Origin of the sequence: Agriterribacter sp. (genome assembly GCF_035445465.1) — a bacterium.
Lineage (GTDB): Bacteria > Bacteroidota > Bacteroidia > Chitinophagales > Chitinophagaceae > Agriterribacter.
Window position 1 is genome coordinate 1 of sequence record NZ_DAOMQT010000019.1, and the last position, 57,671, is coordinate 57,671.

General features: G+C 42.0%; 48 protein-coding genes and 1 tRNA gene (1 of these 49 running past the window's edge). 19 read left to right on the top strand and 30 right to left on the bottom strand.

The window, feature by feature from the left end:
- Positions 1 to 170 precede the first annotated feature (170 nt).
- From PLE34_RS11270 to PLE34_RS11310, 9 genes are all read right to left on the bottom strand, one after another.
- Complete coding sequence (locus tag PLE34_RS11270) at positions 171 to 980, bottom strand: DUF2249 domain-containing protein (protein WP_324556935.1); 810 nt, start codon at positions 978 to 980, stop codon at positions 171 to 173.
- Entirely contained in the window at positions 977 to 1,426 is a 450-nt protein-coding gene (locus PLE34_RS11275) for a hypothetical protein (protein ID WP_324556937.1), read from the bottom strand. The genes PLE34_RS11270 and PLE34_RS11275 overlap by 4 nt, the downstream gene beginning before the upstream one ends.
- Positions 1,374 to 2,732, bottom strand: a complete 1,359-nt coding sequence (locus PLE34_RS11280; protein WP_324556939.1) for an NAD(P)/FAD-dependent oxidoreductase — start codon at positions 2,730 to 2,732, stop codon at positions 1,374 to 1,376. The genes PLE34_RS11275 and PLE34_RS11280 overlap by 53 nt, the downstream gene beginning before the upstream one ends.
- 222 nt (positions 2,733 to 2,954) lie before the next feature.
- Positions 2,955 to 3,914 (bottom strand): iron-sulfur cluster repair di-iron protein, encoded by a 960-nt coding sequence (gene ric / locus PLE34_RS11285; protein ID WP_324556941.1) that lies wholly within the window; start codon positions 3,912 to 3,914, stop codon positions 2,955 to 2,957.
- Between the two features lie 192 nt (positions 3,915 to 4,106).
- On the bottom strand, positions 4,107 to 4,997 hold the full coding sequence (fabD, locus tag PLE34_RS11290; protein ID WP_324556942.1) for an ACP S-malonyltransferase: 891 nt from the start codon (positions 4,995 to 4,997) through the stop codon (positions 4,107 to 4,109).
- Positions 4,998 to 5,128: 131 nt separating this feature from the next.
- On the bottom strand, positions 5,129 to 6,064 hold the full coding sequence (locus PLE34_RS11295; protein WP_324556944.1) for a glycoside hydrolase family 43 protein: 936 nt from the start codon (positions 6,062 to 6,064) through the stop codon (positions 5,129 to 5,131).
- 84 nt (positions 6,065 to 6,148) lie between these two features.
- Positions 6,149 to 6,745 carry a GTP cyclohydrolase I FolE gene (gene folE, locus PLE34_RS11300; RefSeq protein ID WP_324556946.1) on the bottom strand — a complete coding sequence of 199 codons (597 nt, stop codon included), beginning with the start codon at positions 6,743 to 6,745 and terminating at the stop codon, positions 6,149 to 6,151.
- A gap of 50 nt (positions 6,746 to 6,795) precedes the next feature.
- On the bottom strand, positions 6,796 to 7,209 hold the full coding sequence (locus PLE34_RS11305) for a 6-pyruvoyl trahydropterin synthase family protein (RefSeq protein WP_324556948.1): 414 nt from the start codon (positions 7,207 to 7,209) through the stop codon (positions 6,796 to 6,798).
- Between the two features lie 60 nt (positions 7,210 to 7,269).
- Positions 7,270 to 7,680 (bottom strand): 6-pyruvoyl trahydropterin synthase family protein, encoded by a 411-nt coding sequence (locus PLE34_RS11310; protein WP_324556949.1) that lies wholly within the window; start codon positions 7,678 to 7,680, stop codon positions 7,270 to 7,272.
- A gap of 99 nt (positions 7,681 to 7,779) precedes the next feature.
- Here PLE34_RS11310 and mqnB point away from each other — a divergent pair, with 99 nt between their 5' ends.
- The 3 genes from mqnB to pnuC all read left to right on the top strand — a co-directional run bounded on the left by mqnB (position 7,780) and on the right by pnuC (position 10,146).
- Complete coding sequence (gene mqnB, locus PLE34_RS11315) at positions 7,780 to 8,445, top strand: futalosine hydrolase (protein WP_324556951.1); 666 nt, start codon at positions 7,780 to 7,782, stop codon at positions 8,443 to 8,445.
- Between the two features lie 26 nt (positions 8,446 to 8,471).
- Complete coding sequence (locus PLE34_RS11320; RefSeq protein WP_324556954.1) at positions 8,472 to 9,332, top strand: 1,4-dihydroxy-6-naphtoate synthase; 861 nt, start codon at positions 8,472 to 8,474, stop codon at positions 9,330 to 9,332.
- A gap of 127 nt (positions 9,333 to 9,459) precedes the next feature.
- Complete coding sequence (gene pnuC, locus PLE34_RS11325) at positions 9,460 to 10,146, top strand: nicotinamide riboside transporter PnuC (protein ID WP_324556956.1); 687 nt, start codon at positions 9,460 to 9,462, stop codon at positions 10,144 to 10,146.
- Between the two features lie 9 nt (positions 10,147 to 10,155).
- Here pnuC and PLE34_RS11330 read toward each other — a convergent pair whose 3' ends face one another.
- The 3 genes from PLE34_RS11330 to PLE34_RS11340 all read right to left on the bottom strand — a co-directional run bounded on the left by PLE34_RS11330 (position 10,156) and on the right by PLE34_RS11340 (position 12,536).
- Positions 10,156 to 11,001, bottom strand: a complete 846-nt coding sequence (locus tag PLE34_RS11330) for an aminotransferase class IV (protein ID WP_324556958.1) — start codon at positions 10,999 to 11,001, stop codon at positions 10,156 to 10,158.
- 43 nt (positions 11,002 to 11,044) lie between these two features.
- Complete coding sequence (locus PLE34_RS11335) at positions 11,045 to 11,719, bottom strand: response regulator (protein WP_324556960.1); 675 nt, start codon at positions 11,717 to 11,719, stop codon at positions 11,045 to 11,047.
- 151 nt (positions 11,720 to 11,870) lie between these two features.
- Positions 11,871 to 12,536, bottom strand: a complete 666-nt coding sequence (locus PLE34_RS11340; protein WP_324556963.1) for a response regulator transcription factor — start codon at positions 12,534 to 12,536, stop codon at positions 11,871 to 11,873.
- Between the two features lie 758 nt (positions 12,537 to 13,294).
- Between PLE34_RS11340 and PLE34_RS11345 the strand changes: the two genes are divergently transcribed.
- From PLE34_RS11345 to PLE34_RS11360, 4 genes are read left to right on the top strand one after another with little or no spacing between them, the layout of a single operon-like run.
- Positions 13,295 to 13,675, top strand: coding sequence for a hypothetical protein (locus tag PLE34_RS11345; RefSeq protein WP_324556965.1), 381 nt, complete (start codon positions 13,295 to 13,297; stop codon positions 13,673 to 13,675).
- A gap of 22 nt (positions 13,676 to 13,697) precedes the next feature.
- Entirely contained in the window at positions 13,698 to 14,381 is a 684-nt protein-coding gene (locus tag PLE34_RS11350; RefSeq protein WP_324556966.1) for a hypothetical protein, read from the top strand.
- A 35-nt stretch (positions 14,382 to 14,416) separates the two neighbouring features.
- Positions 14,417 to 15,259 (top strand): sensor histidine kinase, encoded by an 843-nt coding sequence (locus PLE34_RS11355; RefSeq protein WP_324556968.1) that lies wholly within the window; start codon positions 14,417 to 14,419, stop codon positions 15,257 to 15,259.
- 35 nt (positions 15,260 to 15,294) lie between these two features.
- Positions 15,295 to 15,945: a response regulator gene (locus tag PLE34_RS11360; RefSeq protein ID WP_324556971.1), complete on the top strand. Its 651-nt coding sequence runs from the start codon at positions 15,295 to 15,297 to the stop codon at positions 15,943 to 15,945.
- A gap of 41 nt (positions 15,946 to 15,986) precedes the next feature.
- Here PLE34_RS11360 and PLE34_RS11365 read toward each other — a convergent pair whose 3' ends face one another.
- Entirely contained in the window at positions 15,987 to 16,628 is a 642-nt protein-coding gene (locus PLE34_RS11365; protein WP_324556973.1) for an RNA polymerase sigma factor, read from the bottom strand.
- Positions 16,629 to 16,932: 304 nt separating this feature from the next.
- Between PLE34_RS11365 and PLE34_RS11370 the strand changes: the two genes are divergently transcribed.
- Positions 16,933 to 19,269 carry a glycoside hydrolase family 95 protein gene (locus PLE34_RS11370; protein ID WP_324556975.1) on the top strand — a complete coding sequence of 779 codons (2,337 nt, stop codon included), beginning with the start codon at positions 16,933 to 16,935 and terminating at the stop codon, positions 19,267 to 19,269.
- Here PLE34_RS11370 and PLE34_RS11375 read toward each other — a convergent pair.
- From PLE34_RS11375 to PLE34_RS11385, 3 genes are read right to left on the bottom strand one after another with little or no spacing between them, the layout of a single operon-like run.
- Positions 19,264 to 19,995 (bottom strand): ROK family protein, encoded by a 732-nt coding sequence (locus PLE34_RS11375; RefSeq protein ID WP_324556976.1) that lies wholly within the window; start codon positions 19,993 to 19,995, stop codon positions 19,264 to 19,266. The genes PLE34_RS11370 and PLE34_RS11375 overlap by 6 nt on opposite strands.
- Entirely contained in the window at positions 19,950 to 20,111 is a 162-nt protein-coding gene (locus PLE34_RS11380; RefSeq protein WP_324556977.1) for a hypothetical protein, read from the bottom strand. Before PLE34_RS11380 ends, PLE34_RS11375 begins: the two co-directional genes overlap by 46 nt.
- A gap of 19 nt (positions 20,112 to 20,130) precedes the next feature.
- A complete protein-coding gene (locus PLE34_RS11385) occupies positions 20,131 to 21,387 on the bottom strand; it encodes a sugar MFS transporter (protein WP_324556979.1) in 1,257 nt (418 codons plus the stop codon).
- A 147-nt stretch (positions 21,388 to 21,534) separates the two neighbouring features.
- Here PLE34_RS11385 and PLE34_RS11390 point away from each other — a divergent pair, with 147 nt between their 5' ends.
- The gene (locus tag PLE34_RS11390; RefSeq protein ID WP_324556981.1) at positions 21,535 to 21,963 is read left to right on the top strand and encodes a hypothetical protein; all 429 of its coding nucleotides are present in this window, start codon (positions 21,535 to 21,537) and stop codon (positions 21,961 to 21,963) included.
- Positions 21,964 to 22,130: 167 nt separating this feature from the next.
- Here the strand turns inward: PLE34_RS11390 and PLE34_RS11395 are convergent, their stop codons facing one another.
- Together PLE34_RS11395 and PLE34_RS11400 are read right to left on the bottom strand one after the other, a co-directional pair.
- Complete coding sequence (locus PLE34_RS11395; protein ID WP_324556983.1) at positions 22,131 to 22,403, bottom strand: DUF4342 domain-containing protein; 273 nt, start codon at positions 22,401 to 22,403, stop codon at positions 22,131 to 22,133.
- Between the two features lie 46 nt (positions 22,404 to 22,449).
- On the bottom strand, positions 22,450 to 22,776 hold the full coding sequence (locus tag PLE34_RS11400; RefSeq protein WP_324556985.1) for a hypothetical protein: 327 nt from the start codon (positions 22,774 to 22,776) through the stop codon (positions 22,450 to 22,452).
- 354 nt (positions 22,777 to 23,130) lie between these two features.
- On the opposite strand from PLE34_RS11400, the gene PLE34_RS11405 reads away from it, so the two are divergent.
- The 6 genes from PLE34_RS11405 (at position 23,131) to PLE34_RS11430 (ending at position 29,193) form a co-directional block, all read left to right on the top strand.
- A tRNA-Asp gene (locus PLE34_RS11405) sits at positions 23,131 to 23,204 on the top strand.
- A gap of 186 nt (positions 23,205 to 23,390) precedes the next feature.
- The gene (locus tag PLE34_RS11410; protein WP_502875872.1) at positions 23,391 to 23,954 is read left to right on the top strand and encodes an Arm DNA-binding domain-containing protein; all 564 of its coding nucleotides are present in this window, start codon (positions 23,391 to 23,393) and stop codon (positions 23,952 to 23,954) included.
- 175 nt (positions 23,955 to 24,129) lie between these two features.
- On the top strand, positions 24,130 to 25,125 hold the full coding sequence (locus PLE34_RS11415; RefSeq protein ID WP_324556988.1) for a type IV toxin-antitoxin system AbiEi family antitoxin: 996 nt from the start codon (positions 24,130 to 24,132) through the stop codon (positions 25,123 to 25,125).
- Positions 25,100 to 25,969 carry a hypothetical protein gene (locus tag PLE34_RS11420; protein WP_324556990.1) on the top strand — a complete coding sequence of 290 codons (870 nt, stop codon included), beginning with the start codon at positions 25,100 to 25,102 and terminating at the stop codon, positions 25,967 to 25,969. The genes PLE34_RS11415 and PLE34_RS11420 overlap by 26 nt, the downstream gene beginning before the upstream one ends.
- A 541-nt stretch (positions 25,970 to 26,510) precedes the next feature.
- Complete coding sequence (locus PLE34_RS11425) at positions 26,511 to 27,974, top strand: MFS transporter (protein ID WP_324556993.1); 1,464 nt, start codon at positions 26,511 to 26,513, stop codon at positions 27,972 to 27,974.
- Positions 27,975 to 28,032: 58 nt separating this feature from the next.
- On the top strand, positions 28,033 to 29,193 hold the full coding sequence (locus PLE34_RS11430; RefSeq protein WP_324556994.1) for a M20 aminoacylase family protein: 1,161 nt from the start codon (positions 28,033 to 28,035) through the stop codon (positions 29,191 to 29,193).
- 300 nt (positions 29,194 to 29,493) lie between these two features.
- Here PLE34_RS11430 and PLE34_RS11435 read toward each other — a convergent pair whose 3' ends face one another.
- The gene (locus tag PLE34_RS11435) at positions 29,494 to 30,480 is read right to left on the bottom strand and encodes a hypothetical protein (protein ID WP_324556995.1); all 987 of its coding nucleotides are present in this window, start codon (positions 30,478 to 30,480) and stop codon (positions 29,494 to 29,496) included.
- 26 nt (positions 30,481 to 30,506) lie between these two features.
- Complete coding sequence (locus PLE34_RS11440; RefSeq protein ID WP_324556996.1) at positions 30,507 to 32,549, bottom strand: tetratricopeptide repeat protein; 2,043 nt, start codon at positions 32,547 to 32,549, stop codon at positions 30,507 to 30,509.
- A gap of 407 nt (positions 32,550 to 32,956) precedes the next feature.
- On the opposite strand from PLE34_RS11440, the gene PLE34_RS11445 reads away from it, so the two are divergent.
- Positions 32,957 to 34,900, top strand: a complete 1,944-nt coding sequence (locus PLE34_RS11445) for a tetratricopeptide repeat-containing sensor histidine kinase (protein ID WP_324556997.1) — start codon at positions 32,957 to 32,959, stop codon at positions 34,898 to 34,900.
- Positions 34,900 to 35,514, top strand: coding sequence for a response regulator (locus PLE34_RS11450; protein WP_324557001.1), 615 nt, complete (start codon positions 34,900 to 34,902; stop codon positions 35,512 to 35,514). Before PLE34_RS11445 ends, PLE34_RS11450 begins: the two co-directional genes overlap by 1 nt.
- A gap of 422 nt (positions 35,515 to 35,936) precedes the next feature.
- On the opposite strand, the gene brxL is transcribed toward PLE34_RS11450, so the two are convergent.
- The 10 genes from brxL to PLE34_RS11500 form a co-directional block, all read right to left on the bottom strand.
- Positions 35,937 to 37,985 carry a protease Lon-related BREX system protein BrxL gene (brxL, locus tag PLE34_RS11455; RefSeq protein ID WP_324557004.1) on the bottom strand — a complete coding sequence of 683 codons (2,049 nt, stop codon included), beginning with the start codon at positions 37,983 to 37,985 and terminating at the stop codon, positions 35,937 to 35,939.
- A gap of 14 nt (positions 37,986 to 37,999) precedes the next feature.
- Positions 38,000 to 40,237, bottom strand: a complete 2,238-nt coding sequence (locus PLE34_RS11460) for a PglZ domain-containing protein (protein WP_324557006.1) — start codon at positions 40,235 to 40,237, stop codon at positions 38,000 to 38,002.
- Positions 40,238 to 40,257: 20 nt separating this feature from the next.
- Positions 40,258 to 41,304: a nucleotidyl transferase AbiEii/AbiGii toxin family protein gene (locus PLE34_RS11465; RefSeq protein ID WP_324557009.1), complete on the bottom strand. Its 1,047-nt coding sequence runs from the start codon at positions 41,302 to 41,304 to the stop codon at positions 40,258 to 40,260.
- On the bottom strand, positions 41,291 to 41,899 hold the full coding sequence (locus PLE34_RS11470; RefSeq protein WP_324557012.1) for a DUF6088 family protein: 609 nt from the start codon (positions 41,897 to 41,899) through the stop codon (positions 41,291 to 41,293). Before PLE34_RS11470 ends, PLE34_RS11465 begins: the two co-directional genes overlap by 14 nt.
- A 174-nt stretch (positions 41,900 to 42,073) precedes the next feature.
- On the bottom strand, positions 42,074 to 45,760 hold the full coding sequence (gene pglX / locus PLE34_RS11475; protein WP_324557014.1) for a BREX-1 system adenine-specific DNA-methyltransferase PglX: 3,687 nt from the start codon (positions 45,758 to 45,760) through the stop codon (positions 42,074 to 42,076).
- A gap of 10 nt (positions 45,761 to 45,770) precedes the next feature.
- Positions 45,771 to 49,364 (bottom strand): BREX system P-loop protein BrxC, encoded by a 3,594-nt coding sequence (gene brxC, locus PLE34_RS11480; RefSeq protein ID WP_324557016.1) that lies wholly within the window; start codon positions 49,362 to 49,364, stop codon positions 45,771 to 45,773.
- 15 nt (positions 49,365 to 49,379) lie between these two features.
- Positions 49,380 to 49,937, bottom strand: coding sequence for a hypothetical protein (locus tag PLE34_RS11485; RefSeq protein WP_324557019.1), 558 nt, complete (start codon positions 49,935 to 49,937; stop codon positions 49,380 to 49,382).
- Positions 49,924 to 50,673 (bottom strand): BrxA family protein, encoded by a 750-nt coding sequence (locus PLE34_RS11490; RefSeq protein WP_324557021.1) that lies wholly within the window; start codon positions 50,671 to 50,673, stop codon positions 49,924 to 49,926. The genes PLE34_RS11485 and PLE34_RS11490 overlap by 14 nt, the downstream gene beginning before the upstream one ends.
- Positions 50,664 to 50,972, bottom strand: a complete 309-nt coding sequence (locus PLE34_RS11495; RefSeq protein ID WP_324557023.1) for a helix-turn-helix domain-containing protein — start codon at positions 50,970 to 50,972, stop codon at positions 50,664 to 50,666. Before PLE34_RS11495 ends, PLE34_RS11490 begins: the two co-directional genes overlap by 10 nt.
- Positions 50,973 to 51,128: 156 nt before the next feature.
- Positions 51,129 to 55,238 (bottom strand): hybrid sensor histidine kinase/response regulator transcription factor, encoded by a 4,110-nt coding sequence (locus PLE34_RS11500; RefSeq protein ID WP_324557025.1) that lies wholly within the window; start codon positions 55,236 to 55,238, stop codon positions 51,129 to 51,131.
- 355 nt (positions 55,239 to 55,593) lie between these two features.
- Here PLE34_RS11500 and PLE34_RS11505 point away from each other — a divergent pair, with 355 nt between their 5' ends.
- Both PLE34_RS11505 and PLE34_RS11510 read left to right on the top strand, forming a co-directional pair.
- The gene (locus tag PLE34_RS11505) at positions 55,594 to 56,538 is read left to right on the top strand and encodes a nuclear transport factor 2 family protein (RefSeq protein WP_324557027.1); all 945 of its coding nucleotides are present in this window, start codon (positions 55,594 to 55,596) and stop codon (positions 56,536 to 56,538) included.
- Positions 56,539 to 56,627: 89 nt separating this feature from the next.
- Positions 56,628 to 57,671 carry the 5' portion of an MFS transporter gene (locus tag PLE34_RS11510; RefSeq protein ID WP_324557029.1) on the top strand. 138 nt of this gene lie beyond the right edge of the window, so 1,044 of the gene's 1,182 nt are visible here — the first part of the coding sequence; its start codon is at positions 56,628 to 56,630; the stop codon falls past the right edge of the window.

Sequence of the window (57,671 nt, forward strand, 5' to 3'; positions counted from 1 at the left end):
TAATAGCTATTACATGCGGATGAAAATAATGCCGGCCAAATGCCGGCGCCGAAAAAAGCAAAAGTAGGGTGGCCGCAAAAAAAGCAATGGAAGCATAAGCATAGAAAGGCAGTACCACTTTATATGAAGTAGTTTTAACCGGATCTGTACTCATGGATGCGCCAAACATATTAGTCTTTAAATATTAAAAGATGTACTTCTCCGTCACTAATTTCTTTTATACGGTAGCCAAATTTTCTATCGGCCAGTTCGGGTAGCAAAAAAACCGGAATACGTTTATGATAAACGTACAATGCTGTATCTGCAGGCAGGGTTTCCAGCGATGCTAATATGGTTATCATTGGCCCCGGCATCTCCAGGTGGCGCACATCAATAGTTTTTATGCGATCTTCAAATTGTTCCAATACCATATCCCATCCTTCACTGCTGCCGGCAGGCGCATCCTTAACAGGCGTTTCAACAGTACGGGTTTTGTAAAAATAAGTCTCTACCCAGTCTTCTTTAATCGTATCGGCATAAGAAACAAAACCCTGCTTTTCCAATAAAGCCATCAAAGGCGTTGGCTCAAAGCTATTAATGATCTTTAACACCTGCCCCGGCTGTATCGTTTTTACTTTCTGAACAATAATGCTCAGCGGATCTTTTCCCGAAGCGATAACCGGGCGAACATCCAGCTCAATGAGCTGTTCTTTTTTCAGCGTACTAATAAATGCCGGTAATGGCTTTTTCACTTCTTCTTCTACAATGGTTACCGTATCTGTTTCAAACCCCAAAGGTTTAAGCTTCATAAAAAAATCTTCCACCGTACATCCTCCTACCTTAGCCGCCATGGCCAGGCTGGTTCTGCCCGCCATTACCTTACGCAATATGGGATTACGCAATTTTTCAAATTTCGGGCTAACCGCTATGATGGCATCCAGCGCTGCAGGGCTCTGCTTTAAAATAGCAGCGATTCTTGTACCGGCATTGATCATCATCATTCAAAATATTGAGTATACAAATCCAGCCTTTCATTAATAGCATGAAATATTTTTTCAGCAGATGCAATAGCTTCGACTTTCTTCAATTCATTTACATCCTTCAGTATTGGCTCAAACCACTGGTGCAATGCATCGTGATCGGGACCACTCATTTTGCATTCCTGTATCATTTTGTTTAATCCTTTCTGCAAACCGGAACCCAATACATGGTAATCTGTTATTGCGGTATGTGGCTTCACGGCAAAGCTTTGAGCGATTGAGCGGATAGCCTCAACATTTTCATTTGTAGGTGTATCCGCCTCCCATTTTTGCCCGTTATTCAACGCTAGTATGGTTTCATGTGCATGATCGTTAGACTCCACAACCGTTTCCCTATCAGGAGAAGCGTTTGAATTACACGCCCACAAGAGACCGGTGAGCATTAAAATCATTAGTGGTTTTTTCATTATCATTGATTTTATTGGTTGTACTTTTATTTTTTCTTTCTGAAGACCTGATGATCAGCCTTAACGACTGGTCGTAGGTAATATATTCCCACATCCAGTTTACTAATATCAACAAGCGGTTCTTAACACCGATAATAGACATCAGGTGTACCATCAGCCAGGCCATCCATGCCACAAAGCCGCTTAGCTTTATTCCTGCCGCTTCCGCTACAGCACGGTTCCTTCCCACAATAGCCATGGCTCCCTTGTCCCTGTACGTAAAAGGTCTCATTCCTTTTTGACGAATCAGTCTTTGTAAATTGGCGGCCAGTTGCACAGCCTGCTGCATCGCTACAGGAGCAACCTGGGGATATCCTTTGGGGGTTGCTTTTGTTTGCATCCTTGCCACATCGCCCAGCGCAAAGATATGCCGGTGGCCTTTTAACCGGTTAAATTCATCAACTTCAATACTATGGTTAGACAGTACATTTTCGGCAGGCACTCCTTTTAACGGTTTGCCTTTTATGCCTGCCGCCCAAATGAGGCAATGACTGTATAAAGTGGTGTGGTTGCTTAATGTTACCGCATAGCCGTCATAACTTTTTACCGAAATACCGTTATGCACTTTAACCCTGAGCGTTTTAAGATAGGATTTAACCCTGGCGGCAGATTTCCCGCTCATTCCATTTAATAATCGCGGAGCAGCTTCAATAAGATGAATATTCATGTTATTAAAGTTCAGCTCAGGATAGTCGCGGGGTAAAATCTGTGTTTTCATTTCGGCTATGGCTCCTGCCAGCTCAACCCCGGTTGGGCCACCTCCAACAATCACAATATTTAACAACGCTGCTTTTTCTTTTTTGTTTCCGGTAATGAGCGCCTGCTCATAGTTTTGCAACAGGGTATTGCGCAAAAGCAATGCCTCAGATACCGATTTCATGGAAAAGGCATTTTGGGCTATATCCGGCATACCAAAATAATTGGTAGCAGCTCCATGGGCCAATACCAGAAAATCATAATCCAACTCTCCTGTTGAAGTAGATATTTTTTTATCGCCTGGATGAACAGCTATAACCTCGGCGATGCGGATAAATACATTTTTCTTTTTTTGAAATACTTTACGCAGCGGAAAACTAATGCTATTAGGTTCCACGCCAGCCGTAGCCACCTGGTAAAGCAAGGGCTGAAACTGGTGATAATTATTCTTATCAATCAGTATCACCTGAAAGTATGCAGGCGATAATTTTTTTGCCAGGGTAAGGCCTGCAAAGCCTGCTCCTACTATTACCACTCTCTGCTGTGTTGATAACTTGCCAGGAATTTCCATGATATCATCTTTTAATGACGTCTCAAAAATTATTCGCTCATACGCGTTGGTTCTGGCTTATTTTGCCATGCTCAGGTACAACCATTTATTTACGCATGCTTATCGTTCTGGGAATCGCCGGCCGTTCAGACCCTGCCACATCTTCCATAGAATAACTAAACAATATCAGGCTGGGAAACGCGACAATGGTCTGATGGCGGCTTTGGTTAGGGTTAGGGCGCTTCATGGGTTCAACTGCTTCTCCAGTGCTATCGCTTTTGGAAACAGGATATTATTTTCAAGATGAACATGAATATGTAGGTCTTCTTCAAAATCGTTCAGCATCTTAAACAGCAGGCTGTAACTGGCACAGGCATCTTCAGGCAAAGTGTAATTATTGCTCAGCGTTCTGATCTCTTCCAGGCATTTGCCGGCCGTTTCATGTTCAGCCTCCATCATATGTATGGGATTTTGTACACTGCCAAACTGCACCGCACGCGGCGACTGGCTCCTGTCTTTTGCCATTACCAGCTCCTTAATGAAAGGGAATAATATTTTCTCCTCCTTCACCAGATGTTCACTCAGTTCTTTATTCACTTCTTCTACGAGTTGCTGAATGGGGATGAGCTCCGGGTGCTGTGCGCCATGCACCTGTGCTACCTTTAAAGCATACCCTTTTATATCGGGTAATGTTTTACGTACATAGCTATGGTGCGTGTTTACGATATAATCTGCCAGGAAATCAAGGCTCCAGTCATTGTATGGTAAAGGGCGCACAGAAGGGTTCTTATCGGCCTGCTGCAGCTCCTTCTCTACTTTAGTTACATCAATTCCTTTCTCCGCACAGGCTTCTTTTACTGTTTTTTTACCGCCACAACAAAAGTCTAATCCATACTTCTTAAATACTTCGGCCTTACGCAGATCTTTAGCGGCAATAGCTCCAAGGGTCTCTTCATTTTCACCCGTAATACGTTTACTGATGCGAACCTTCCATGATTGCGGGCCCTCTTCAAGGTATTCCCATATAAAGATATTACCTCTTTCCCCCAGCAACTGGTAATAGAGCGGCTTGGGATCGTGGTCGTTATGAATGGTAAGACTTTCCCCTTCTTCCAGGTCATCGAACCGGGCAAAAATGGTAGGATGCTTTTGCCGGGGTTCCAGTAAGGTTACGTTGAGTATGTTTTCTGTGATCGTGTCCATATCTGTGCGCTTTTAAGTTTTAATTATAGCGCAAAGCTAAACCTTTTTATAATAAAAGTAATTAAATACTTTTATTATTTTATTTTTTACAGTTTAGTGACGATCTTATATCAGTTTCCGGTAATTACATGATTAAAGTCAGTTCCAAAAGCTTCCGCCAATCAGTTGCAGCTTTACTTTTTTCCAGGCAGCTTAGTTTGCTCCTTCCACCACAGCCGTTTTATCAATTTTTACAATCAACCCCTGTAATACTTTTCCCGGGCCCACTTCGGTAAACCGTGTGGCGCCATCGGCTATCATTTTTTGTATGCTCTGTGTCCATCTAACCGCGCCGGTTAACTGCGCTACCAGGTTCTTTTTTATTACCGCGGGATCCGTAACGGGCAACCCCGTTACATTCTGGTATACTGGGCAGGAAGGAATGCTGAAAGCCGTAGCTTCAATAGCCGCTGCCAGTTCCGCTTTGGCGGGCTCCATTAAGGGTGAGTGAAACGCGCCGCCCACCGGCAGCGGTAATGCCCGTTTAGCGCCTGCTTCCTTCATGCGCTGGCAGGCTATTTCAATTCCTTTTACCGATCCGCTTATTACTAATTGTCCGGGGCAGTTGTAATTGGCCGGCACTACAATCTCTCCTGTTTCCTGCTGAATGGCAGCGCATATTTCCTCTACCTTCGCGTCATCTAATGCCAGCACTGCGGCCATAGCGGAAGGCTGTAGCTCACACGCTTTTTGCATGGCCTGCGCCCGAACGATCACTAATTTCAGCGCGTCTTCAAATGCCAGGGTTTTATTGGCCACCAGTGCAGAAAATTCGCCCAGTGAATGGCCCGCAACCATATCGGGAACAACCGCCTCCAGTGTTATAAACCGGATTGCCGAGTGCAGGAACACCGCCGGCTGGGTTACTTTGGTTTGCTTCAGGTCTTCATCTGTACCATGGAACATAGTATCGGAAATACGAAAACCGGCTATATCATTGGCGCTTTCAAACAAAGCTTTTGCCGTGCTGCTGGTTTCATACAGTTCCTTACCCATTCCGGCAAATTGCGAACCTTGTCCGGGAAATACATATGCGTGTTTCATTTAGAAATATTTTATTGGTTTAACCGGCTAAAAAATATGCCTGGCAGGATCGTAATCATTTTATTTTCCAAAAATAAAGGGATTTCACAGACGATACGCTACTTGCTCCATAATAGTACCGATCAAATATATTATTGCCTGAAGAAAGATTGAAACTCCTTTTCTGTTATGCTAAATACCGTACCATGCCGTGCCCCTGCCGGAAAAGAAATTTTACCGGAAATATCCGTCCATTGCTTGAGGTTGGATGAAACTACCGCTCCATACCGGTGATCGGCATATTTGTCGAAATATACAAACCACTTTCCTTTAATTAAAATAGCTGTTGGACCTTCGGCCCAGTAACTTCCTGTAATGGGCTTCGACGGCACACTATACCCTGAACCGATACGATTACTTACGGCAATGCGGATATTTTTTTGCGGCACAGGCTTTTTGGTTTCATCTTTCAGGAACATGAAAAATTTTTTACCCCGGGGCTGAATGGTTGCATCAATTATATTGAAGCCTTTATCGTACAATATTTCCGGGGGTGAAAACTGCTCAAAATCTTCTGTAGTTGTATAATACATCCGGTGATTATAATTTCCATCGCCCGTAGTATCTGTTGCCGGGAAACGACCGGGTATAGTAGTTGCCCAGTAAATCATGTATTGCTTCTTCTTACTATCATAAGTAAGCTCCGGCGCCCAGCAGTTCAGCGCACCGGGCTCATGCTGCATTACAGGCAGGTAACGCTGCTCACTCCAATGCACCAGGTCGGGCGATGAAGCATACCCTATTCCCCGCTCGCCCCAGCTTACCGTCCATACCATGTGAAACCGCCCATCCGCCCCGCGTATAATACAGGGGTCGCGCATGAGCTTATCCTTTCCAACCCGTGGTGTTAAAAAAGAGCTATCCTGCTTAAGCGCAGTAAAAGTATACCCATCCTTACTATATGCCAGGTGCAGGCCATCTTCGCCATTATTTTTAAAATAGCTAAACATATACACCTCCTTATCCTGCGCCTCAACATAAAAGACCCCCGTCATCATAAGGCTAAAAAAAATAACAACCTGTTTCATTGGAATTTGAAATCTGAAATTTAAATGTATGCCGCCAGGGTACAAAAAGATACCCGGTATTTTTCGTTTGCGTAATTATAATAACTAATGCAATGAAGAACCTATCAGCCTGATAAATTCACTGCGGGTTTCGCCCTTCTCAAACTCGCCAAAAAAGGCGGAGGTAGTGGTTACGGAATTTTGCTTTTGCACGCCTCTCATCATCATACATAAGTGAGAGGCCTCAATAACCACGGCAACACCTAAGGGTTGTAGTGTGTTTTTAATAGCATCTAATATCTCCGTGGTCAGCCTTTCCTGCACCTGCAGGCGGCGGGCGTATACATCTACCACACGGGCAATTTTACTTAAGCCGGTTATCCAGCCGTTTGGAATATACGCCACATGCGCCTTACCAAAAAAAGGCAGCATATGATGTTCGCACATGCTGTATAGCTCAATATCTTTTACAATGATCATTTCGCTCATCGGTTCATGAAACTTGGCCGAATTCAGGATGTTTTCGGCGCTCATATTATAGCCCTGCGTAAGATACTGGATCGCTTTTGCCATGCGTTCTGGCGTTTTCAGCAATCCTTCTCTTTCGGGGTTTTCTCCCAGCAGCCTGAGTGTTTTAGTATAGTTTTCCGTTAGCAACAAAGTGGACGCTTCATCGTATTGCTCTACCTTTTTATATGCCATATATCAATTTGAGAATTTGAAAAGTATAAAAACTGAGAATGGTTTGTACATCAGGCCGGGTATTCTACAAAGTTCCTGGGTGTTTCATACAACCGTACCTGCATGTCGTGTGCCTTATTAATATGGGGCCGCAGCAGGTCATATATGACCATAGCAATATGCTCTGCTGTTGGGTTAAGTTCTTTAAATTCTGCCGTGTCGAGATTCAGGTTTTTATGATCAAAGCGCTCCACCACATGTTGCTGAACCAGGTCTGATAAAACCTTCATATCCATTACAAACCCGGTATCTGCCTGTGGCTCACCGGTTACCTTTACCTCCAGTTCATAATTATGCCCGTGATAATGCGGGTTGCTGCATTTGCCAAACACGCGAAAGTTGGTAGCATCATCCCACCGGGGATTATATAACCGGTGAGCTGCGTTAAAACGCTCTCTCCTGAAAACCGCTACTTTTTTATTCATATTTTCTATTCATTCCCGTCAAAAATACATATATCGTTCAAATGATGATACATCACCGGTTTATCTGCCATAATACTCCACGAAAATGCTTGGGGTTTCGTACAGCTTTACAGCATGCAATTGCACTTCGTGCGGAAGAAACGCCTCAAGCTGCTCCCATATGGCTACTGCCAGATTTTCTGTTGAACACATTTTGCCACGCATAAAATCCACATCTTCGTTCAGGTTAAGATGATCTACTTTTTCCAGCACATGCGCTTTTATGATCCCGCTTAATTTTTTTACGTCCAGCACAAAACCGGTATCCGGATCGGGCGCTCCCTTAATGGTTACATACAATTCATAATTGTGGCCATGCCAGTTCTCGTTGGCACATTTGCCAAACACCGCTTCGTTCTTTTCCCTGCTCCATTGGGGGTTAAATAATTTATGCGCCGCATTAAAATGTTCCACACGGGTGAGGTACACCATACCTGAAAAATTTTGGCAAAGTTAGGATTTAACAGGGAAGCCCGGTAAAAACCCAGTGTACTGGCGTCATATCATAACCGAAATACAGACATTTGTATCATGAACATCCTGTTAACGGCAGCCACTCCCGGTGAAATTCAAACGACCAGGGAGTATCTCGCCGAAAAAATGTATTATCGTAAAAACTGCAATACCCATGTGCTGATAACAGGCGCAGGAATGGTTAATACCATTTACGCGCTTACCAAATACATAAGCGCAAACCGGCCCCATATCGTTATTCAGGCAGGCATAGGAGGCAGCCTGCATCCTTTTTATCCGCCGGGTGCTGTTGTTATGATCCGCGAAGAGGTGATGGGAGATCTGGGTGTGGAAGAAGGCGGCGAATTCAGCGATATTTTTGATCTGAACCTGGCTGAAGAAAATATATTTCCTTTTTCGGGAAGGATGCTGACAAACCCGCACCGGCAGCTTATGGAAAGAATAAAGCTGCCCGCGGTAAGAGGCGTAAGCATTAATGAAATAACCACCGGCGCCGCCAGGATGCAGCAGCTTATAGAAAAGTATGGTGCAGTAATTGAATCCATGGAAGGCGCTGCTTTGCATTATGTTTGCCTGCAGGAAGCCGTTCCTTTCATCCAGCTGAGAGCCGTTTCCAATTTCGTGGGTGAAAGGGATAAAACAAAATGGCGGATGCAGGAAGCCATTGATCATTTAAACCGGGAACTGATTGTGGTCATGCACCAGTTCCTGAACCAGGACTAAAGGCTATTTAAACAACTCCTTAAAACATGAAACTTACACTTGGATTTTCGCCATGCCCTAACGATACTTTTATTTTTGACGCGCTGGTCAATGGCAAAATGGATACCAAAGGATTGTCTTTTGAAGTGGTGCTGGAAGATGTGCAAACCCTTAACGAATGGGCTATAGAAGGCAAATTAGATGTAAGTAAAGTGAGCTGCGGGGCATTGCCCCTGATGCTGCAGCATTATGTTGTGCTGCAAAGTGGCGGCGCCCTGGGAAAAGGGGTTGGCCCGCTGCTCATATCCGGTCAACCCGCGCAACCCGGCAGCGATATCCCAAACATGAACGACTATACAATAGCTATTCCCGGAGAAAACACTACCGCTCATTTGCTCTTTTCATTAGCCTTCCCCAATGCAAAGAAAAAAATATTTAAAGTTTTTAATGAAATCGAAGATTTTTTGCTGCATGCGCCGGCTGCGGCAGGCCATACCGCCGGCGTAATTATTCATGAAAACCGGTTCACCTATCAAAAAAGAGGATTGTTTAAACTGATGGACCTGGGCGATTACTGGGAAAAGCGAACCGGTTACCCTATACCGTTAGGAGGCATTGTAACGCGCCGGAGCTTTAGCCCGGAAATACAATCAAAGCTCAACGCACTGATAAGGCAAAGCGTTGAATACGCATTTGGCAATTACCCTTTGCTTCCTCCTTATGTTGTGCAGCATGCGCAGGAAATGGAGGAGGAAGTGATGCGCCGGCACATTGATTTGTATGTAAATCAGTATTCCATAAACCTGGGAGCAGACGGAAGGAAAGCGGTAAAGCGATTCATTGAAATAAATGAACAGGGGAAAAAGGCAGCGGGAATGATAAATGATATCTTTATACAGTCTCTTTAGCCACGCCCGCCTGCCGGACGGACAGGAATCACACTAATTTCCACGAATAATTCCTCCCCATTTGTGACATTCGCGGCAAGAAACAAGTCAGTGGCTATATTAAAAACTAATTTTAAACAGCTTTTTAGTGAACTATTTTTTCAGCGTCCATACCGAGTTCTTCAACATACTGGGATACGCCATGAGCTATATTGAATTCTTTGGAGTGCTTTTTGGATTGCTGGCGGTATGGCTTTCGGCAAAAGCCAATATATGGAGCTGGCCTGCAGGCATTGTGAATGTTGTACTGGCTTTTATACTGTATTACCAGATTCAGCTTTACCCGGATATGTTTTTACAGGCCTTCTTTTTTGTAACCAATATTATAGGCTGGTGGCGCTGGGCTCATCCCCGGCCGGGCGAAGCAGACAGCAGGCAGGAGCTAAAAGTCAGTTACATGAAAAAAGGCCAGCTGTGGCTAACCATTACCATTGGTATTGCCGGTACTTTTATACTGGGCAAATCGGCCAGCAACCTGCATCATTGGTTCCCCGTTGTTTTTGCATTGCCCAGCGCCTACCCCTACATTGACTCTTTTATTATGGTAATGAGCATTGTAACTACTTTTTACATGATACAAAAAAAGATTGAATGCTGGGTGATATGGATAGTGGTGGATATTGTGGCCACCTGCCTGTATTTCATAAAAGGGGTGAAATTTTACAGTATAGAATATTTCATCTTCACTTTAATTGCTTCATTCGGATTATGGCACTGGATGAAGGAATACAAAAGCTATGCGGCTAACGGTAAGGAGCAGCCCTCAGCAGCCTAATATTATTCCCTATTTCCACTTATCCATCAGCCAACTGTGAATTTCTTTTGTAAGCGAAGATGAATAACTGCGGTCTCTGCATTTGCCAACAGCACGTATACCCCTAACCGCATTGGTGAGAAATATTTCATCTGCATCCAAAATATCGTCAAGCGTTAACGGTTGTTCATTAACGGTGTACCCGGCTGCAGGAAGCTGCTCCAAAAGGAACCTGCGTGTAACACCCGCTATACCACCCTCTTCTAAGGGTGGAGTATGTATCACCTTTTTTTTGATCCAAAAAACATTGGCTATGGTTGCATCAGCAATGCGCCCGTATTGGTTCAGGATCAGGCAATCGCCCAGCCCGTTTTGCCGCGCATACATAGCCGCCATTACATACAGCAAAAAGTTATTGGACTTCACCTCCGAAAAAACATTACAGGCTTTTGAGGCGTCCGGGTAAATATCTATAACAAGACCGCCATCACCACCCGGTGTTACAGGATATTGCTGTAAGGCCATACCCTGTATGATATAATTGGGCCGCATATCTTCGAGGTCATACAGCCCGCCATCGCTTCTGAATACCACCAGCCTAATAACCGCTTTATCCGCTATCCTGTTCTTTTTACACAACGATACAATATCCTCTTCCAGCTGGGCAGCCGTAAAAAATTCGGGAATATCAAATTGCAGCAGTTTCATGCCGCGCAGTAATCTTTCAAAATGTAAGGCCTTCAGTAAAATATTACCATTAATAACGCGCATGGTTTCAAACAGCCCGTCGCCGTAGCGGAACGAGCGGTTATCGGGAGAAATAACGGCTTTTCCTTCCCGAAAAAGCTGACCATTATGTACAAAATAACCCGGCATAGCAGAAAGCAATTAAGTAAGCATCAAAAAATATAAGATAAAATTACTTATTCTCAATGATACCTGACTTAACAGCATACATCACCAGTCCGGCCATAGATTTTACGCCGGTTTTAGATTTGAGCTTATCTCGTATGGCTTCCACGGTGCGGGGGCTGAGATCTACCATATCGGCGATCTCCTTTGTGCTTTTTTCATCGCACATTAATTTTAAAATATGTTTTTCCTTGTCGCTTAACTTCACCTCTGCAGAAGAAAAGGTATCTGCACTACGCTTGGTGCGCAGCCCATCGAGCAGTGCTTTGTTGGTGAGGTCATTAAAATAATATTCATTGGTATAGCAGGTTCTGATGGCCTCGTAAATGACCTCAGAATCTGAATTTTTTGTAAGATAGGCGTTAGCGCCCAGTTCCATGAGCCTGGAGATCATGGAATGATCATTATGCATGGTAAGCATGATGATCCTGATACCGGGGTAAAGTTTTTTTATTTCAGGGAGCGCGGTAATACCATCCATTACAGGCATTTGAATATCAAGCAAAATAACATCGGGTTCAAGATGCTTCAGCAGATGTAATAGCTGCTGGCCATTATCTGCTTCACCTATTATACGGATGTCTTTTTTAAGACTAAGCGCTGTTTTTACGCCGGCTCTGAACAGTACGTGGTCATCGGCTATAATTACTTTGAGGCTGGTTCCGGGATCCTGGGTTTTCATTAAATATTTCTTTACTGCTTTCTTTAAAATGTTCAGATACAGGTAATATCTGCAATTTTATAACAAAATGGGGAAATTACGATTGTATAAATACCTGATTATCGCGACCGTAAATTTACTGTACCGCATTTATCAATTGCTTTTTACAACCTCAGTCAATCAGCCTGTTGCGCATGCCATACACTACCAAACCTGCTATGGTTCTGGCTCCTACTTTTGTTTTCATGTTTTGCCTTACGGTTTCTATGGTACGCGGACTGAGATATACCTCTTTAGATATTTCTTCTGTTGTTTTATCTTCCGAGATCAGTTTTAATATTTTCAGCTCTTTTTCATTGAATTTAACCGGGTTCGGATAATACTGTTTGATCTGTTTTTTATGCTGCAACTTTAGGAGAACGGCTTTGTTCACAAGATCATTAAAGTAAAAATCATCATTCATGCAGGTTAATATGGCATTATATATCTCTTCCGGGTCGGTAGTTTTGGTAAGATAGGCATTGGCTCCCATCTCCATCATTTTAGAGATCATTTCCTGGTCATCATACATGGTAAGCACAATAATTCTTATGGCTTCATACTCTTTCCTGATCAGCGAAATAGCATTTACGCCATCCATTTCAGGCATTCTAATATCCATGAGTAACACATCCGGCAGTTTTATTTTCATTTTGTGCATCAGGTCCTTTCCATTCTCTGCTTCCCAAATTATCTTAAGATAATCCTTTCCCCCCATTGCCATTTTGATGCCATCCCTGAAAATTTTATGATCATCGGCGATCGCTACTTTAATCTCATAATTGCTGGTTGCTGTCATTGGATATTAAATTGGTATAAGTTACTTTTTATTAACGCCTGATACTTAATTAAATTACTTGCAAACTTCGTAAATCACAAGAATTATACTATAGTAATACCCCTTGGTTAAAATACGGATATCTGCATTAACTACACGTAACCTAATATAAGTATAACAATCAAACATTAAGTATTTACTGAAAGAAACAAAAAGGGCAAAACTGCTCTTGACAGAGAAAAGTGGCCACCTTACATTTGTTTTGAAGTTGATTGGCGGGGATTCAGCAACCTCAAATTGAATCCAATGTCCTGAAACCGTCCAATAATTCATTCCAATGTCTGTGAAGAACTGAAAGCAAAATCCAATGTCAATCAACTTTCATTTCCCTGAAAGAAAATAATTCATTCCCCGTTTCAAATCCATTAACCTCTTTCCAGTAACTTTACTTGCTTTTTACTTCTGCTACATAACATATTGTTATACAGAAGTAAACTCTCTTTTTCCCATTTCGAAAGGCAGGCTTAAGCCAGTGCTGTCTTCCAACAGGAAATCTTACGTTTAAAAATATAGTAAAAATACGAATTTCCAAAAGTAAATTTACCTTATTTTATCTCATACCCTGTGCCTGCTATCCCCTTAAAATGCAGTCCCTTCCTGTATTACAGCCCCAAAGACAGTTTTTATCCCGTTTTAAGCTCTTGTAAATCTGATGATTAGCGATCATTTTTGACATACATCAATCCTTAATACGCTCAAACCACAAAAACTTTACAACTATGACAAAAAATGATGTTCTGGTACAACAAGGCCAGCGCTTACACGAAAACATTGGCGAACACATTGGTATTGAACTGGGAGCCAAAATGGTAAAAGATTATTACGACCGCTTTGGCGAAAACAAAGCGCATTTTGTAGGCCGCACTGTTATTGAAAAAATACTTGCCCAGCCCGACTGCATTGGCATAAACATGTATAAAGCGCTTAACGCCAAAGGTGAGCAAACCTATGTTTTTGTAGGCGTTGATAAACGCGGTAAAGCCATCCTGGAATATACCGCTGTAAATGACAATGGCACCCTTTCTAAAGAAATTGGTATGGTAGCCAACAAGTTCTCCCCCCAAAAACCGGGAGATGGCTGGTTCGAATGGAGTTTTTAATTTCCCGCTATAGTTGTTATATTTGGAAAAACATACCATTATAACAACTGTTTTACGCAATATTGCCGTTTTATCTGATCTGCTACCCTTAATTCTTTTCATTTTTTTTGCAAGGTCAAAGAAAAATATAGGATTAAGGGTAGCTTTTTATATAGTGGTTTTTAGCGCATTTATTAATTTTTTTGTTCTCTCCAACCGGCAGGCAAGGGAGTATACTTTCTTAATTGGCCGGATAACCACCATATTTGAGTACAGCCTGTTTTCCCTGCTTTTTTTTAATATAATAGTTTCCAGGGCCTTTAAGAAGGGAATCGTTGTCATAACCATATTGATCGGGCTCTATTTGCTCTATGACCTGTTTAGCACCGCAAATAACTCTTTTGACTCCGTGCCTTCAGGCATTACTTCACTGACATTTCTTATTTATTGCATTTTCTACCTTTTTGAAAGGGTAAGTGATCCTACTTCGCTTTTCCTGTATTCTTCTCCTGTTTTTTGGGTGGTCGTAGCCTTGATTATCTATTTTGCAGGTACGTTTTTTCCCTTCATTTATGCGCAAAGCCACATGAAAGAAGATCAATTTATAAGCGAATACGATCTTATTCATGATACATTGTACATTATTAAAAACCTGCTTTTCGGGTTTGCTATGCTAATAAAGGATACAACCATTAAATCGCCTTCTTCAATAACTAAAAAAAAGTAAAATAATTTTATTCCCAAACCCACGTTGATTAACCAATGATACTTCTGCAGATCACAAACCAATCCAGCCCGTTGAATATCTCCGGTGTGCTTTTTTTCGGCACTATGGGAATGCTGGCCTTGGCGATAGGTTTGGTGCTTTTTATTATCTTTCACCAGCGCCGGGTTATCCGCTACCAGCTGCAGTTGAAGGAGATGGAAGAAGAGCAGCAGAAAATTCTGCTGAACGCTTCTATCAGGTGGCAGGAAGAAGAAAGACAAAGAATAGCCGCCGACCTGCACGATGATGCCGGGCCTTTGCTGGCTACTGCCCGCTTATATTTAAATGAAAACCTTGTTAAGCAGGATATCAGCACCCAGCTGCAGGCCATTTACAACGCCAAGCAGATCATTGACGATACCATACAGCTTATCCGGAATATTTCACACAGCCTGATGCCGCCTACGCTAAAGAACTTCGGATTAGAATCCGCGGTAAATGATCTCTTCCAAAAGATCAGCGGTTCCGGCAGCATGAACGCCAGCAGCCGGTTCCATGATTACCGCCAAAGATTGAGACCTGAACAGGAGCTGCTGGTATTCAGGGTTATACAGGAGCTGGTCAATAATATTTTAAAGCATAGCAACGCCAGCTTTATCCACGTTACACAAAATTATAATGAAGACAGGTTTTTTATCCGCCTGCATCATGATGGGAGAGGCATCACCCAGGCGGATGTGGAAAGGCTCAACAAGAGCGCTTTAGGATTGGGGTTAAAAAACATTCAAAGCCGCGCCAGGGTATTGCATGCCAAGATTGATTTCGAAAAAGACATGTCGCAAACCTATTACAAAGTTACACTGGAAGTTCCCGTTGAAGAATATGAAATGATAACTTAGCATTCATCCTATATCGTTAAAAACCAACCGAAGCTATGAGTATTATTAAAGTTGCCATTGCCGATGACCACAAAATATTCCGCAAAGGTGTAATCCTTTCGCTACGGCAGTATACCAATATTAAATTTGTGCTTGAGGCCGAGAACGGTGAAGAACTGCTGATGGGCTTACCCGCCGCTGAACCCGACGTGGTGCTCATGGACCTGCGTATGCCGGTAAAAGACGGCATAGAAGCCACAAAAACGATTGGCAAACAATACCCCCATCTTCACGTTATTGTGCTTACCATGTATGAAGACGAAAGATTTGTATCGCATCTTATGGAAAACGGCGCCAACGGTTACCTGCTCAAAAGCGCCGACCCGGCTGAAATTAAAAAGGCAATCGTGGAAGTAATGGCGCGGGGTTACTACCTCAACAACTTCGTGAATAAGGTACTCTTAAAAAAATCGCATGCCCGCACAAAATCCATTCCTTCATTAACTAATGAAGTGGTTATAAGCGACAAGGAAAGAGAAGTGCTCCGGCTGCTGTGCATGGAATTTACCGCTACAGAAATCGCACAAAAAATGGAGATCAGCCCCCGTACGGTAGAAGCCATCAAAGACAGGCTGATGGAAAGATATAACGTAAAGAATACCGCAGGACTGGTATTTTTTGCAGTGAAGAACAATTTAATTGATTAAGCATTTTGCTTCAGATTCCATAGGGTTCCGGAAGGGAACTGCTATGCAATACAATTCAATACATAATTTACTAAGCGGTCGCAACGGGTAAGATGAAATGTGTATACATGCGCTTTCATATCATCACCAAGGCTCCGGCGCAGCATAGCTTTCGCGCGGTTGAGCCGTACTTTTACATTGGCTTCTTCTATTCCAAGTATATCCCCGGTTTCTTTTACCGGCAGCGCTTCAATCTCCCTCAGCATAAATACAAGCCGGTACTTTTCCGGCAGGTGAGCAATAGCCGCTTCCAGCGCAATACCCATTTCCTTGTTCATTAAAATATGGGAAGGGGTTTTCATACTGCTCATATTTTCCGGATGATACTCAATGTTGACAACCTTAAAATGTGCTTTTTTATTTTTTTGCGCCAGGCATTCATTGATCAGTATTTTTATCAGCCAGGTGCTTAATGACGCCCTGTGCTCAAACTTGGCCAAATGCTGATAGGCGTTTATATAGGCGTTTTGCATAGCGTCTTCTACCTCCATATCATCGCCGAGTATGGCTATACCCGCCCGGAAAAGGCGCTGGTTATAACGGCGCATGATCCATTCAAATAAATGTTTTTCCCCCGATAGCACCCTGTTTACCAGTTCCGTATCGGAAAGCTGGGATGGCGGTAAGATAGTCAGATGATCCATTTGCTTATTAGATTAGAAAAACGATAAAACGTTACAATTCCTTTCAAAAAATATTTTGTACCCTTTTCCTGCTTATGAATCTAAACGGTATACAACAAAAAAATATCACTTATGACAACGATCAATCAGTTACAAAACACATTAAAGGTCACGTATGGCATTGTTCCTGTAGTGACCGGGTTAGGCAAATTTACAAATTGGCTTACCAATTAAAGGCATCTGTGATGTGGTTTGCGTATTTCACTATATTATTGCCCAATATTTCACCGGCAATAGGATTGCGCCGTTTCTAAAATCATTGCTCATGGTATTCAAAATAATATTGCTTTTTGCAACCCTGTTCTCCTGTATCCACGGTAAAGCCCAGCAAGATCTGCAATTGTGGTATAACAGCCCTGCACAACAATGGACAGATGCCCTGCCCATCGGCAATGGGCGTATAGGCGCCATGGTTTTTGGAAAACATGATCATGAGCGCATTCAACTCAATGAAGAGAGCATATGGGCCGGCAGCAAAATCAATAACAACAATTCCCGTGCAGCGGAGCACTTGCCACAAATACAAAAGGCTTTATTTAACGGGGCATATAAAAACGCGCTTGATCTTTCAACCCGGTACCTGGTAGGCACACCACCCAGGGTGCGCTCTTACCAGCCACTCGGCAACCTCTTTATTAACTATCCCTGGAAAGGGGCTGTGCAGCAATATAAGCGCTACTTAACGCTTAATACCGGCATAGCCGCAACAACATATACTGTAGACGGCAATACCATAATACAGGAAGTATACACTTCAGCTCCGCAGGATGTGATTGTAGTAAGCATCCGTGCTGCCCGCCCTTTTGATGTGGAATTTTTCCTGTCGCGCGAAAAAGATACCCACGAATATAAAAGTGAAGGAGATATGGCCTGGTTTAACGGGCAAATTGAAGACGAAGAAGACCCGGAGGCCGGCCCGGCAGGAAAGCATATGCGCTTTTCAGGCGCTTTGAAGATTATGCATACCGATGGAAAAGCAAGTTCATTCCTGACTGATTCATCCGCGGGTTACCACGTTAGTTCTGCAAAAAACATTGTGCTGCTGGTAACGGGCGCCACCGATTATAATTTCGATCAATTAAATTTCGATGCTGCTATTGATCCGTTAGCTATTTGCAAAACAAAGCTCAATAAGGCTGCCGGCTTTTCTCCCGCTACCCTAAAACAAATGCATGTAAAAGATCACCGCTCTTTTTTTGACCGGGTAAGCTTTACGCTGGGAGAAGATACCTACAATAAATTACCCACTGATAAAAGACTGGAACAGGTTAAAGCCGGAATAACCGATCGTGGGCTCATCGTGCTATACTACCAGTATGGCCGTTACCTGCTGATGGGCTCATCGCGCCAGCCCGGCAAGCTACCTGCTAACCTGCAGGGCATCTGGAATGAATTGTATAACGCCCCGTGGAATGCCGATTTTCATACCAACATTAACCTGCAAATGAATTATTGGCCTGCGGAAACCGGTAATCTTTCTGAAACCACTATACCTCTTGCAAATTTTATGCAGGCGCTAACCGTTCCCGGAGCAGCTACTGCAAAGGAAATGTATAACGCCAGCGGGTGGACGCTGCACCATTTAACGGATGCTTTTGGCAGAACCGGTGTGGCAGATGGTGTTTGGGGCGTATCGCCTATGGCTGGCCCCTGGATGACCTTTCCCCTGTACCGGCATTACGAATTTACCGGCGATACCGCTTACCTCCGCCATACCGCCTATCCTGTTATTAAAGGATCCGTAGCATTTGTACTCGATTTCTTAATTCCTTCCCCGGAAGGATACCTGGTTACGAATCCTTCGCACTCACCCGAAAACGCTTTTTTTGTTCCGGGTACCAACAAGAAGGAAAGTTCACAGTTATGCTACGCCAGCACCATAGATATAGAGATCATCCACGGCCTCTTCAATCATTTTATACATGCTGCCACGTTGTTGAAGGCTGATGAGGATTTGGTAAGCAGGGTTAAAGCGGCACAACAGCAGCTTCCTCCCATTAAAATTGGCGCTAACGGTACGATACAGGAATGGATAGAAGATTTTGAAGAAGTGGAGCCGGGGCATCGCCACATGTCGCACCTGCTGGGGCTATATCCCCTAAACCTCATATCGCCGCAAACGCAGGAACTATACGCCGCAGCAAAAAAAACGATTGAACGCCGCCTGGCTAACGGTGGCGGACATACGGGATGGAGCAAAGCCTGGATCATTAATTTTTATGCCCGCCTGCAGGATGGTGAAAAATGTGGCGAACAGGTACAATCCCTCCTGCAAAAAAGCACACTGATCAGCCTGTTAAGCACACATCCGCCATTTCAGATTGACGGAAACTTTGGTGGTGCGGCAGGTATTGCCGAAATGTTATTGCAGTCGCAGAACAACGAGATACACCTGTTACCTGCCCTGCCTTCTGCCTGGCCTAGCGGAAGCATCAAGGGATTGCGTGCAAGAGGCGGTTATACCGTTAGCATGAGCTGGCGATCGGGAGAGCTTACGCGGCTTATTATAACAGCCGACAAGGCAGGAAGCCATGCCATCCGTTATGGAAATAAAGTATTACAGGTGCCATTAAAGAAAGGAGATAATACTGTTGCGCTATAATGCATTATAGTAAAGCCCGGCAGCGCCGAGTATGCCGCTATTATGCAGCTCAGACAGTTCAATGCGCAACCGCGGCAGCGATTTTGAAAAGGCAAAGCTGTTGATGCGTTCCCACATGGTGTGCTGAAAATAAGGATAGGCATGCCGTACGGAGCCGCCAAAAACGATCAGCGGCGGATCATAGGTATATAATATCATTTTTATGGCATTGCCCAAATGCGTTCCCATTTCGGCATACCATTGCTGCGCCTGTACATCGCCTGCTTTTGCCCGCTCAAATACTGTCTGCCCATCTGTTTGATACACATTTTGAAAGAACTGCCCGCTTCCATAATATTCGTAACAACGATCCAGGTAATCCACCATACCAAACTCTCCGGCGCCACAGTTGGGCCCGGCATATAAACGCCGGTTAATTATTATTCCTGCACCAATGCCTGTTCCGATGGTAAGCCCGATCATGTGATCGGCGCCAATGCCTTTACCGAAATAAAACTCCCCCAGGGCGAAACAATTGGCATCATTATTCACAAAAACAGGTATCCCGTATCGCTCTTCCATAATTTCCTTCAAAGGCACTTCTTTCCAGGAGGGAATATATTGCACATCATACACGATACCTTTTTCCACATCTACTACACTCGGCACGCCAATACCAATGCCCGCCACGGATCCGTTCATCAGCAAACCGGTAATATCAAATATATCCTGTAAAACTTCGTCCACAGTTCCTTTACTGCGTATAGCCCTTGCTGCGTGCCGGTAATTCCCTCCCCGGTTACCAGCCCGCCCCTGATGTTCGTTGCGCCGAGGTCTATACCAATAATTACTTTTGGGTTCATATATATTTCCTTTGTATGGCTAATGAATGGCTGCTTTCTTTTTCCGGGTGATGATTTTATTGGTAACAATAGGTCTTGCCCAAAAACCAATACTCAGGATATAGCCAACGGGAATATAAATAAACAACATACCATAACGCAACCCGGCCATGTCGCCCAGCGATCCTACAATAAGCGGCACCACCGCACCTCCTACTATACCGGTAACCAAAATCCCTGCAAAGGAGCCATGATGCTCTTTCACGGAATTTAAGGCAAGCGAAAAAATAATGGGATACATTACCGATGCAAAAAAACCAACCAGCGGAAAGGCAACCAATGCTACTTTGCCTGGGCCAAATAACCCTAACGTTAAGCATACCAGCGCCAGCGCAGTAAAGAGGATCAATACTTTCCGGCTATCCATGAGCTTAACCAGCAAAAGCCCCAGTATGCCGCCCGCCGTCATCAGCCCCCAGAAATAAGCCACGATCTCCGCGCCTGTATTTTGCGGATCATATCCGTGGTAAGTAAACAGGAACTGTGAGATCCAGTTAGCCACACCCTGTTCAGCGCCTACGTAACAGAACAGCGCAATGAAGTAAAGGATAACCACTCTTTTTTTAAAAAGGTCAATATAGGTTTGGAAGGCACCTGCTTTTTCATCCTGGCTCAGCTCCACTTTGGGAAAGCGGGAAACGAGGATAATAGCGATCATTACCAATGAAATAATGGCAAACAGCCAGTAGAGTGATATCCATGGAAGATTCGCCGGCGTAAGCTGCTGCAGCACGGCCATTAGCCCGCCTGGTATTTCCTGCCCCTGGAGTTTAGACACCATGCCGGAATATACCAATGGGCTTACAAATGACGCAAGCCCAAAGATCAATTGCGCCAGGATGGAATTAAATGCGTAGTGCTCCTCTCCGCCTGCAGTGCGGAGCAGCGGATTAATAACGACCTGCAATATGGCCATACCGCAGCCAATCAAGAACAACGATAATACAGCGCTGAGATAATTGGGCGAAAGCGCAAGGATCAGCGACCCAAAAAACGCAACGGAAAAAGCTGCTGTCATCATCTTCTTCTCGTTATATTTTTCAAGCAGCATACCCGATGGAATGGACATCACCCCATAGGCAATAAAAAAAGCAAAAGGAAGCAGGGCTACCAGTGTGAGGCTCAGGTTAAACCCCTTTATAATATCGGGAACGAGGGGGCCTGTAATATTGGTAAGAAAAGAGATCACGAAAAAAGTGAGCATAATTAACCCCACTGTGTAATTGCTGCGCTTCATTTCAGGTATTTAAGGCTGGGTAAAAAATTTGATTTGCAACTTACCGAGAAATCATAAGGTGAACAAACCATTTTATTTGGAACGATGTTTGTTTTACCGGTAAGCAGGCATTCAGCCCTGTTCATTTTTAATATTAAAAACACAATAATGAAAAAATACTTTTTCCTGCTTTGCGCAACAGCAGTTATGGCCTGCAACAATACCAATACTGATGCTGCAGACGAAAAATTAAATGAGGGCGCAGAAAATATTAAAGAAGGCGTTGAGATGAAAGCGGATACCGCTGGTACCTATCTCAACGAACAAAAAGAAAAAGCCTCGGCAGCCATCAATGAGCGGAAAAAAGAAATAGACGAAAAAATAGAATCGTTGAAAAAAGACGGCTCAAAAAAAAGTGAGGAAGCAAGGAAAAAACTGGAGGAAACCCGTGCCGGGCTGGATAAAAAATTAGACGAAATTAAAAACAGTACGGCTGAAACCTGGGAAGCAACAAAGCAGGACGTGGATAAAGCGCTTGACAAAGCTGCTAAAGAATGGCAGGAGTTTAAGAGTGATTTTAAGGAGCTTTTTAAATAACAGGTAATACCCGATTTTTGAAGAAGCTGTCTCAAAAGGACCGGCTTAGAAGATATGCCACTAAGACACGAGGGCACAAAGTCCTGATCTTCCCGTTTTATTTTCTTCGTGGCTTAGTGACTTTGTGGCAAAATATTACTTTTCAGACAGCCTCTTTTTTGATCCGGCTACTCTTTAGGTTCACCATCATTTCCAGGCTTCGTTTCTTCCCGCTCCACTGTAATGGAACATTCGCCGATCAAAGCCGCCAATGCTCCGATAGCAGCAAACACGGGCGCCAGCAAAGCACCTACCACGCCTATGGTTAGTGGAAAACTAACTAATTCCTTTCCGGATTTATCGGCAATGGTGATCTTCCTGATATTACCCTCGGCAATCAGTTCCTTTATTTTTTTAAGCAGGTTTTCACCGTGCAGGGTGAACGTTTCTTTTATGGCCATATACAATTATATTTAGTTGTAAGTAAAGTTAAAAACTTCAGCTAAACTAATCCATATTGTGTTTGAAGTTTACAACAGTGCCGGTACTATTGTTTTTTGCTTCTTTCTCCTTTTTTGCAATAATTAAAGGTTGCATTAAAACGCCGATCCCGCCGTTCAGGTCTGTACCCTGAACAATGACCAGGTAGCTGCTATTGCTTTCCGATGTGTAAAATGAAAAACCGGCTTCTCCCAGCCCGTTTGTTATTACTTCCGGATTCCAATATACCGTAGAGCGCATATCAGGAAATACATTCTCCTGCTCCGGAGAAGCATACCCTGGGCTGTAAAATGCTTTCCCGGGCAATATATTGCTGAACTGCCGGATCATCAAAAATGGCCCCATTTAATACTGCGGCAGGTGTGGCGAACGGAGGATAGCTGTTTTCATTTAACTCCACGCCCACATTAAAAGCCTTATTTCATATAAGGAAACGGACATGGTGGAATGGTGGAATATTGCTTTTAGCAGGTAACCCTGCGTGGAAGCCTAAATTAGGCTGTTCTTAAAAAACTTTTTGGGGAGAAGCCAAAAATCCTATCTTTGCCGTCCTGAAAAATGCGGGTAGCAATAGCTGCATATAAGGATCGGTAGTTCAGCCGTAGAAAATCAAAACGACGTAAGAAGTTTTAGATTTTCAAGGTCCCGCAGAGCGCAGCGATTGCGGGATTGGTTGTAACGAAAGTTGGATCGGTAGTTCAGTTGGTTAGAATGCCGCCCTGTCACGGCGGAGGTCGCGGGTTCGAGTCCCGTCCGGTCCGCTTAAGAGGATCATCAGCAATGATGATCCTTTTTTCATTTTACTCAACTTTACTTTTAAGGTATTGATTTTCAATATTTAATAACAAGCTTCGCTTACAAACCTTACTATCTTTATATCAGCTTAACAATTTAAAAAAGTAAACCTGGAAGTAGACCCAAGTTTTGTCGAGTCCAGTTCACAAAAATTGTTAGCTATGCGCTTTCCAGTTAAGGTTATTTGCCGTACCAACAGAGTACATCCTGATGGCACTTCTTCTATCTTCATTCGTTATTGTTTCAGTCAAAAACAGAAACCAATTTTATTCACCGGCATAAAAATTCCAGCTCAATATTGGAATCAAAAGAAAGGAAGTATTTCCAATCTCCTGCCGCCGGCGATTGGAGATTACGAAGCGATGAACAATGAACTATTCAGGTTGAAAAGATTAGTGGAGGATATGATTCTCTATGCTTCAAAAAACAATTTAAAAGATATCGCAACATACATAAAGCAACATTTTTCAATTTCGCTTGACTCCACTTCATTTGAAAATATTGTGAAGGAGCAAAAAATTGAAACAACGAAGAAAGAGAAAGCCAAAGAGGATATTGACTACCAGTTTGATGACTATATACGCAGCAAATGCCGTAAAGTAAGTAAACGAACAATTGAATTATCGGTTAGCTTTTCTTTCCCACAGGCGCCAAATGTTCACAAATTTCCGCTGTTCATTATTCATGAACAAGCAATTTTTGTGAACAGGTTTTAACAAAATCGCTTCTTTTTATTGAAAATGAATCGGTTGTAACTTACCAAGTTGTTTAAAAATCTATTAAACTTTAATAATTGTCTGAGGAAAGTTAAGGTTAATAACATGAAAATTGATATATTTGTTCACAAAATAATAATGTTCACGTTTCGTGTACAATTAAATTATGTGAACAATGGAAAATAATACTGCCCATATTGCGCTGGAAAACCTGCAAAAGGATACAGGGATTAAAGCTAAATGGAAGCGAAATACCAACCTTGGGTTAGATGGCATAGTGGAAATAAAATATGACGGCAAGTTGCTACAGTTTAATGCAGCCATAAAAAAAGAATTACGCCAGCACCAGCTGCCCGTTCTTATTGAGCAGGCTAAACAGTATGGAGATTTGATGGTAGTTGCCGGCAGAATATTCCCAAAGATAAAACAGGAGTTAAGAGACAATCAAATAGCCTACCTTGAAACAAATGGTAATATATGGCTTAAGAAAAATGAAGTATTACTTTGGGTTGATGTCAACAAACCTACCCAGGAAACAAAAGAGAAAACCAACAGGGCTTTTACAAAAACCGGGTTAAAAGTAATATATCATTTTCTGTTGCATGAAGAAGACGTGAATCTTCCTTACAGAGATATTGCTGCTAAAACAGAAGTAGCTTTGGGTAATATAAATTATGTTATAAACGGACTTAAAGAAATGGGCTTTTTAAAAAAACTGAACAAAGCCCAATACAAACTGGTTGACAAAAAGGAATTATTGGAAAAATGGATAACCGCTTACGGAGAACGATTAAAACCTGCTTTGGAAATAGGGGCTTTTCATTTTCTGAAAGAAAATGATTTTGACAACTGGCAGCAGTTAGCGCTAACCACTGATCAAACCCGGTGGGGTGGGGAACCTGGGGGTGATTTACTGACCAATTACCTTCGCCCGGCTGAACTTACTTTATATACAATGGAGGCGCGAACAGAACTGATAAAAAATTACAGGCTTGTACCAGATGAAAAAGGAAATGTAAAAGCATATAAGCAATTCTGGAAACAGGATGATGCAACTACAAATGTTGTAAATCCGCTGCTTGTGTATGCTGATTTGATAATAACGGGAGATAGAAGATGCCTGGATACCGCTAAAAAGGTGTACGATGAATATCTACAAGATAAATTTTGAACAACTCCGGCAAAATCCTGATATCACTGAAATGCTGTCGGCTCTTGAAAGAGGGTTATTAAAGTTCGGCATAGATTTTTACCTGGTAGGTGCTGTGGCAAGAGATGTATGGATGCGGGGTATTTATAAGATTGCTCCAAGACGAACTACAGGTGATATCGATTTTGCTGTATTGATAAATAACAAGGGTGAATATGAGGCATTAAAAAAACACCTGATAGAGAATGAAGATTTTCACCCATCACATAATAATGCATTTGTATTGCTATGGAAAAGCAAAATGGAAGTGGATTTACTGCCATTTGGCTCAATTGAAGATGAAGAAGGTAGCGTGACTATTGAAGGTACTGGATATACGACCGTACATGTACCCGGGTTTCATGAAGTATATCAGGATGGCTTGCCTGTGGTTGAAGTTGAAGGTAAACATAGTTTTAAATTTTCTACACTTCCCGGTATTGTAATTCTAAAGCTAATTGCATGGGATGATCGGCCTGAATCAAGAAGAGATGATATAAAAGACATTAGTGATATCCTGAATAATTTTTTCACTATGCATGATGAAGAAATCTGGAATAATCATGCCGACCTGTTTTCTGATGAAAGTGTTGAACTTATTCATATTGCAGCAAGAGTTATGGGGCGGGAAATGCACAAAATTGCCAGTAGAAATGAAAAACTATTTACAAGACTTGAGGGAATATTAAAAGCTAATACAACCGATGCGGCAAATAGCAAAATGGCTGATATAATGATCGAATATTTTGATAATACAGCAGAAGATAACATCAGATTATTAAAGCAATTAAGAACCGGTTTTATTGAAAACCATGGCGGCAACTAATACCACAAGCCTGCCGCCGCCAATCAGCATTTATTTTCATTCTATGTTTACATATTGCAAAGTCAATTAGACAAAAGCTATGACAAAGGTTTCACGCTAAATCCTATTATCCGGCTCGCGGAGCATAACGCCGGGGAAATGAAATATACTTCCACAAAAATGCCCTGGCAACTGGTTGAGAGCAATTTGAAAACAAAAGGGATGCTCTGATAAAAGAAAGAAATTTTAAAAAGCCACAACAGACAGAATTGAACATATCCCTGCTTCTTCAAAAAATATTGTGAACTAATTTATTTAGTCCCAAAGGAACATTCTCTTTTCATTTGACAGGAATTGGGGAGCCTATTCTTTGATTATATTGTTTAATCAAAATAAAGTACATTTAGTACAGCTGCATGTTTCCGGCATAACCTAAAAATTTAACACTACCGCTTGTGATTGAGGAGGAAGCCGATCTGTTGCATTTACGATCCAGGGTTTTATGTTTTTCTTCCGGTCAATAATGCATAGCCATTCAATCAACTCCTTTAATAAATATAATATGAACCAGGCAGTACAGTACAAAGGGAACGACAAATTGCTTTTCGGGATCATCCTGGGCGTTTTAGCCTTTTGGTTATTTGCGCAGACCACGCTGAATATTAATGTTGATATGGCGAAAGATCTTCAAATGGAGACCTCCATCATGAACATTGCAGTATCAATCACTTCCTTGTTTTCGGGTATTTTCATCGTGGTAATGGGCGGACTGGCCGACCGTGTGGGCCGGTTAAAAATTATCAGGCTCGGATTTGTCTTTAGCATTGTTGGTTCACTGCTGGTAGGTTTAACGCCTGCAGGAGCGATGGCAACGCCGGTGCTTATCAGCGGAAGGATTTTTCAGGGATTATCCGGCGCCTGCATTATGCCTGCAAGCCTGGCATTGCTGAAATCTTACTGGGAGGGTGCCGGCCGCCAGAGAGCCATAAGCCTTTGGTCAATGGGTTCCTGGGGTGGCTCGGGGTTTTGTGCACTTTTTGGCGGACTAATGGCGGAAAATGTGGGATGGCGGTATATCTTCTTTGCCTCTGCGCTCATCTCGGTTATTGGATTGTGGATGATCAAAGATACCCCTGAAAGCAAAGCCAGTTCCTCAGGCGAAAAAAAGAAACTGGATACCGCCGGTATTTTTACGTTTATGATCGTTATGATCGCACTTCAGGTATTGGTGAGCAAAGGAAGCGAACTGGGCTGGACCAGCATGCTCTCGCTCATTTTAATTGCCGTGATCGTAGTTTTTGGTATCGCCTTTTTTCGCATCGAAAACGGCAAAGCAGCAGCATTCATCGATTTCAAACTTTTTAAAAATTCAACCTATACCGGGGCTACCATTTCCAACTTCCTGCTTAACGGCGTTGCCGGTATGCTCATCGTTTCCCTTATGCTGCTGCAAGTGGGAGGCGGTCTATCTGCACAAACGGCGGGCTTTCTTACCCTGGGCTATGCCATTGCGATTGTAGCCTTTATTCGCACGGGCGAAAAGCTGCTGCAACGTTTTGGACCGCGGAAACCCATGATCTGGGGCTGCATCATCGTAGGGATCTCCATCGCATTGCTGCTGCCTACCAACCTCATGACAGATACATACAAAATTCTGGCTATCGCTTCCTATACATTGTTTGGTGTGGGACTGGCATTTTATGCCACACCGTCTACCGATGCGGCCCTTTCCAATTTACCTGAAGCACAGGCGGGCGCCGGTTCCGGAATTTATAAAATGGCGTCTTCACTTGGCGCGGCTTTTGGTGTAGCTATCTCTGCCGGGATCTTTGTTGGACTAAGTTCGGTAGATACCCCCGGGAGCATACTCGATAATGTGATCAGCTTTACAGGAAGGCAGGATAATGTGGCCATTCGCCAGGCGGCCATAATAGCCCTTCTTTTTAACCTGCTCATGGTGATTGTGGCCATTGTTGCGATCATGAAAACGATACCGAAAAGTGAAGGGAAAACAAAGCCGGCGTAATCAAAAATTCAGCTGAAAAAATAAGAACCATCCGTTCAAACAATAAACAATACAGATTATGAAAACAACCATTGCACAAGGCACAAAATCCTTGCATAACGAAATGAAAGAGTGGATGAACCATATGCACCAATATCCCGAACTGGCATTACAGGAAACAGAAACAGCAAAATATATAGCAGAAAAAGTAAAGTCTTTTGGCTTTGATGTTGCTGAAGGTATCGGTAAAACAGGAATTGTGGCTTCCATGACGGTGGGATCTGGTAATAAATCAATCGGGCTGCGTGCCGATTTTGATGCGCTTCCCATACAGGAAGTAAATAACCTGGAATATAAAAGCAAGGTGGAAGGTAAAGCCCACCTGTGCGGTCATGACGGGCATACCACCATGCTGTTGGGTGCAGCAAAATATTTATCCCAAACTAAAAATTTCAACGGCACGGTTCGCCTCATTTTTCAACCAGCAGAAGAAACCATGGAAGGAGGCCCTGCAATGATACAGGATGGCTTATTTGAAAAATTTCCGGTAGACGCTGTTTACGGAATGCACAATATGCCCGGTTTGGAAACAGGAAAATTGTATTTCAGGGAGGGCGAAACCATGGCGGCTGTTGATAACTGGGAAATTGAATTAACGGGTAAGGGTAGTCATGGGTCTATGCCAGAGCTGGGCATAGATCCTATTGTATGCGGTTCGGGGCTGGTAATGGCTTTGCAAACCATCGTATCCCGCAACGTATCGCCCTGGCAAAATTCGGTGGTTTCTGTTGGCGCTTTCCTTTCCGGAAATGCCGGCAACGTGGTACCGCAAAACGCTGTATTGCGTTTAAGCATTCGAAATATGGATCCTGCACTGCGGGAAATGGTGCTGAATAAGATCCGTTCCATTACCAAAGCGCAAGCCGAAGCTTTCAATTGCCAATACGAAATAAGAGAAGGCATCCCGGGAGCTGTATTGGTGAACACACCCGCGAATACACACTGGGCAGCGGATGTGGCCCGTGATGTTTTTGGAGATGATAAAGTGGATGACATGCTTCATCCATTTATGGGCAGCGAAGATTTCGCCTTTATGCTTCAAAAAAAAGAAGGCGCCTATTGTATGATCGGCAACGGCGACACGCCCATGGTGCATCATCCGCAGTATATCTTCAACCAGGAAATTTTACCGCTCGGTGCGGCCTACTGGGCTGGCTTAACAGAGGCTTATCTAAAGTAAGAAAGCAATTCGGTTCATTCCAAAATTTTCATTGTTATTGCGATAAAATTTCGCGTTAAAAAACTTCTTTCTCGTATTAAAGTAGTTTTTTGTATAAAGATAATTTTTAAAATCGCTTTCTTGCGGTAAAGATCCGGATCAACGGTCCAGCGTAATAAACTTCATTCGCAGTATAAGGTTATCATGCTCATACCCGGGCAGGAGTTCCTGCATTGCGCTCCTGTGCCTGCGAAGCAATTGCAACTGCTACGGGTGCAGGAGCATTATCCTTTTTTATCTGTAAACTTTGCAATCAGCACTTTATTTGCCCAGCATATTTTTCAACGCCGCAAAATCAACAGCTTTTTGTATCGCTGCAATATTCTCTTCAAACACAGGATCACCGTGTGCTATTTTATAAATTACAGTGAAGAATTGCGGGGACGACTTTGGCAGATCTTTTCTATAGTACGCAAGATTGGGTTGCACCGCAATAAAAGAACCACGGATACCTTCATCAACAAATTTTTCAAATCTTTCTTCGTCGTTCCACATACAAATGGCCGGCTGGTTCAATTCGGTTTCCGGTTTTGCCAGGTAATCATTGATGTTTTTAAAATACTTATCGAGATATGCTTTTTCGCCCGGGCTTTCTTTAACCGCCTGTTCTAATCTTTTTCTTTGTATCAGTAAATATTCTTTCCGGCTGAGATAGGAGAAAGGGAGGGTATCATTATAGGTGATCAACCACCGGTACTCTTTCATTTTATTTTCCAGGTGGCTGTTGCCTACTACTTCTTCACCCAAATAATAATAGCCGTCTTTTTTTTGTGGCCGCTGCTTTAATTTTAAATAACCCCTGAAATCATCCGGCGGCAGGTTTGCAGCATATAAACTGCTTAATGAAAAAATTGCGTTTGCGGTAATATTAACCGTTGTTGGAGTAGAAATATCTACATAATATTTTGATTTATCCTTGCTGTTGCCATCGCATATGTACCGGAGGATATACATGGAATAGTAATAAGGGTCTGCTATCCATACAAGCCCCGGCGACAGGTGTTTGCCAAAAACAGTACCATAGGTTATCTGGCATCCTTTGGGGCTGTAATGGGTATTAACCATTTTGTGAATAGCCGTTAACACCAGTTTTTCTTTTGCCAGATCTGCTGTACTTACATGCTGAATAGAACCCTGCAGCCCTGCCTTCCATGTACCGGGTTTTTGAGCCAGTAATGCCTGTGTACAATCCTGTGTAAAAGCATTTAAGGAAAAGGATAATACAGCGGATAGTATTAAATATTTCATTTTCTGAATTTGATGGTTTTGATCCTTTATTTTATACCCTGCAATATTCCTTTGCCCGTAGTGCTTACGCCGCTGTTAACAGTTACCTTAACATCTGCTCCGGCTACTGTTATGCCTTTCGCATTGGCATCTATACCCGCAATGGCTCCTACGTCGGTAATGCCGGTGTTGTCCCATTCAACCAAAGCGGCAATGGAAGCTTCTAATTCTGCACCTGCCGGCCCGTCGAAGCCTTTGCTGGCCCCCACCATCGCTGAACCGGAAAACCGCCCCGTCTCTACATTATCCGCTACATTAATTTTTACTCCGCCGAAATCAAATTCGCCGGTTAAATTGCTGCAGCTCGATGTAATTTTATAAACACCCAGATCCATAGTGCTTACATAGTCGCAATGAACATCATCAAAATTTTGCAATTGGCCCGGTTTTTTTGTTTTAGGCACAGCATTGCACCAACTGCTCTTGTCTTTAAAAAATACCCGCTGATCTTTTATTTGTGTGAGCCAGGCAATCTGGGCATTTATTTTTGCCAGCTCAAACTGTTCGGGCCACATCGTATACTGGTAATAATATAAAAGCTCGCTGCTTCTGCGACGCACATAATTGAAATAGCTTCTGTATGCACTTTGCAGTCCGCCATTGGCAGCAGCTAAAAATTCGGTGCGGATGGCGTTCTCGTCTTTACAAATTGCTTCAAGGGGATTTGCCTTGCCTTCTCCAACCTGGTCTTCATATTTCTTATCCAGTCCTTTTTGTTTTTCACTCAATATCGCTTCATATTCTTCAACAGCAGTTAATGCCTTTGCCACCGGCTCCAGCTCTTTTGCAAATACAAAGGACATATTTCCATTAACATCTTTTATGCCGGGCCCAAGTTTTTTTATTGCCTTGGCTGCATATCCCGGCATTAGCCGGGCATACTGACCATTCTGGCCTGCCTGCAACACCTGTTGTGTGCGCAAACCGGCTTGTTTTGTATACTCCTGCTCAGCCTGTTGCTGTTTTGCCTGTAATGCGTTGATCTTTTGCTGGCATTCGGCTATAAAATCATTCCATTCTTTTTCGGATGGCTTATTCTGTTCAACATCCAAAGGATATTCGGGCCAGGTAAATTTTCCCAGGCCCAAAGCATCCTGCGGCATGGGCCTGTTCCAATCCATATCATCACTTTTTAAATCGTAGCCCAGTTTCTTTAATTTATTTTCTTTTTCGTTACTGTATGCTTTGCGGATGCTTTTTTTAGCGGCCTCAATTGCCTTGGGGATATTGCCTTTGCTTTCTTCAATTAAACATTTTGCCATATTTGCCTGTGGATGATACGCATAAATGCGGATGGTGCTGTCGGCATATTTTTCGGCCCTGGCAATATCACCAAGGCCCAGCCATGCCTGTGTAATGTTATTGAGTATGCTGCTGTTTTTAGGAAACCGTTTATTAAGATTATTTAAGATGGGCAAGGCAAGCTCTTCGGCGCCGCACATGGTTAAAAAAGCTGCATAGTTGTTCAGGATGAGGGCATTGGCAGGATCAGCCTTGCATGCCTCTCCAATAACATACAGCGCCAGCGTTGGTTTTCCATCCATCCATAACCCGACAGCCGTGTTTGCTGCAGATTTATTCAAGCTTCGGAGTTGCTGATAAATTTCCGCCCCTTTTGCTTTGGCTGCAGGTGATAATTGTACCAGCACCGCCTGCTGTGTTTTGCTGATGTAAGCACTCATTTCAGTATTAGAGAGTGTTACTGCTAATGCCGCGTTTATTCTTACAGGATCATTTAGCGGTACGATCCTGCTTTCATCTTCGTATGCTTTTTTTAGTTGGGCATCGCTTATGCCAGACATGTTTTTTTGAATGCTTTTGGTGTCCGGCATTTTAATGCCCATGCTGTCCATCGCCCTTTTATCTTCCGGGCTCATCTGGTCTATGGCTTCCTGCATTTCCTTCATCATATCCTGCATTTCTTTTTGCGTAGGGGGCTTGTCCTTTGCAGGGGGTTTTTGTTTGGATTGCCCAACAGTTATACCTGCCAGGAGGAGCAGGAAAAAAGTAAACAGTAATTGCTTGTTCATGGTTGATTTATTAAGTGAAGGTTTTGGAAAAGCTTTCTATTTGCTTCGGTTAATCGCTTTGCTGCCTGCTCATTCCACTGGCTAAAAACATTTTTCATAATACCTTTTTGGCAGGTAGCTTTTGCGGAGGATAATCCTACAAAAGTTACCATTTTTATTCGTTATATTGAAATGTACTTCAGATGATCATTTCCTTCCATTGTACCCATTTAAGCACCCGGTTTGCTCATGACCAAGGTTTTAAGCAATGAATTGATGCCGTAAAAATGAGGATTCATTCGGTGTGTGTCCATCCTGTAAAAACAGGATTTTTCGGTAAAAAGGAAAAATCATGGAAAAAGGGGAGAGAATAAGCGGCTGCATCAACCTTTATTTGCAAACTGGGCGTAATATTTATATTTTACGACATGGGAAAGTTTATTGTACTACTTAGCTTTTGGGGTCTGCCTGTTCTTGCCGTGGGCCAGCAAACCAATAGCCTCGACAGCCAGTTACAAGTGCTCGCTCATGCAAAAGAAGACACCCATAAGGTAAACCTGTTGTTCGATATTGGGAAAGCATATTTTTTGGCAAACGAGTTTGACTCGGCATTGTATTACAACAATGTGTGCGAAAGGCTCATTTCAAAAGTGGGCGCCCGGCAATATGAACACAGATGCTTTCACGAATTTGTGAAGATCTATCATGCCCAGGCCGCTTACAGGCCTGCACTTAATTATTGTTTGCGGGCTATTGAAACAGCGAAACAACAAAAAAACCCCTTCCAGGAAGCACTTTCCTATCGGGCCCTGTTCAATATTTACCATAATCTAAGGATGAACGACTCTGCGGTAAAATACGGGGTGTATTCGCTAAGGCTTACGGAAGAAATTAAAGACACTGTAAATATTGCAACCAATTATGCAAACCTGAGCTGGTTATATATGGACCTTAATCAAAATGATAAGGCAATAGCCTATGGCCAACAGGGAATTGCCGCCGGCGAACGATATAAAGACACCAGTGGTTTGCTTACGGCAATAAACAATACCGCCTTGTGCTACCATAGAAACGGGAACAACAAAAAAGCGATTGAATTGTTTTCCAAACAACTGGAAATTGCAAAAAAAATAAATAGAAAGCGATCCATTGTAAGAGCCCATATTAACCTTGCTACTTCCTATTATACAGTGGGCGATACCGCTGAATTGAGAAAAACAACAATGGAATTGAATGATTATTTTGAAAACAACCCCAAAACGGATATTAAGCTAAAATGCTTTCAATACATCGTTAACGGGTATAATAATATCCTTAGCAATAATTTTCAGCAGGCAGAACATCATCTTTTAGAAGGGCTAAGCATTGCCGAAAAGGATTCCATTGCGGATCCGCTTTTAATTATGTACAGCACGCTTTCAACCATAAAAGCTGCACAGCATGATTTTAAAGCTGTTAATTTCTACGATCAAAAATGGGATGCCTTGTCTCAAACGCTCCAGGAGCAGGAATTATCCGAATACGCGATAGAACTGGAAACAAAATATGAAACAGAAAAAAAAGACAATCAATTAAAATTACAGCAAGTCAAAATAAAGCAAAAGAATATCCTGAATTATATCCTGTTTGGCAGTGCAGGCGCCCTGCTGGTCATTTCGCTTCTGGCATACCGCAACCATAAGCATAAACAAAAACTACAGCAGCAACGAATTGCGGAATTAGAAACAGAAAAACAATTAACGGCAACAGAGGCCGTATTAAAAGGCGAAGAGCAGGAACGAACCCGCCTGGCAAAAGACCTGCACGATGGGTTGGGAGGTATGTTGTCGGGCATCAAATATTCATTTCAGACTATGAAAGGAAACCTTATCATGACGCCTGAAAACCACCAGGCTTTTGAACGCAGCATGGACATGCTGGACAGTTCCATTAAAGAAATGCGGCGTGTGGCACACAATATGATGCCCGAAGCGCTGGTTAAATTTGGGCTGGACACGGCATTGAAGGATTTTTGTACCGACATCAACCAATCCGGTGCATTGCGCGTAACTTACCAGTCTATTGGTTTGGAAAATGAAACGATAGAACAAACAACGGCCATCACCATTTTTAGAATAACGCAGGAGCTGGTCAATAATATCATGAAACATGCCGCTGCTGCAACAGCTATTGTACAGGTAACCAAAACAGATGGAAATATTTCTATAACTGTCGAAGACGATGGAAAAGGATTTGATCCGGTAATTTTAAAAAGTGGAAAAGGAATGGGCTGGAGTAATATCCGGAGCCGGGTTGAATATCTCAAAGGGAAATTAGATGTGCAGTCGGAACCGGGCAAAGGCACATCTGTATTAATTGAATTAAAAGCATAATGGCAACCAGTGTATTTATAGTTGATGATCACTATATGGTGATAGAAGGTATCCGGTCGTTATTACAGAACGAAAAAGATATTGAATGGGCGGGTCATGCCATGAATGCCGCTTCCTGCCTGGCTTTCCTGAAGAACCGGCAGCCCGATGTGATATTGATGGATATAAGCCTTCCCGATCAAAGCGGCATTGAGCTCTGTAAGGAAGTGAAAGAAAAATATCCTTCCGTTTTTATTGTTGGACTCAGCACATTTAACCAGCAAAGTTTTATCCGGAAAATGATGGACAACGGGGCTTCAGGGTATGTTTTAAAAAATGCAACGCAGCACGAATTAACCGATGCTATAGGTACGGTAGTAAAAGGGAAACACTACCTGAGTGAGGAAGCTTCACTCACTTTAAGAAAAGAAGACGCAACTGCCATTGCGTTAACCCGTCGTGAAAAAGAAGTGCTGGGATTAATTGCGGATGGAATGACCAATGCGGCAATTGCTCAGAAATTATTTATCAGCATTGCTACGGTGGAAACACACCGGAAAAACCTGCTGGCAAAGCTGGAAGCAAAGAATACCGCTTCGCTTATCCGGAAGGCTGCGCAAATGCAGTTTATTTAAGTTTTCCAATGTAACAGCAGCCCTTACATTCCGGAGATTCCGGATGCATAATTAATTGCTGTAGCCGGGCAATTCTATGGGCGCCGGCTTTGCTTGCGTCCATTTTTTATTTTCGCTATTCATTTTGTGGGACTATAGGGCTCACGTGGGACATTTTATAAGCCGCTAAAGCCACTTGCGTCCCAAAGTCACCGGCTGCAAGAAGTTATTGAAATTGCGGTTGACGAATCAAAGACCAAACGCAGGGAGTAAAAACTGCATGCCCTCAGACTAGCCGGACCTTTTGACGGATATTACTTTTCTTAAATTGTTAAATAAATAACGGTAACATGCAGGTCGGATAAACACGCATGGACAGCTATAATTAGTAACAGAATTCCAACGAATCCAAATTGGAATAAAAGATACCCTGCTTACCTCTCCTATTCACCCGTTACCGCCTTCTGCAATAGCATTTGACTATTTCCGTAAAAAGGGGTGTCGGTTTTTCCCAAAATGCCTTGGGGCAAGGTTGTTATCTCATTTAAATTTTCCATTGGTACCAATACCGTCTTCGCGCCGTTTTCTGAAAGAAGAGTAACCTTGTCAGAAAAATTTAAAACTTTTTCTACAGCGCCACCGATTGAAATGTTACCCAAAACAGCTAATCCAGGCTTAAGATTCTTTTTATAAATGGCTGAAATAATGCCGACATATACTGCGCTCCCAATTCCACCGCTTATATACGCACCCATCAAATTACTAATTTGAATATTTAAATCGTAACCTAAAAGAGAGTGTTGTTCATTCAATATGCTTTTTTCGTTTGCGCGCAGATAGTTGTAGGTATTTTTGATGCCCTCTCTTACCTCCTGACTGTTGGTACCTGTTACGTTTACCTTACCAGTACCACGAAGAGCAACCACTTCGATCTTTACCAGGGAATTACTTTCTCCATCGCTGGTGGCTGTGTAACATACTCCTGGTGGAAGCGGATTACTTTCTATTAAATGGGAACCTCTTTCTTCAGGCAATCCAACGAATATCTCCTCCTGTGTTTCCTTGTCGATGTATGAAAAATTAGTATCCCAAAACTCCATACCTCCAATACGTTTCAGTTGTTCTTTTACCCTCCTTCTCATTTCCATGGCGATAACGAGGTATTCTTTGATATCCTCCTTAGTAAAATTATTATCCGGATGAAGGAGCTTAATGAACCCGGAGACAATTCTGCGAACTGATTTAGAATCCCTTTGTTTTAAATGTGCTCCTAAAGTGAAGTATTTATCAATGGCATTGTAGTGAGTTGTCTTACGTTGCGACTTCAATATTTCGGAAAAGAAGTCAGTACTAAAGCCAAAATGATTCGTAAAGTTCTTGGGGCTGAATTTTGTTATTTCCCAACCTGGCAAGAAGAGGTTAATACGATCCAAAAAGGCGGTGTCGTAACTTACTTCATCCGAAAGTGGACTGAACAGGTGTGAAGTCTGTAAAACGGTTTCAACTGGCTGATTGATATTGCCATTTAAGATAATGGAAGCTGAACCAGAAATCTCACCTCCCTTGGCTCTTGAAAACGACCCTGATTCCATGTAGTCTTTCATCAATGGAATGGCATCCCTGTCTTTAAATAGCTTATCTGTACTTTCATCAAAACATATTGCATCCCATAAACCTACCGAACCAACCCTGCCCGTGGTATTGTTCACAAATAGCTGAGCCACCGAACCTTGCCCTCCTGAAATCAATATTGCATAGGGCGTAATCTCTTTGTATATGTACGACTTGCCTGATGAACGAGGGCCTAATTCAACCATGTTGAAATTAGCCTCAACTAACGGGATTAAACGACAAAGTAAAAGATTCAGCTTTCTATCATCAAGGCCTTCACTATATGGTTCGTAACCTGCACTTCGAAGCAGTAAGATTTTCCATTCGTCTTTACTAAATTCTTTTCTTTTATCGGATATTTTTGAGTTGTCGAAACTTGATAACTGGATAGGCTTAATATCACGAACAACAAAAGGAAAAACAGTTGAGCCAATAGTTATCATTGGATCGTACTCCATTTCAATGATAGCCCAGATGCCGCCCAACAATAACTTTTCATGTGTATTGACCAAATCATCACCAATGTTTGCTTTTCTAATATTGCTATTGGCAATGTTTGCCCAATAGCGATCTCTCTGCGGATCGAGATCAACAGATATTTTATCAATGATTTTATACCTCCCTCGTTCACGGAGCTTTGATTGTATAAGCGTACTTTCCTCAGGATTTATATAGTGGTCACGAAGGATTTTCTTTACGTTCTCCATTCCTTCTTTCAGCTTCTCTTCGTTTTCGGTACTACAAGTATTGGCTAATAAATATTCGAGTACAAATGCCGGAACGTTCGCTCCACCTTTGATGATGCCCACCAGGTCTTTCTTTACAACAAAACCCCTGAAGTGGTCTAAAGCTTTTTTATCTAAGTCGTCTAACACTATCATGTTGGTTCGTTTTATTATAAGCCTCCCAGATCCCGGAGGTTAGATTTTTTTATGATCGCTGTATCCAATTGTTCCTGTGTTATTGCATCCAGCAATACTGCCTGTACCTGGGTATTCCCACTAAATGAAAACTCCTTATCCACGATTGAGTTTGACTCAATTGAAAAAATATCACTGCCCTGGTATTCCTTATTGCCTGCATATAGCTTTATCTGCACTTTTCTTATACCGCTAAACAAGTCTTTTGGCGCCTTTGGTGCATCTAACCTGATTACAAACAATTCACTTGGCGTATCGGTCAGTTCCTGTTTGTTGGAAATGAAAACGTCCAATTGTGATGTCTGAGATTTTATTTTGGAAAACTTGAATTTTGGGATAATGATCTCCTGTGGTGTAAAGCCTCCATGTGAAAACCCATAAACACCTTTTGATTTGAATGGACGATGATTCTTTGCAGCGTACACATACTTGTATTCTGCATAAGCTTCCTCAAAAGCCAACCATTCGCTGTTGGCTTGTTTATCTACTGTTCGAATAAAGCGTTCATGTACTTCTTTCTTACCTGTTGCATTCGGTTCTATCTTATCTGCCTCATCCAATAAACCTGTAAGTACAAAACCATGATCGGTTACTAGGTATACTTCCTGATAGCCAATATTTAACAGCATGGCAATTTTATCTACCAACACTGCTTCAAACTCCGAGAATAACTTAATAGCAGCTTGTTGTAATTTTTCTCCGGCGCTGTCAATATCTTTGTAAGTTAATACGAGATAATCTGCTTCTATCCCATAGTTCAATTGTTCCAAAGGCATATAAACAATAGCTTTACCCGTTGTTCTCGTCAGACTTGCTTCACGGTCTTTATGCAACGAAACAACTTTTTTGTTCCCTACATATAAAGCACTCATGTTGTGTTCAGTTTCAGATGGCATATCGGCCATCATGATTTGCTTTTCCACCTTGGAGTGCTTTTGCAATTCGTTGGCTACAAAATCAGCAATCTCATAGCGCACACCATCGCCAACAATAACTGCTGTTTTAGGCTTTGCAGTGGAAAACAGTTTTGGCAAATAACTTTGCTGATCCGATTTGTATTCGGAATAAAAGCCAAACCAGGTTTGAAGTAACAAATGATTCAAGCCTTCATAGTATTCCTGCAAAGGACGAATAATAAATCCGTCATTTAAAAATACTTCATATAAATTCCGGATGGCTCTATCCACCTTTGAGAACGTGCCGGTGTAATACTCTATAAAAGCATTCAGGCTGTTGCAGACTGATAGAGGATTTGTATCTGCATGGAACAAGACCACGACATCGTGCCACCAGGCGGGCACAAAAAGTTGAGACCTGGATGAAAATATTCGTTTCTCTAGTTTTTGCAGTTTATCGCTTACAAATGACTTATCCCGGATGTTCTCCGCAATTTGCTTTAATGCAAGCAAATCCAGTTTTTCAAAACAATGATCGGGATGGACATTCCAGGGGTTTGCAGTTCCGTTCAATTTATAGTTGCGGATATATGTTTCTAACGAAGGACGGTAAGTGGCACTGTCGGCCCATTTATAGTACAAAGCCAACAGCGTTTCAGAAATTTCATTATTTACCAAACCATCCAACATTCTTTTTACCACTTCATCTGCCAATGTTTTTGGTGGCTTGCTTATATATTGCTGACTTAATAACTCATGCAGTTTTTCTTCAAACAATCTTTTGATGTCAGCGTCCCTGGTATTTAAATAAGCATCAGGGTTGTGTACAAATGGCAACAACTCATCATCCAGGTTGATTACTTCTTCTAAATCCTGCACTATTTTTTTCCACCAGGCAATGTCTTTGCCAATGCCCAATTTTGCTGCGGTAAGCAGCATGGGATTATCTAACTGCACCTGCAAACCGGTATGGGTAAATATTTTTTTCTTTAACCAATCCTGAGGATGGCTCAGATCGAGGCAGCCATGTGTAAAGCAATAATCGAAAAGAAAACTGAGTTTATCTTGCGGACGGGTGACATAAAATACAAGAGGCTTTTCTTTAAAGGTTGTTTCTGCTTCATGACGTAACATCAGTTCTTCTTTCTCTTGCTGCCATTGCTCAGTAATGTTGTTATCTGTTTGAATTGTATTAATATGGTTTTGTTGCAGAATAGGCAAAGCAAAACTACACTGGCCTGTTGGGTCCAGCAGTACAACACGGTTTCGATGTTGCAATAACTTCTTAATATCTTGTATGAGCCATTGTTCTGTCATAGTCAATTAGGATTTTTCAATTAGGAATTAGGAATAGGAAACTCAAGTTCAAATTGCCAATCCAATTCCTGAAGCAGGGTTCTTACAGCATTCAAATTATTAATCAGGTCTTCAAAAGAAGGCTTATTCTCTTCATAGATCATATCCTCCTTCATTTTGGTATAATCAGCTTTCCATTCAGCCATTTTTTCTTCAACTGGAATTGGATTAAGTGTTTTAGGATTATGCCTGTTGTAATCCACATCACCTATTCTTGAAAACTTGTATCGATGTGCTACAATGGTTTCATACAACTCTTTATCGCTTATTGCTTTTTCTGCAATACCTGCTTTAGTGAGATGGTATATATCATACAGATGGCGGCTTAATCTATCCACCCGCATTTTTTCTTCCGGACGATGAAACTCTTCGTGTAATAAGAACAACTTCTCTAAAAAGGTTCGTTCCGGATTTACGGTAGGCACTTCAAATAAGGGGTCGGCAAAGTCACTATCGGAATAACTTTCATCTACCAACGAACCAAAATTTTGAACAGTAAACGGTTCCCGTAACGATCTGCAACTGATTTCTATTTGTACCCTTGGTAAAACATATTCAGTGGGTTTGGGTATAATATTTTGGTAATGTATTTCAATGATCCTGGGATCCTGGTCACTTTCTCCGGTATCAATCACTTTAAAATCAAGGTGATTAAAGCCTTTTGCCTTGAACGCTTCCTGCAATTCTGCAAAGAAAGTTCCTGTAGTATATACTCCTGCTTCCTTTCTTAGCTTCGATACTTGTGTTCTTGTAATATCCCCTTTATAGCCTTCAAAAAACTCTTTATCAATAGCCAAATCAATATCTTCTGAAAAGCGGTTTATCAGCTTCCACGCCTTACTTAGTGATGTACCCCCTTTAAACACCAAATGTTTGGCTATGTCCATTTGAAAAATAATATCCAGGGTGCGGCTTACCCACCAGTCTTTTTCTACAGCAAAGGGCGTCATTCCCTTTGCGTTTGCTATAGCATTAAAAATGGCTTCTTTCTCTGTTTTCTCTATGCTGTAAAAATCAATTTTTGCCATCGTTCAATGCTTTTTTCATAATTTTTTGAATCCATACCGGTGCTAAGGCTATGTCGTGTTTAAAGTCCTTTTCATCTTCCTTTTTCAATAAGTCAATAATCTTTTTTTCCTCTTCTTCGCTTACTTTACCGTTGCCGATTTCTTTTAATGCCTGTATCACCAACCGGCTTATTTTACCTTTTGCCAGGAGGTTTTTAGGGGTGGTTTTTTTAAACTTTATTTTTCGTTTGCCCACTTTTATTTCACGGGGTGAACCATCTGTAAGCAACACAATATTCATGGGCACTTGTGTACTCAACCCCAAAGCGTTTAAAGCATAGCTTCCTGTAGGAACAGTTCTTATTCTATCCCGCTTGGCAATAGCTTCCGCCACTTCTTCGGCTGTGGGTACAAGCTTCCCTATTAAACTGCTCTCTTTGGGGCGAACATATATTCCCTGGGCTACTCTGCTTATCACGCCTTCTTTTTCTAACCTAAACAGTGATAGCCTCACCGCCTCTGATGATCCAAGTTCACTGAAATCGGCAGGAAGCAATAGCTCCCCCTTAGGAAGGGCCTCTATTTGCTTTAATATTTTGTCTTCTATACTTGCCATTTCTATTTTTGTAACAAATTTAGCAAATATTTGTTACAGACTGTATTCCTTTTGTAACAAAAAAAGAAAACATTTGTTACAAAACCATTCTTCATTTGTTACATATCTTGTCGAAATTTGTGACCATTCTCCTCGCTCAAAAATCATTTCCAAACTCCTAATTCGTAATTATATTTACCAATCAGCATTTAAGTATTTATTTAACTGAGACTTTTGCCCACCGGTTGTTTTCAATACTTCTGCTTTCAACATTCCCTTTGCTTGTAATGGTGCAATGTTTTTACCCACACCATCATCCAGCTTAGGATCGTAGCCTTCTGCTATTAGTTGATCAATTTTTTGGGCGAAGGCATCTATTTCCTGCAACTGCAGGCGAATGGTTTCTTTTTCTGTTTGTGCCTGGCCGGTGGTGCTATCTGCAATTTGCTGTAAGCGATACTGCAGGCTTTCAGTTCGTTTGCTGAGATAGTTACTTTTTAATTTGTATAAACTATCCCTGTTCCATTTGTAAATAATGATGTATGTTTCAAAGCCCTGATATTCCCCACTGCTGAGATGCCAGATGAACGGCGTTTTGGGCAGGTACATAAACAGGTTGAGGTGATCACTGAAATTCTTGAAGAAATAATGTTCTACATACTCATTGACAGGGCGGCCTATCAAGGCGTCTAATTGCATGATTTGGGCAGAAGTAAAACCTTTACTAAAACAATACTCCTCAAAGCGATCCATTAACCGTGGTTCGCCAGGCAAACCAACCAAAGGCACTATACCATCTTCATCTGCTATGAGGATGGTACGGAAAGCATCTGCCAAAAACTCTAAAGCTATTTCAGCAACACGGGCTTGTGGCAATACCTTGCTTACTTTAAACCAATACCAGACATTGATGGGATTTACCTGATGACGAATGCAAAATTCTTCAAGGTCATTGTTGCTTTGATACAAGGACCTCAATTCAGATTTTATTGCCTCAACTTGTTGCGCATCAAATTCAATTGCTTCAAGGTTGGCTATATGCTTTTTTACAATTTCCTGTTCCAGGGCATGTTCCAATTGATAGGCTTTTCGGGCAACATTTAAAACAGGTAATTTACCAACTGGTTTGCCCATTTTTGTTTCCACTTGAAGCCTATCTTCTTCGCTTAAATCATATACTTTGAAAATAAGCTGATTGATGACTGCTTCATTCAACAACACCTGAGTTATTTGAGCATTCTCAAAATTGAAGTATCTTATTAAGCGGTCTTTAAGCGAAGAATCTGAATAAGCCAATATTGGAGTATTTGTAAAATCGGTTTCAATTACCCGAAAAGAGTTAAGCCCTTTTTTGATAAAAACGTTTTCGCCCGCCAATGCAGAAATATTCTCCTCTATAAGCCGGGGTGGCTTTACAATCGGTAATCTTTTTATATCACTTACCTGAATATTTACAGTAGGATTTAAGCAATTCAATACGTACTGCCCAAGGAATGAATTTAAGAAAGCCAATAAGTAATTTAGATTGTAATGAATATCAGAAAGAAAGATAGAAGGGCTTCCACTATCAAAAATTAATTTTGATGGCAAGTATCTAAAAGAGGGCCCTTTAGATCCAGATTTAGTGTATGTAATTCCTTCCTTAAAATATAAATCCTTGCTGGTCAAACTTGCACCATTTGCCAATTGGTTGTCTCCATTATCTAACCATGTTATTGCTAACCAAATATTGCCGTACCACTTGTTATACTTACCCCCCTTGGTATAGAATACATAATTTTCAATTGCAGATATTTCCTTACAAACTTCCCAGATGTGTCTTAGTATTTTTTCATTGTTATTTGATTTAAAACCTTCTGTAACACTTGCGATTACGTTTACCGTCTTCTCTTTAAACTTCTCCCGAAATCCATCACTTATCCAGTAAATAAAAGGCCAGCCTTCAATAATTTTTAATTTTTCTTGGGGGAGGGTGTACACCCTATTGTTGGTGCGTTTATGAATTACATCATCATAAGCTTGTTCTAATGAGCCTTGCTTGGTTTTCTCCTGTTGATTGGCCGTGATGTTAAAGTAGATGCCAGTCTCATCCTTTTTATTTTTACTCAATACATACCATGTGGCATCTAAAAGAATGCCTGGACCAAATAGATTTACCCGGTCAAGACCGTAATCCACCAGCAAGTCAATATGTGTATGTTCAATGAGATATTTCCTTACATCTTCAAATGTTTTAATAAACATGAACGTGTGCGGATGTATCAACGCTACATAACCTGTTTCGTCTGTCAGTTCGCAACAACGCTTAATAAACGCAGCATACAGGTTGGAGTTGAATTTATAGGGTTGCTTGTAATTGGCATCCACAAACTTTTTCAGTTCCGTGCCAAAGTCTGCACTATCTGTATAAGGTGGGTTGGCAACTGCCACATCGTATTTCTGTGTAAGTAATTGCAAAAAGGTAATGGCATCCCGGGTTTTTGTATTCAGGAAGGTTTGCCCTTGTTTAGCCGTGTTTTGGGCTACTGCTTTTTGGAGGTTGGTAAAAAAATTATCTCTGAAGTTTTCATAACTGGCTAATGTTTGAGCCGAGAATAATTGCATCTGCGTTCTTTCAAACTGCTGCACCAAACCATGCAACCGCAAACTGAATTTTTCTTCCAGGCGTATCAATGCACCAAACTTGTAGGCTTGCTGCAGATCTGCCCAGAGGTCGGTTACAATTTTTTCCAGTTCAGGGCTTAGCGGTTCTTCACTTTCAAACAAATGTTTTACGGTAACGTATTCCGGTAAATAAAAATCGGAGCTTACAATGTTGAAGTGTTCAATTTTTGCAGAACGTTTTTTGCGTTTCGCTTTAATGTACAAACCCAATTGAGCCAACTGGATAACCCTATCGTCCAGGTCAACCCCGTGCAGGTTGTGAGCAATGATTAATTCCGCAATTTTGCGGTCGTCATAATCTGCACCATAGTTGTCAATCTGGTCGGTATACAAATCGTAAAACAGATCGAAGCCATACAACAGAAAGTTTCCGCTACCTGTGGCAGGATCAATCATTCTGATTTCTGTTAATGACTTCGGTTCTCTTGTTCTTGTTTTGGGTGCATTGGCAATTTTATAGCGATTTTTTATATCGCTATCCGGATACATCTCGAGGTATAGCTTCCCTAAACTATTATCTACCAAAAATTTCACCACCCATCGGGGAGTATATACCTGGCTTTGTATGCTTACTTTGTTGAACTCTGTTTTATCGCCACTTTCTTTGTGAGCTGCTTTTTTGTAATTGTTGTAGCTTTCGTAGAGCCACCCCAGCACATCATCGCTTTGCCAAATATTTTCTTCGACCTGTGCATCTGTTTCCACCTGGTTAAAGGCATTCATAATGCCACTCAATTCAATGGCAGTTGGTAATAAATGATAAGGGTGCTGTGGGCTGAATAAAGGAATATCGCCTGCCAATGCAGCCAATTGATCTTCCATAAAACGAACCAGTCCTTCCATTTCCTTATTTCGCCCGTTAGGGTTTTGCTCCAGCCAATGTTTGTGAGCAAAAGAGCGATCACCATGCTGGCTCCTCCGGGTAACAATCTCGGGATGCAAGGTATGGGCTTCCATCACCTTTAAAGCAGCCAGGCGATTGAATAAAGTGAATGTTAACTCTTCCACAAGTTTCTCATATGCATTTTCCGCACTACCTGTTTCAGCAGTCCAAATCTCTGTTAGGGAATCAATCCTGATTCTATCGCCCAGGTATTCATTCGGCACTGAACTACGAATCAGCACACTTGTTTCCATAATACCCATCCTGCCCAGGCGATTGCGAAAGGCAGTATCGATCAGTTTTCGTATGTGTTCAACGTGGTCGGCTAATTTCATTTCCGTTCTATTAATTAATTTCTATTTCATCATTATCGGATGCCCCCGCCAGCTTTTGTAACTCCTGCTGTAACCATACTTTGTATTCGGTCACCTTAAGTTTCTTACCGGGTATGGTAGCTGAATAGGTTTTAATACCCGGGGTTACCGGCGTACCAGGCTTCGGCGTAGGCAGAGGCGTTCGCATTAAACCCGGCTTAATTATTTCTAACTCTGTTTTATAAGTGTTGAACAATTGAATGAAGGACAACATTTCCGAATACGTGAACCTCGTTTGCTTATCTTTTACATCATAATCGATATCTACAACGGTGGAAGTCCGGTATGTGGCATATTGCAGAATGTTGTTTGCTTTACTGTTTGCATCATTATTCAAATCTATTGGCAGACTGCTAATTTCTTTAATTAAGGACTCAGCATCTTTTTTCAATTGTGTATACTTGGCCGACATATCCGAGGCGGCCGACTGCATAAGTTGAAAATAAGCATCCTTTATTTTTTGAACCGTCTCTTGTAACGACCTAAAGTTCTTTACGACTTCCCCCTTGTAAAGGCTGTTGAATGTAGCTACCAGTTGTGATATGTTTACATCGGACTTTGCCGCTTTGTTTAATTCATCTGTAACACCATCAGCAAACGTTTTCCATAGCCTGAGCTTTTCAAGGTTATTTCGGATAAATTTCTCCGCTTTATCAATCTCATTAATCGCATCGGCATAGACAACTGTTTGAGAGAGGTAGTTTTCAGCTTTATCGATATAATTCGCTTCACTCACTGCCCCAGTAAAGGAGCCTAATCTGTCTTTGCATAATTCCAAATTGCCGAACAAAGTTTCAAAATCTTTATTCTGGCGCTTCATGTCGTCCACCTTGTCGCAGAAACGTTTGGCTAATTCACGAACCGCATTGACCAGGTCAAAATCATTCGTGTTCCAATCTATCTTTTTGCCAATATGGGTTTCGCAATCCAACTCCTGCAAACCAGTTACGATACTATTCTTTTGGGTAGTATTTAAAGATTTGGCTATAGCCTTGAATGATGCCTTACGGAACTCACGGGCTGCACTAAAAATATTAGATACACCATCGTCCTTCCAGGAAAATTTCTCCAACCCATTGTACTTAGCCATTATTTTGCCGCCTCTCATTAAAGCGGCAACGGTGGCAATGACGGTACCAAAGCCAAAGCCTGTAGGCGGTTGCTCTAAATCTTTTTCGAGTGTGTGGCCATCCACAAACGTATTCCTAATCTTATATAAGATGTGCTCAGCGGGTTTTAATGATTCTCCAATAAAATTTCCATGAACATCATAAAACTGAAAATCAGCACCCTGGCTCGTAAAATATGTATGTAGCCTTTGATTGTTACCTTCTTTAATGATTCTGTCTGCAATTGCATCCGAAAGTTGTGTAGAAAGCCTTTGACTGTAAACATTATGAATTACCTGGCGCTGTAGGCCATTCAGCGTAGCTTGCCAATTATTCCTATCTAACTGCGCAGTGTTGTACAGGTATATAATGTCACCATGTAGCAGTGATTGTTCTACCAATTCTTTCAACCTGTTTTCTTTAGCAGAACGTTCAGCTTGAAATGCCCGTACAATTGGGCCTTCATCTGAATTAGGGTTGGTATATTTTTCTTCGAGGTACTTGATACGTTCTATTTCATCCAATAACTTATCAATCTCTTTGAATTGGCTGTTATCCGGTGTAAGCCAGATTACGTCTTTATCGTTTTGAAACTGTGTTTTAATCTGCTCGATATCTGCGTTCCGATCATCGCCAAAACTGTAAAGGCTTTTCACTTTCAGCTTGAGTTGTTTGAGAGCCGGATTTGTCAGCTCGTCATCATTGTCAGACGTGATGTAGAAGTCATAAGGTGTATTGTTATCATTGATTTTAGCCAGGGCCTTAATGCTTGCTGAATTTTTAAATGCTGTAATGATTTGCTGCTTTTTCTTAAAAGTCTGAACCGGATACTGATTCATTTCATCCAACAGCCTCTGTTCAATATCAGAAGTAATACGATAAGTACCATTAGATAATAAAAGGATTTTGTGCTCTACTAAAGCATTAAGTGCCTCGGTAATTAGGGTTTGGCTGGCATGGTAATCTTCCGGCAACTTGATATACGACTTTACAATATTGCTCAATGATGTAGGAGCAATTTCCGCTTCCGTTAAGAAATGAATAGTTTCCAGTAAATGACGGCCTGGCAAGTCAATATGTTCATTTCTCAGGATAGTATCCGCATTTGCATACCTGTTTACCAAACGAACCGGAGGCTGTGGCTGTGCCTCTTTTGCTATCTGCCAGCCCGTTGCAACATTGTATAATTTTTCGTTTTGGATTTCATATTTGAGAATATCATAAGTAGTAATAATCATACCTCTTGCAGCCACTTTAGTGGAAGCATACCCCTGGCGGCCAAAAAGAAAGTTTTGGAGCAACCCAAATTGATTTTGATAGAATGGGTAATAGGTTACAAAGGAATCTACGTTTTCAGTTTTCCCAGCACCGGTCAAACCACTATGATCAGCTATTTTTCCTGAATGACTTTGATAGTGGTCTTTCAACTTCTTAACCGCATCATTCTTCTTCTTCAGCAAACGACTACGGATAATTACATCCACCTCTGTAGCTTCAAGATGAATCTTGGTTTTGAAGCGGTCGGTCACCTTGGTCAGTTGAGCCTTGCTAACATTTGAGTTATTGATTACATCATCCAATTTTTCCTGAGCGATAGCTATGGTCCAAACCTTTCCTCCCAACGATGAGAGTGATTCACTCAAGCCCTCCAGATCAAGTAGCGTAAATTTTTTCTGATTAATTGCTTCACTTGCTTCATCAAAAAGAAAAACAACTTTCTCATCGTTTACTGCCTTAAAATAGTTATTTAGTTCATCCTTTAATTTAGATGCACTAAACTCATCGATTTCTCTCCGGATGGTGGTAAGAATATTTTGATAATCAGGTTCTGCATTACCCAAAGCAATGTATATCTCTTTAATTTTTCCGATATAAAGTGTACGGTTGCTTTTTATTTGGTTCCACGACTTACCCAGTTTGTCTTGTACAAAATCATTTATATCTCTGTAGGCCGCATCGCACATCAATGAGAATAATAAAAATCCATGTTCATTTTCTGGTACTTCGAGCGATTTTAGAAAGTTTCTAAACAAAGAATAGGCGAATCCTTTGGATGTATCTTGCTTGGCAATATCCATAAAAACCACACGAGCATTAATGCTATTCAGTTTGGCTATTGAGTTTTTAACCAGTGCTTCATCGTCTATTCCCGTAAATCTTTGGAGGATTCTGTCTCTGGCCGGCGTACCGTTGATTAGTCTATTGCTCATCATGTAGCCCAGTAGCTTTCCGAAATATGATTTGCCTGAACCATAGAAACCAGAAAGCCACACACCGGTTTCGATAATGTTTGATGTAAAAATGGAAACGAAGTCCGAATACTCTTTTGCAAGGCCATCTGTTATAATATAACTTTCAATTTCAGATTGAATAGCAGCTTCTGAAATATCTTCCAGGTCAATTACATTCTTAATATCCTCGCTAAGGTCTATAGTTAAAATATCTTTTATAAGCATGTTAGTTTTTTCTTTTTATTGAACAATCATGCAACGGTATTTTGATGCAGGATATTTGCCAAGAAACATGATCCGGTCAGGTTCAATGGTTGCCGGATATAATATAATCACGGGCAATGTCGCTTTCATAACAACATCGTTTTCCATAATGTGGATGTTGTGAATACCTGTTCCATACAGGGCGCCGGTGTTAATTAACACTGGCACTTTGCCATCTGACAATACCCTGGTTATTTGCTCTATGATTTCTTTAAATAAGTCTTTTGATTCCTCGCCGGCCGGTGCTTTAAATATTTCATGGGTTGCAGATTGTAACAAATTATACAATTCAATCAACTCCGCTTTGTGAGCTGATATAAAATTCATCAAACACTTATTCAGATCGATGATTGAGTAATTATCTTCTGGCAGCAATTTTTCTAAATGGGTGATGTATTCGAGTTCTTTTATCGGGTCGCAAACGATGAGAACAGAATTTCCCCCGTTGGCACTTAGCCTGATTTCCGAACGTCTGTCTGATTCAACAAGGCGTTTGACTTCATGAATAATATGTGCTGGGTTATTTAATGGCATCGTATATTATTTCGTATGGAACTGTTGTTTCAATTTTCAGCTTATCACCCGTATAAAGCAACTGAAAATATTTTGAAAATTTCTTTTGCATCGACCGTTCAAGAAATACATTTCTTTCGCAGAAAGAGTATTTCAACCAGCTGCTTTCTAAAATATTTGGGGTTGCCTCTATTGCTTTAAGCCAATAAATAAAAAGAACAAATGCCTTGTCGTTCAAATAAGGATGAACAATTACTTTTTTTAAAGACCCTTCCATTAAAGTAAGTTTCTTGAGGAAGGTCAGATACTTGCGCCCGACGGTTTCTATAGTATCTATTGTCCAGCCCTTTATTTGCAATTCCGTTTCTCTAAGTTCTTTAATACAGGCAATTACATCCTCTTTTTTTAAAGTCAACTTGCCCGAATAAAAAGCCGGAAAATATACGTGTTCGTTTAAATAACGCAATAACTCATTATTAGCAGAAGCGTTCCAAAAGAGCATGACTAACCCGTTAGAAGATAATCCCTCTATCGACAAAATGGATTTTATTAATAATTCTGCGTTCTTGTCTGAATGTTTTAAAAATGTCCTAACTATCGCGTTCTCAAACCGTTTAACGGATTTATCCGTCTTGATAGAAGTATACGTATAGTGAGGTTTATATTCAAATTTTGACGACTCCCTATTTAAATAGTGCAGTATCAAATCAAAATCTGGGAGCCCTCCTAAAATATTAATATCAGAATTTATTTCCACAATAATTCCTTGTCTTTTATAAGTTTACCCAAAGCCTCTTCAAAATAAGCTTCGTTAGCAAACTCGTCATTCATTTTTTGACTTAAGTATCGAATCTGTAGTTCTTTAAAATCAAGCCCAAACAATTCTGCAATAACCGGTATCATCTTCGCATTTGCAGGTCGTTCACCTTTTTCGATTTTACTAAGTGTAGAGGTATCAATATCTAATATAGCAGCAACTTTCCGCAAGGGCATTTTGTTTTGTTGGCGCTGGGTATTGATTAAAGCCCCAAATTCACGACTCCAGGTGTTTGGCATTTTATTTTGGACTTAAGTGTCAAATCTATGAAAAAGCAATGCAGTTTCAGCAGCATAGACGAAAAATTTATGGGCAATAAGACCAGAGGCGTTGAAGAAAGCCACCCTGCAACGGGTGGTTTACTTCGCTGAAGACGCCTCCGTTACATGTTTGATTTAGCAATTTGCCATTCTCCATTCCTGTGGCGTGGAGCCGAACTCCTGTTTAAATACTCTGGCAAAATAACCCGGGTCGTTGTAGCCGCAATCCAGTGCAACCGAGGCAATGCTGCTGGCGGGGTGCTGCAACAGTTCCTTGGCTTTTTTAAGCCGCAGCATCCGTATAAATTTGTTGGGAGAATAACCCGTAAGCGCGTCTAATTTACGATGCAGTTGCGAATGACTCATGAACACCAGCCTGCACAATTGCTCCACGGTAAAATCTGTATCGCTCAAATGCTGTTCCACTACTTCCCTCAGCTTTATGATAAAAGCATCTTCAGGTTTTTCCTTTATCTTTTCCGGAACAATATCCGACGGCACGGGTTGCGAACCGTTGGTGATGATGCCGGCTTTTTTAAGATAATACTGCTGTAATTTTTTGCGCATCTCCATTAGCTTCTCTATCCTTACCAGCAGCTCTTCTTTATTGAAGGGTTTTTCCAGGTACACATCAGCGCCTTTTTGCAAGCCTTCTATCTTACTGCGCATATCTGCTTTGGCAGTAAGCATAATAATGGGAATATGACTGGTATATTCATTGTCGCGCAATTGGGCCACCAGTTCAAAGCCATCCACAAATGGCATCATCACATCGGTAATGATCAGGTCGGGGATCATATCCGTGGCTATTTCAAATCCTTCCCTTCCGTCTTTACCAACAGCCAGCCGGTAACCGGGCAGGCAGGATGCCGTATACGCCACTACATCGGCGTTGTCTTCTACCAGCAATATTAAAGGCGCAGTGGTAGTTTGTTGGCCATTGTTTACCCGCTGTGTGCTGATAGTGGCCGGGGGTGGCGGAGTAATGGAAGCCTTTTTCAAACGATCTTCTGTGTTTTCATCAATGGCGGCTACCTTTTTTAAAGGCAGCGATACCGTAAACTCGCTGCCACGTGTTATACCGGCAGGCGGGCTTTTAACCCCGATCTCACCTTTCATTAATTTCACCAGCTCTTTGGTTAATGCAAGACCAATGCCGGTGCCTTCTGTTTTGCGGGTGTGACTGTTGTCTAACTGATAAAAGCGATCGAAAACATGCTGCAACTGGTCTTCGGGTATGCCTATACCGGTATCTTTTACTTTAATGATCAATGTAGCGCGATCACCCTCATCGGGCGACACATTTTCGATTACGGTGATGTAGATATTTCCCTTTTCGGGCGTGAACTTGATGGCGTTGGATAGCAGGTTGGAAATGATCTGCCTGATCTTTTCCCGGTCGTATTCCATGTACAGGGTATCTACATCAGTGAGAAAATGCAGTTGCTTTTGCTGACTGTTTGCCAGGGAGTGAAAAGATTCAACAACATAACGGAGAAAGGGTATCACATCGCCCCGCGTTAACTGCAGTTGCATATTGCCGGATTCGAGCTTGGAAAGATCCAGCATCTCGTTTACCAGGTTCAGCAAACTGCGTCCGTTGCGCACGATCATATCCATACGGCTGTCAAACTGTTCGCCCGGCTGATCAATTACCTGCTGCGCCATACCTAGTATAACCGTAAGGGGTGTACGAAATTCATGCGTAATATTGGTATATAATTGTGTTTTAATGGTATCCAGTTCTTTTACTCTTTTGGCTTCCAACTGTTCATAGTTCAATTGTGATTCAAGCCTGGCCTTATTTACATTAAACTTAAGATATGCTCTTATGGCCAATGCGATCAGTACACCGTATATAATATATGCCCACCAACTGAGCCACCAGGGCGGCAGTATTATGATCTCCAGCTCATGCATATGGTTGCTCCAGATGCCCTGGCTGTTGCTGCCCTGTACTTTGAAGGTATATTTTCCTGCAGGCAGGTGCAGGTAGGTAGCACCCCTGCGATTGCCGCTTTCTACCCAGCCTTTATCAATACCCGCCAACTGATAGCGGTATTTGTTTTGCTCCGGGGCCGTAAAGTCTAAGGAAGAAAATTCAAGCGTTAAAATATCCTGCTGGTAATTAAGGGTAATGGCTTTCGTTTGTTCAATATTTTGCTGCAGCACGTCCGTTTTATCACCCGGTAAAACAACGGTATTGTTCACCAGTAAATTGGTGATATACACATTGGGTGAAAACACGCCGGAAAGTATTTGTTCCGGATCAAAAATATTTAAACCATTCACACCGCCAAATGCCATTTTACCATTGGGCAGCTTTGCAAAAGCCGCCGTATTGAATTCATTGCCCTGTAGTCCGTAGGCTTTGGTAAAATTCCTGAAAGTCCAGCCGGTGCTGTCGTGCGTTGGATTGGCCAGCAAACAGAACAGGCCATTATTGGTGCTGCCCCAGATGTTTTTAGCATCATCGGGCAAAATGCCATACACCACGTCATCGGGCAAACCCTGTTTTGAAGTAAGATGAAAAAAATCACCTGTTGTCTTGTTCATCCGGTTCAATCCGCCCCCCTTGGTGCATATCCATAAATATTTATCCGGCGCTGCCGGATCATCCATAAAACAGGATACATGATTATAACTTAGCGAATTGCGTGTTTCAGCCTTATTGTAAAACCATTTTACATCGGGTACCGTATGCCGGCTGTCGAAAACGAGCTTTGCAAAACCTTCCTGCGTACCCACCCAGTATACGCCCTGCCCGTCTTGGTACAATGCCGTACAAACAGAGTTGGTATTGAGCGGCCTGGTATTGTTTACATTAATGCTGAAACTGTCTATCCTGCCACTCTCCTCATGTATTCTCCTGAACTTCCCGCCCCGCACAGGGAACCAGATGTATCCTTTGCTGTCTTCTATCAGCGGTTGCTTATCACCACTGGCTTCACTCAAAACCAAAGGATACTGTGTTAATTTACCGGAAACGGGGTTGTAATCGTAGTAGTTTTTATAGCCCTCTGTTTCCGATTTAAACCAAAACCTGCCGGTTTTACTGATCATAAAATTGTCAATCAGGGCAAGCTGGGGGAATTTTTTGAACGGATCCTTTTCTATTGATTGCCCGTTTATCTTTCTCCAGGCATACCCGTAATCCACAACATATATGTTATTTGCCCTGTCGGGTATGATCCCTCTTACGCTGAATGCCGGCAACAGGTGCTCATTGAATGTACTGCCGTCGGTACTGTATTTGCGCAGGCCATAGCCCACCGAGCCCGACCATACCATGCCCGAACGATCCGTGATAAAAGGAAACATTGCCATTACATTTCCGGGAAGTTGCAAGTCTCCTGTCAGGGGCTTTCCGGTTGCCCTGCTGGTTACATCATAACTGGACAACTCCCTGTAATAGTTCCTCCACAAAAAAGCCCGTGGCTTTAATAAAATATTGCCGGCAGGTATTTTTGCCGTATCAAAAATCGGGTAGGTTGCCCTGCCATCCCATAAAAAATAATTACCGCTCAGCAGCACGTCTCCACCTCCCGTAACAAAGCCATCATTGAGCAGGTGGCCTTTGTTCAATGCAATGAGATTGTTTTTAGCAGTGTCGAAGCGGTACACCGATCCGTCGAAACCGCCGATCCACATGTTACCGCCGGGATCTTTTCCCATAGCATATACATTATCGTTGTTGTGGGGAAGTTCGAATCTTGTTATAAGTGGTGCTGATGGTTTTTCAAAAAAATCGGCCGGCAATTCGATCATGTTGAAACCGGCGCCATAGGCAGAAACCAACATCTTGCCGTTCGCCAGTTCAGCTATACATCTTATGGCATCTCCTGAAAGGCTGGTGGCATCGGCAGCTTTGTGCTGAATGCGGTAAAAACTACCGCTTTTCTTATCGTATACATTGATTCCGGCATCTTCTGTACCCACCCAGATCCGTCCTTTTGAATCCTCAAAAATTTTCTGGATGGTATTGCTGCTTAAACTATGCGGATTGTAAGGATCGTTGGAAAAAACTTTAAAACTGTAGCCGTCATACCGGTTCAAACCATTTTTTGTAGCTACCCAAATAAATCCTTCTTTATCCTGTAAAAGATCGAAGATCATCCCCTGCGAAAGGCCCTGGGCAGTGGAAATGGTTTCATAGCCGGAACCTGTTTGAGCCGGAACGCGGTTCCAGTAAAAGGAAACAAAAAGCAATAGAATGAATGAAGTTTTACGAAACGGGATGGGCATCCCTATAAAGATAACTTTCCCTGCAGATATTTACCATACGGTAAAGGGTACTTTTTTGATCACGCGCCGTAAAAAAGACGAATTTTTACTGATGCTGCACAATTTGTCCTGCCGGAAGCTGAGCATATCCCCTGAAATGATGAAAACTTACTCACCACCCGCCCAAATACGCCGGAACTTTACCGCACCAATATTTACGGAACGCCTGCCGCTCACCCCAGATCACTCATAGCAATTTTACACTTAAACCATCACACTCGGGAGCTGCCCGCATTTAGATTAACCCATATCAGCACCTCTAACACAGTTTATCCAAAACATGTATTTATATCAATAAACTTCAAACCCAGGTACAATGAAAAAAGCATTATTCCTTTTCGCCCTCACCTTTACGGGCACTATCGCCGTTTTTGCACAGAAAAAAGCCAACGGAACGGTGTACATAGAACATCCGGCTATAAATGTCGTGGACGAGTTTATAAAAGCCACTGTGAGCGGTGATGAGGCCAGGATCAACAGCTTTTTAACAGACGATTTCAGATCCTTTAATGGTGTATCCAATGCATATGGTGATAGCGGAGCCACAAAAAAAGCATTTGTTGCCAATGCGCTCCGTTACCATAATGAGTTCGATTACTTTTCCATAGAACCCTACCCGGGCTCTTATCCTGATGCGGTTGAATACAAGAAGGATAACAAAAATGACGAGGTTTGGGTACAAACCTGGGATTTACTCAAAGGCATGCATAAAGCTACCGGTGTAAAATTAGACGCCGCAGCGCATCGTTTGTATAAGCTCACGAAAGAGAACAAAATCAAAGCGATCATCAATTACAGCAACGGAAGCATATTGGATGAGATCGGCGTTAGCTTTTCAAACAGAACCAATGGAAAGATCTACAACCATCACGAAAATATCAATACCGTACGCAAATCTATGTATGCTTACGAAAAAGGCGATTTTGATAAAGCCCTCAGTTTCTTTAGCGATGATGCCAGGTTTTACGATATCAATGACGAGTATAGAAAATACCTGAATAAGACAGAAGCAAAAGCAGACTGGCAAAAATTCTCCAATGATTTTGATATAAAGTTTATTGAAATGATCGGGTACCCCGATTACCTGGAATATGAAATGGACAATGGCCGTGAAGTATTGTCGTGGTGGAAGCTGCACCTGGTACGCAAGTCAGATAAAAAAGCCATCATTCTTCCCATGCACATCAGCGACGGCTTTGATGAAAACGGCAAAATTATTTCCGAAATCGTATACTACAGTCAGAGCCTGCTGGCTAAATAATCTTAACTGATCCCGGCAATATGGAGCAGCAAATGAAACACTGCTAAACAGGCCCTGAAATGCAACAACACTATACAAAACCGGTTTACATGTTTTTTCTCATAATGCCCATGGGGCTCAGCCAGGGTTTTGTAACGGTAGCGTTGCCTTTTCTGCTTACAAAGAATGGCTTTCCGGTGGCGCTCACCGCAGGCATTGTTGCCATAGGACTTTCGGCTAACTTATGGCGTTTTGTTTGGGGACCTATTGTAGATCTATCACTCAGTTTACACAAATGGTATTGGCTAAGTTTGTTAGCGTGTATTGCTTCATTATTGTTGCTTTGCTTTATTCCGTTTACCGTAAAAGGCGCCGCCTTACTTTCAATAATTGTATTTGTATCTCAGGTAGCAGCTACCATTACCTTATTGCCCATTAATGGCTTCATGGCCAAACGAGTCAGGGAAAATAAAAAAGGAGCGGCTTCCGGTTGGTACCAGGCAGGGAATCTTGCCGGAACTGGTTTGGGAGGCGGGGCCGGTTTGTGGCTTGCCGCACATTATAATATCACTTTGGCAGGTATTGTTTTGGGCGTTGCATCCATATTATTTGCCCTGACCATACTTTACATTAAAGATATTCCCTATCGGAAAGACAAAACCATAATGCATGAAATAAAGGGAATGGGTAAAGATATTCTAGCCATGATAAAACTGCCCGCGGCATTATTTGTTATGATCCTTATCGTTATGCCGATTGGTACGGGCGCTATGGCTAATTTATGGTCGGCAGTGGCAAAAGACTGGAAAACAGATGCAGATACTGTTGTGCTTGTTACGGGTTTATTATGTGGTGGTGTAAGTGCAGTGGGTTGTATAGCAGGAGGTTTTATTGCAGACCGCTGGGGTGTTTGGAATGCCTATTTAGGGAGTGGCGCTGTTTGCGCATTCGTTACTGTTTTAATAGCGGTATTGCCCTACCATCCTGCAACTTATGCTTCCGGTGTACTCATTTATGGATTTTGTACCGGATTAATGTATGCGGCCTATACTGCCCTGATCTTTTTTGTGATTGGCAAAAAGCATACGGCTACAAAATATTCTTTGATGTCGTCTCTGGGCAATTTACCGGTAGTATATATGACTACTTTCAAT

Bases quoted from the DNA above. Each gene is read 5' to 3' on its own strand.
- PLE34_RS11270 (WP_324556935.1), bottom strand. From the start codon at position 980: ATGATGATGATCAATGCCGGTACAAGAATCGCTGCTATTTTAAAGCAG.
- PLE34_RS11275 (WP_324556937.1), bottom strand. From the start codon at position 1,426: ATGAAAAAACCACTAATGATTTTAATGCTCACCGGTCTCTTGTGGGCG.
- PLE34_RS11280 (WP_324556939.1), bottom strand. From the start codon at position 2,732: ATGGAAATTCCTGGCAAGTTATCAACACAGCAGAGAGTGGTAATAGTA.
- ric (WP_324556941.1), bottom strand. From the start codon at position 3,914: ATGGACACGATCACAGAAAACATACTCAACGTAACCTTACTGGAACCC.
- fabD (WP_324556942.1), bottom strand. From the start codon at position 4,997: ATGAAACACGCATATGTATTTCCCGGACAAGGTTCGCAATTTGCCGGA.
- PLE34_RS11295 (WP_324556944.1), bottom strand. From the start codon at position 6,064: ATGAAACAGGTTGTTATTTTTTTTAGCCTTATGATGACGGGGGTCTTT.
- folE (WP_324556946.1), bottom strand. From the start codon at position 6,745: ATGGCATATAAAAAGGTAGAGCAATACGATGAAGCGTCCACTTTGTTG.
- PLE34_RS11305 (WP_324556948.1), bottom strand. From the start codon at position 7,209: ATGAATAAAAAAGTAGCGGTTTTCAGGAGAGAGCGTTTTAACGCAGCT.
- PLE34_RS11310 (WP_324556949.1), bottom strand. From the start codon at position 7,680: ATGGTGTACCTCACCCGTGTGGAACATTTTAATGCGGCGCATAAATTA.
- mqnB (WP_324556951.1), top strand. From the start codon at position 7,780: ATGAACATCCTGTTAACGGCAGCCACTCCCGGTGAAATTCAAACGACC.
- PLE34_RS11320 (WP_324556954.1), top strand. From the start codon at position 8,472: ATGAAACTTACACTTGGATTTTCGCCATGCCCTAACGATACTTTTATT.
- PLE34_RS11330 (WP_324556958.1), bottom strand. From the start codon at position 11,001: ATGCCGGGTTATTTTGTACATAATGGTCAGCTTTTTCGGGAAGGAAAA.
- PLE34_RS11335 (WP_324556960.1), bottom strand. From the start codon at position 11,719: ATGAAAACCCAGGATCCCGGAACCAGCCTCAAAGTAATTATAGCCGAT.
- PLE34_RS11340 (WP_324556963.1), bottom strand. From the start codon at position 12,536: ATGACAGCAACCAGCAATTATGAGATTAAAGTAGCGATCGCCGATGAT.
- PLE34_RS11345 (WP_324556965.1), top strand. From the start codon at position 13,295: ATGACAAAAAATGATGTTCTGGTACAACAAGGCCAGCGCTTACACGAA.
- PLE34_RS11355 (WP_324556968.1), top strand. From the start codon at position 14,417: ATGATACTTCTGCAGATCACAAACCAATCCAGCCCGTTGAATATCTCC.
- PLE34_RS11360 (WP_324556971.1), top strand. From the start codon at position 15,295: ATGAGTATTATTAAAGTTGCCATTGCCGATGACCACAAAATATTCCGC.
- PLE34_RS11365 (WP_324556973.1), bottom strand. From the start codon at position 16,628: ATGGATCATCTGACTATCTTACCGCCATCCCAGCTTTCCGATACGGAA.
- PLE34_RS11370 (WP_324556975.1), top strand. From the start codon at position 16,933: ATGGTATTCAAAATAATATTGCTTTTTGCAACCCTGTTCTCCTGTATC.
- PLE34_RS11380 (WP_324556977.1), bottom strand. From the start codon at position 20,111: ATGAACCCAAAAGTAATTATTGGTATAGACCTCGGCGCAACGAACATC.
- PLE34_RS11385 (WP_324556979.1), bottom strand. From the start codon at position 21,387: ATGAAGCGCAGCAATTACACAGTGGGGTTAATTATGCTCACTTTTTTC.
- PLE34_RS11390 (WP_324556981.1), top strand. From the start codon at position 21,535: ATGAAAAAATACTTTTTCCTGCTTTGCGCAACAGCAGTTATGGCCTGC.
- PLE34_RS11395 (WP_324556983.1), bottom strand. From the start codon at position 22,403: ATGGCCATAAAAGAAACGTTCACCCTGCACGGTGAAAACCTGCTTAAA.
- PLE34_RS11415 (WP_324556988.1), top strand. From the start codon at position 24,130: ATGGAAAATAATACTGCCCATATTGCGCTGGAAAACCTGCAAAAGGAT.
- PLE34_RS11420 (WP_324556990.1), top strand. From the start codon at position 25,100: ATGAATATCTACAAGATAAATTTTGAACAACTCCGGCAAAATCCTGAT.
- PLE34_RS11425 (WP_324556993.1), top strand. From the start codon at position 26,511: ATGAACCAGGCAGTACAGTACAAAGGGAACGACAAATTGCTTTTCGGG.
- PLE34_RS11430 (WP_324556994.1), top strand. From the start codon at position 28,033: ATGAAAACAACCATTGCACAAGGCACAAAATCCTTGCATAACGAAATG.
- PLE34_RS11435 (WP_324556995.1), bottom strand. From the start codon at position 30,480: ATGAAATATTTAATACTATCCGCTGTATTATCCTTTTCCTTAAATGCT.
- PLE34_RS11440 (WP_324556996.1), bottom strand. From the start codon at position 32,549: ATGAACAAGCAATTACTGTTTACTTTTTTCCTGCTCCTCCTGGCAGGT.
- PLE34_RS11445 (WP_324556997.1), top strand. From the start codon at position 32,957: ATGGGAAAGTTTATTGTACTACTTAGCTTTTGGGGTCTGCCTGTTCTT.
- PLE34_RS11450 (WP_324557001.1), top strand. From the start codon at position 34,900: ATGGCAACCAGTGTATTTATAGTTGATGATCACTATATGGTGATAGAA.
- brxL (WP_324557004.1), bottom strand. From the start codon at position 37,985: ATGATAGTGTTAGACGACTTAGATAAAAAAGCTTTAGACCACTTCAGG.
- PLE34_RS11460 (WP_324557006.1), bottom strand. From the start codon at position 40,237: ATGACAGAACAATGGCTCATACAAGATATTAAGAAGTTATTGCAACAT.
- PLE34_RS11465 (WP_324557009.1), bottom strand. From the start codon at position 41,304: ATGGCAAAAATTGATTTTTACAGCATAGAGAAAACAGAGAAAGAAGCC.
- PLE34_RS11470 (WP_324557012.1), bottom strand. From the start codon at position 41,899: ATGGCAAGTATAGAAGACAAAATATTAAAGCAAATAGAGGCCCTTCCT.
- pglX (WP_324557014.1), bottom strand. From the start codon at position 45,760: ATGAAATTAGCCGACCACGTTGAACACATACGAAAACTGATCGATACT.
- brxC (WP_324557016.1), bottom strand. From the start codon at position 49,364: ATGCTTATAAAAGATATTTTAACTATAGACCTTAGCGAGGATATTAAG.
- PLE34_RS11485 (WP_324557019.1), bottom strand. From the start codon at position 49,937: ATGCCATTAAATAACCCAGCACATATTATTCATGAAGTCAAACGCCTT.
- PLE34_RS11495 (WP_324557023.1), bottom strand. From the start codon at position 50,972: ATGCCAAACACCTGGAGTCGTGAATTTGGGGCTTTAATCAATACCCAG.
- PLE34_RS11500 (WP_324557025.1), bottom strand. From the start codon at position 55,238: ATGCCCATCCCGTTTCGTAAAACTTCATTCATTCTATTGCTTTTTGTT.
- PLE34_RS11505 (WP_324557027.1), top strand. From the start codon at position 55,594: ATGAAAAAAGCATTATTCCTTTTCGCCCTCACCTTTACGGGCACTATC.